This window comes from Sphingomonas crocodyli (assembly GCF_004005865.1).
GTDB lineage: Bacteria > Pseudomonadota > Alphaproteobacteria > Sphingomonadales > Sphingomonadaceae > Rhizorhabdus > Rhizorhabdus crocodyli.
The window spans coordinates 1-56,282 of sequence record NZ_SACN01000002.1 but is presented as its reverse complement, the minus strand read 5'-3'; the positions used below and the strand labels follow the sequence as shown (position 1 = coordinate 56,282).

The 56,282-nt window shown below is 66.9% G+C and carries 55 protein-coding genes and 1 tRNA gene (1 of these 56 running past the window's edge); 34 read left to right on the top strand and 22 right to left on the bottom strand.

Going from position 1 to position 56,282, the window contains the following annotated elements:
* Positions 1-100: the beginning of a peptide chain release factor 2 gene (gene prfB / locus EOD43_RS14820; protein WP_127744827.1), read on the bottom strand. 1,028 nt of this gene lie to the left of the window's left edge; the window shows 100 of its 1,128 coding nt (coding positions 1-100); its start codon is at positions 98-100; its stop codon lies beyond the left edge, outside the window.
* Positions 101-219: 119 nt separating this feature from the next.
* Here prfB and EOD43_RS14815 point away from each other — a divergent pair, with 119 nt between their 5' ends.
* Entirely contained in the window at positions 220-705 is a 486-nt protein-coding gene (locus EOD43_RS14815; RefSeq protein WP_127744826.1) for a hypothetical protein, read from the top strand.
* An 89-nt stretch (positions 706-794) separates the two neighbouring features.
* Here the strand turns inward: EOD43_RS14815 and EOD43_RS14810 are convergent, their stop codons facing one another.
* The 4 genes from EOD43_RS14810 to EOD43_RS14795 form a co-directional block, all read right to left on the bottom strand.
* Positions 795-3,269: a penicillin-binding protein 1A gene (locus EOD43_RS14810; protein ID WP_127744825.1), complete on the bottom strand. Its 2,475-nt coding sequence runs from the start codon at positions 3,267-3,269 to the stop codon at positions 795-797.
* A 39-nt stretch (positions 3,270-3,308) separates the two neighbouring features.
* Positions 3,309-4,073: a DsbA family protein gene (locus EOD43_RS14805; RefSeq protein WP_240653254.1), complete on the bottom strand. Its 765-nt coding sequence runs from the start codon at positions 4,071-4,073 to the stop codon at positions 3,309-3,311.
* On the bottom strand, positions 4,070-5,449 hold the full coding sequence (locus EOD43_RS14800) for a M48 family metalloprotease (RefSeq protein WP_127744824.1): 1,380 nt from the start codon (positions 5,447-5,449) through the stop codon (positions 4,070-4,072). The genes EOD43_RS14805 and EOD43_RS14800 overlap by 4 nt, the downstream gene beginning before the upstream one ends.
* 84 nt (positions 5,450-5,533) lie before the next feature.
* Positions 5,534-8,167, bottom strand: a complete 2,634-nt coding sequence (locus tag EOD43_RS14795; protein WP_206363567.1) for an Rne/Rng family ribonuclease — start codon at positions 8,165-8,167, stop codon at positions 5,534-5,536.
* Between the two features lie 530 nt (positions 8,168-8,697).
* Between EOD43_RS14795 and EOD43_RS14790 the strand changes: the two genes are divergently transcribed.
* The 6 genes from EOD43_RS14790 (at position 8,698) to EOD43_RS14765 (ending at position 14,734) form a co-directional block, all read left to right on the top strand.
* Positions 8,698-9,855, top strand: coding sequence for an N-acetylmuramoyl-L-alanine amidase (locus EOD43_RS14790; protein ID WP_240653253.1), 1,158 nt, complete (start codon positions 8,698-8,700; stop codon positions 9,853-9,855).
* A 134-nt stretch (positions 9,856-9,989) separates the two neighbouring features.
* Positions 9,990-10,205 carry a DUF5818 domain-containing protein gene (locus EOD43_RS14785; RefSeq protein WP_127744822.1) on the top strand — a complete coding sequence of 72 codons (216 nt, stop codon included), beginning with the start codon at positions 9,990-9,992 and terminating at the stop codon, positions 10,203-10,205.
* 167 nt (positions 10,206-10,372) lie between these two features.
* Positions 10,373-12,178, top strand: a complete 1,806-nt coding sequence (locus EOD43_RS14780; protein ID WP_127744821.1) for an ABCB family ABC transporter ATP-binding protein/permease — start codon at positions 10,373-10,375, stop codon at positions 12,176-12,178.
* 72 nt (positions 12,179-12,250) lie between these two features.
* A complete protein-coding gene (locus EOD43_RS14775) occupies positions 12,251-12,496 on the top strand; it encodes a hypothetical protein (RefSeq protein ID WP_127744820.1) in 246 nt (81 codons plus the stop codon).
* 41 nt (positions 12,497-12,537) lie between these two features.
* Positions 12,538-14,304, top strand: coding sequence for a DNA helicase RecQ (gene recQ / locus EOD43_RS14770; RefSeq protein ID WP_127744819.1), 1,767 nt, complete (start codon positions 12,538-12,540; stop codon positions 14,302-14,304).
* A gap of 13 nt (positions 14,305-14,317) precedes the next feature.
* Positions 14,318-14,734 carry a protein tyrosine phosphatase family protein gene (locus EOD43_RS14765; RefSeq protein WP_127744818.1) on the top strand — a complete coding sequence of 139 codons (417 nt, stop codon included), beginning with the start codon at positions 14,318-14,320 and terminating at the stop codon, positions 14,732-14,734.
* A gap of 57 nt (positions 14,735-14,791) precedes the next feature.
* Here EOD43_RS14765 and EOD43_RS14760 read toward each other — a convergent pair whose 3' ends face one another.
* The 6 genes from EOD43_RS14760 to EOD43_RS14735 all read right to left on the bottom strand — a co-directional run bounded on the left by EOD43_RS14760 (position 14,792) and on the right by EOD43_RS14735 (position 20,183).
* Positions 14,792-15,487 carry an endonuclease/exonuclease/phosphatase family protein gene (locus tag EOD43_RS14760; protein ID WP_127744817.1) on the bottom strand — a complete coding sequence of 232 codons (696 nt, stop codon included), beginning with the start codon at positions 15,485-15,487 and terminating at the stop codon, positions 14,792-14,794.
* 107 nt (positions 15,488-15,594) lie between these two features.
* The gene (locus EOD43_RS14755; protein WP_127744816.1) at positions 15,595-16,944 is read right to left on the bottom strand and encodes an ammonium transporter; all 1,350 of its coding nucleotides are present in this window, start codon (positions 16,942-16,944) and stop codon (positions 15,595-15,597) included.
* Positions 16,945-16,957: 13 nt separating this feature from the next.
* Entirely contained in the window at positions 16,958-17,296 is a 339-nt protein-coding gene (locus EOD43_RS14750; RefSeq protein ID WP_127744815.1) for a P-II family nitrogen regulator, read from the bottom strand.
* A gap of 279 nt (positions 17,297-17,575) precedes the next feature.
* Entirely contained in the window at positions 17,576-18,403 is an 828-nt protein-coding gene (locus EOD43_RS14745; RefSeq protein WP_127744814.1) for a patatin-like phospholipase family protein, read from the bottom strand.
* A gap of 117 nt (positions 18,404-18,520) precedes the next feature.
* The gene (gene tldD / locus EOD43_RS14740; protein ID WP_127744813.1) at positions 18,521-19,951 is read right to left on the bottom strand and encodes a metalloprotease TldD; all 1,431 of its coding nucleotides are present in this window, start codon (positions 19,949-19,951) and stop codon (positions 18,521-18,523) included.
* 19 nt (positions 19,952-19,970) lie between these two features.
* Complete coding sequence (locus tag EOD43_RS14735; protein ID WP_127744812.1) at positions 19,971-20,183, bottom strand: zinc-finger domain-containing protein; 213 nt, start codon at positions 20,181-20,183, stop codon at positions 19,971-19,973.
* Between the two features lie 224 nt (positions 20,184-20,407).
* Here EOD43_RS14735 and EOD43_RS14730 point away from each other — a divergent pair, with 224 nt between their 5' ends.
* The 3 genes from EOD43_RS14730 (at position 20,408) to nadB (ending at position 24,039) form a co-directional block, all read left to right on the top strand.
* Positions 20,408-21,316 carry an SPOR domain-containing protein gene (locus EOD43_RS14730; RefSeq protein WP_127744811.1) on the top strand — a complete coding sequence of 303 codons (909 nt, stop codon included), beginning with the start codon at positions 20,408-20,410 and terminating at the stop codon, positions 21,314-21,316.
* A gap of 186 nt (positions 21,317-21,502) precedes the next feature.
* Complete coding sequence (locus tag EOD43_RS14725) at positions 21,503-22,426, top strand: ABC transporter ATP-binding protein (protein WP_127744810.1); 924 nt, start codon at positions 21,503-21,505, stop codon at positions 22,424-22,426.
* 26 nt (positions 22,427-22,452) lie between these two features.
* Positions 22,453-24,039 carry an L-aspartate oxidase gene (gene nadB, locus EOD43_RS14720; protein WP_127744809.1) on the top strand — a complete coding sequence of 529 codons (1,587 nt, stop codon included), beginning with the start codon at positions 22,453-22,455 and terminating at the stop codon, positions 24,037-24,039.
* Positions 24,040-24,046: 7 nt separating this feature from the next.
* Here nadB and EOD43_RS14715 read toward each other — a convergent pair whose 3' ends face one another.
* Complete coding sequence (locus EOD43_RS14715; protein WP_127744808.1) at positions 24,047-25,480, bottom strand: MFS transporter; 1,434 nt, start codon at positions 25,478-25,480, stop codon at positions 24,047-24,049.
* Positions 25,481-25,629: 149 nt separating this feature from the next.
* Here EOD43_RS14715 and EOD43_RS14710 point away from each other — a divergent pair, with 149 nt between their 5' ends.
* A complete protein-coding gene (locus EOD43_RS14710; protein ID WP_127744807.1) occupies positions 25,630-26,277 on the top strand; it encodes an OmpA family protein in 648 nt (215 codons plus the stop codon).
* On the opposite strand, the gene EOD43_RS14705 is transcribed toward EOD43_RS14710, so the two are convergent.
* Entirely contained in the window at positions 26,274-27,476 is a 1,203-nt protein-coding gene (locus EOD43_RS14705) for a phospholipase D-like domain-containing protein (protein ID WP_127744806.1), read from the bottom strand. The two genes, EOD43_RS14710 and EOD43_RS14705, sit on opposite strands and share 4 nt — an antisense overlap.
* Positions 27,477-27,627: 151 nt before the next feature.
* On the opposite strand from EOD43_RS14705, the gene nhaA reads away from it, so the two are divergent.
* A complete protein-coding gene (gene nhaA / locus EOD43_RS14700) occupies positions 27,628-28,788 on the top strand; it encodes a Na+/H+ antiporter NhaA (RefSeq protein ID WP_127744805.1) in 1,161 nt (386 codons plus the stop codon).
* 7 nt (positions 28,789-28,795) lie between these two features.
* Here nhaA and EOD43_RS14695 read toward each other — a convergent pair whose 3' ends face one another.
* On the bottom strand, positions 28,796-29,317 hold the full coding sequence (locus EOD43_RS14695) for a YceD family protein (RefSeq protein WP_127744804.1): 522 nt from the start codon (positions 29,315-29,317) through the stop codon (positions 28,796-28,798).
* Positions 29,314-29,838 (bottom strand): ubiquinol-cytochrome C chaperone family protein, encoded by a 525-nt coding sequence (locus EOD43_RS14690; protein ID WP_240653252.1) that lies wholly within the window; start codon positions 29,836-29,838, stop codon positions 29,314-29,316. The genes EOD43_RS14695 and EOD43_RS14690 overlap by 4 nt, the downstream gene beginning before the upstream one ends.
* Before the next feature lie 130 nt (positions 29,839-29,968).
* Here EOD43_RS14690 and EOD43_RS14685 point away from each other — a divergent pair, with 130 nt between their 5' ends.
* Positions 29,969-30,451: an outer membrane protein assembly factor BamE gene (locus EOD43_RS14685; protein WP_127744802.1), complete on the top strand. Its 483-nt coding sequence runs from the start codon at positions 29,969-29,971 to the stop codon at positions 30,449-30,451.
* Between the two features lie 39 nt (positions 30,452-30,490).
* Here the strand turns inward: EOD43_RS14685 and EOD43_RS14680 are convergent, their stop codons facing one another.
* Both EOD43_RS14680 and tsaD read right to left on the bottom strand, forming a co-directional pair.
* Positions 30,491-31,480 (bottom strand): NAD(P)H-dependent glycerol-3-phosphate dehydrogenase, encoded by a 990-nt coding sequence (locus EOD43_RS14680; protein ID WP_127744801.1) that lies wholly within the window; start codon positions 31,478-31,480, stop codon positions 30,491-30,493.
* Positions 31,477-32,511, bottom strand: coding sequence for a tRNA (adenosine(37)-N6)-threonylcarbamoyltransferase complex transferase subunit TsaD (tsaD, locus tag EOD43_RS14675; protein ID WP_127744800.1), 1,035 nt, complete (start codon positions 32,509-32,511; stop codon positions 31,477-31,479). The genes EOD43_RS14680 and tsaD overlap by 4 nt, the downstream gene beginning before the upstream one ends.
* 128 nt (positions 32,512-32,639) lie before the next feature.
* On the opposite strand from tsaD, the gene EOD43_RS14670 reads away from it, so the two are divergent.
* The 4 genes from EOD43_RS14670 (at position 32,640) to EOD43_RS14655 (ending at position 35,829) form a co-directional block, all read left to right on the top strand.
* Positions 32,640-33,164, top strand: coding sequence for an FxDxF family PEP-CTERM protein (locus tag EOD43_RS14670; RefSeq protein ID WP_164857248.1), 525 nt, complete (start codon positions 32,640-32,642; stop codon positions 33,162-33,164).
* Positions 33,165-33,344: 180 nt separating this feature from the next.
* The gene (gene hemC / locus EOD43_RS14665) at positions 33,345-34,286 is read left to right on the top strand and encodes a hydroxymethylbilane synthase (RefSeq protein WP_127744798.1); all 942 of its coding nucleotides are present in this window, start codon (positions 33,345-33,347) and stop codon (positions 34,284-34,286) included.
* Entirely contained in the window at positions 34,283-34,972 is a 690-nt protein-coding gene (locus EOD43_RS14660; protein WP_127744797.1) for a uroporphyrinogen-III synthase, read from the top strand. The genes hemC and EOD43_RS14660 overlap by 4 nt, the downstream gene beginning before the upstream one ends.
* Before the next feature lie 8 nt (positions 34,973-34,980).
* Positions 34,981-35,829, top strand: a complete 849-nt coding sequence (locus tag EOD43_RS14655) for a hypothetical protein (RefSeq protein WP_127744796.1) — start codon at positions 34,981-34,983, stop codon at positions 35,827-35,829.
* Here EOD43_RS14655 and EOD43_RS14650 read toward each other — a convergent pair.
* Positions 35,826-35,996 carry a DUF1674 domain-containing protein gene (locus EOD43_RS14650; protein ID WP_127744795.1) on the bottom strand — a complete coding sequence of 57 codons (171 nt, stop codon included), beginning with the start codon at positions 35,994-35,996 and terminating at the stop codon, positions 35,826-35,828. The genes EOD43_RS14655 and EOD43_RS14650 overlap by 4 nt on opposite strands.
* 71 nt (positions 35,997-36,067) lie before the next feature.
* Between EOD43_RS14650 and htpX the strand changes: the two genes are divergently transcribed.
* The 6 genes from htpX to EOD43_RS14620 all read left to right on the top strand — a co-directional run bounded on the left by htpX (position 36,068) and on the right by EOD43_RS14620 (position 42,319).
* On the top strand, positions 36,068-37,012 hold the full coding sequence (gene htpX / locus EOD43_RS14645) for a zinc metalloprotease HtpX (RefSeq protein WP_127744794.1): 945 nt from the start codon (positions 36,068-36,070) through the stop codon (positions 37,010-37,012).
* A 147-nt stretch (positions 37,013-37,159) separates the two neighbouring features.
* A complete protein-coding gene (locus EOD43_RS14640; protein WP_127744793.1) occupies positions 37,160-38,431 on the top strand; it encodes an RsmB/NOP family class I SAM-dependent RNA methyltransferase in 1,272 nt (423 codons plus the stop codon).
* 12 nt (positions 38,432-38,443) lie between these two features.
* The gene (locus EOD43_RS14635; protein WP_127744792.1) at positions 38,444-39,148 is read left to right on the top strand and encodes a class I SAM-dependent methyltransferase; all 705 of its coding nucleotides are present in this window, start codon (positions 38,444-38,446) and stop codon (positions 39,146-39,148) included.
* A gap of 49 nt (positions 39,149-39,197) precedes the next feature.
* Positions 39,198-39,875, top strand: coding sequence for a ribulose-phosphate 3-epimerase (gene rpe, locus EOD43_RS14630; RefSeq protein WP_127744791.1), 678 nt, complete (start codon positions 39,198-39,200; stop codon positions 39,873-39,875).
* Positions 39,872-41,605 (top strand): heparinase II/III family protein, encoded by a 1,734-nt coding sequence (locus EOD43_RS14625; protein ID WP_127744790.1) that lies wholly within the window; start codon positions 39,872-39,874, stop codon positions 41,603-41,605. Before rpe ends, EOD43_RS14625 begins: the two co-directional genes overlap by 4 nt.
* Positions 41,606-41,647: 42 nt before the next feature.
* Positions 41,648-42,319, top strand: coding sequence for a class I SAM-dependent methyltransferase (locus EOD43_RS14620; RefSeq protein WP_127744789.1), 672 nt, complete (start codon positions 41,648-41,650; stop codon positions 42,317-42,319).
* On the opposite strand, the gene EOD43_RS14615 is transcribed toward EOD43_RS14620, so the two are convergent.
* On the bottom strand, positions 42,316-42,627 hold the full coding sequence (locus EOD43_RS14615) for a DUF1272 domain-containing protein (protein WP_127744788.1): 312 nt from the start codon (positions 42,625-42,627) through the stop codon (positions 42,316-42,318). The genes EOD43_RS14620 and EOD43_RS14615 overlap by 4 nt on opposite strands.
* A gap of 95 nt (positions 42,628-42,722) precedes the next feature.
* On the opposite strand from EOD43_RS14615, the gene purH reads away from it, so the two are divergent.
* The 7 genes from purH (at position 42,723) to EOD43_RS14580 (ending at position 48,619) form a co-directional block, all read left to right on the top strand.
* Positions 42,723-44,294, top strand: coding sequence for a bifunctional phosphoribosylaminoimidazolecarboxamide formyltransferase/IMP cyclohydrolase (purH, locus tag EOD43_RS14610; RefSeq protein ID WP_127744787.1), 1,572 nt, complete (start codon positions 42,723-42,725; stop codon positions 44,292-44,294).
* 31 nt (positions 44,295-44,325) lie between these two features.
* A complete protein-coding gene (locus EOD43_RS14605) occupies positions 44,326-46,020 on the top strand; it encodes an MFS transporter (RefSeq protein WP_127744786.1) in 1,695 nt (564 codons plus the stop codon).
* Positions 46,017-46,685 (top strand): uracil-DNA glycosylase, encoded by a 669-nt coding sequence (locus EOD43_RS14600; RefSeq protein WP_127744785.1) that lies wholly within the window; start codon positions 46,017-46,019, stop codon positions 46,683-46,685. The genes EOD43_RS14605 and EOD43_RS14600 overlap by 4 nt, the downstream gene beginning before the upstream one ends.
* A gap of 161 nt (positions 46,686-46,846) precedes the next feature.
* Positions 46,847-47,080, top strand: coding sequence for a phosphoribosylformylglycinamidine synthase subunit PurS (purS, locus tag EOD43_RS14595; RefSeq protein ID WP_127744784.1), 234 nt, complete (start codon positions 46,847-46,849; stop codon positions 47,078-47,080).
* Between the two features lie 3 nt (positions 47,081-47,083).
* On the top strand, positions 47,084-47,749 hold the full coding sequence (gene purQ, locus EOD43_RS14590) for a phosphoribosylformylglycinamidine synthase subunit PurQ (RefSeq protein ID WP_127744783.1): 666 nt from the start codon (positions 47,084-47,086) through the stop codon (positions 47,747-47,749).
* Positions 47,749-48,159: a GFA family protein gene (locus tag EOD43_RS14585; RefSeq protein ID WP_127744782.1), complete on the top strand. Its 411-nt coding sequence runs from the start codon at positions 47,749-47,751 to the stop codon at positions 48,157-48,159. Before purQ ends, EOD43_RS14585 begins: the two co-directional genes overlap by 1 nt.
* Before the next feature lie 130 nt (positions 48,160-48,289).
* Positions 48,290-48,619, top strand: coding sequence for a YnfA family protein (locus EOD43_RS14580; protein WP_127744781.1), 330 nt, complete (start codon positions 48,290-48,292; stop codon positions 48,617-48,619).
* A gap of 139 nt (positions 48,620-48,758) precedes the next feature.
* Here EOD43_RS14580 and EOD43_RS14575 read toward each other — a convergent pair whose 3' ends face one another.
* On the bottom strand, positions 48,759-50,507 hold the full coding sequence (locus EOD43_RS14575) for a DUF885 domain-containing protein (RefSeq protein WP_127744780.1): 1,749 nt from the start codon (positions 50,505-50,507) through the stop codon (positions 48,759-48,761).
* 98 nt (positions 50,508-50,605) lie between these two features.
* Positions 50,606-50,977, bottom strand: coding sequence for a DUF1428 domain-containing protein (locus tag EOD43_RS14570; RefSeq protein ID WP_127744779.1), 372 nt, complete (start codon positions 50,975-50,977; stop codon positions 50,606-50,608).
* Between the two features lie 232 nt (positions 50,978-51,209).
* Between EOD43_RS14570 and EOD43_RS14565 the strand changes: the two genes are divergently transcribed.
* From EOD43_RS14565 to EOD43_RS14550, 4 genes are all read left to right on the top strand, one after another.
* Positions 51,210-52,442, top strand: coding sequence for an acyl-CoA dehydrogenase family protein (locus EOD43_RS14565; RefSeq protein ID WP_127744778.1), 1,233 nt, complete (start codon positions 51,210-51,212; stop codon positions 52,440-52,442).
* A gap of 185 nt (positions 52,443-52,627) precedes the next feature.
* Positions 52,628-54,151: a peptide ABC transporter substrate-binding protein gene (locus EOD43_RS14560; protein ID WP_240653251.1), complete on the top strand. Its 1,524-nt coding sequence runs from the start codon at positions 52,628-52,630 to the stop codon at positions 54,149-54,151.
* Positions 54,148-55,629: an ABC transporter substrate-binding protein gene (locus tag EOD43_RS14555; RefSeq protein ID WP_127744776.1), complete on the top strand. Its 1,482-nt coding sequence runs from the start codon at positions 54,148-54,150 to the stop codon at positions 55,627-55,629. Before EOD43_RS14560 ends, EOD43_RS14555 begins: the two co-directional genes overlap by 4 nt.
* 38 nt (positions 55,630-55,667) lie before the next feature.
* Positions 55,668-56,120 carry a DUF4112 domain-containing protein gene (locus EOD43_RS14550; protein ID WP_127745328.1) on the top strand — a complete coding sequence of 151 codons (453 nt, stop codon included), beginning with the start codon at positions 55,668-55,670 and terminating at the stop codon, positions 56,118-56,120.
* A 37-nt stretch (positions 56,121-56,157) separates the two neighbouring features.
* On the opposite strand, the gene EOD43_RS14545 is transcribed toward EOD43_RS14550, so the two are convergent.
* Positions 56,158-56,234 (bottom strand) — tRNA-Met (locus EOD43_RS14545).
* Positions 56,235-56,282: the final 48 nt, after the last annotated feature.

Sequence of the window (56,282 nt, the reverse complement as noted above, 5' to 3'; positions counted from 1 at the left end):
CGTCGAGGCGGCGGAGCGCACGATCCCAGTCGAGGAAACGGCGCACGAGCGCCATCGCCTGGTTGATCTGATCGACATGGGCTTGCGCTTCGGCGCGCATATTCTGGTCTCCGGGCGTGTAGCCGGCCTGTCTGCCGGGAAAGGCGCCTAGATAGAGATTTCGCAGGCCCGCGCCAGCCCCCTCCTTGACGGAAGGTGTGCCGGCTATAGCGTGGGACCATGTCGCGCCGTGCGCCCCTGCTGGCCTTGATCCTGCTATCGGCCTGTTCGCCGCAACGGACGCCGCCGCCGCGCGAGATGTTCGATGGCGTGCCGATCGCCGGCAAGCTGGCCGACGCGCACAAGGCCGGCTTCACCGCGTGCATCGCCGACAATGTGTCGATGCGATGCCGCCGCTCCAATCTGATGATGCTGGGCCAGGGGCCATATAGCGCCGCGATCGATCTGGTCGGCAGCGATGGCGGCGGCGGCTTCGATCGGCTGACGATCTGGCACGATCGCGATCAGAATGCGGTGCTCTCGGTCGGCGAGGTGCTGAAACAGCATGGCTGGCACAGCTGCCTGAAAGGATCGGGCGGGCGCGGCGAGGTGGAGGATTATACCCGCCCCGGATCGCCGGTGCGCGTCTCGATCGAGATCAGCTATTGGGGCAAGCGCCCGCTGCACATCATCAAGGAAGCGGGCGTGGCGAAGCCGGTCTGTTGAATCGGTCATCCCGGCGGAGGCCGGGATCTCAGCGAAGAGGGCGCGCGCAAGTCTCCTGAGATCCCGGCCTCCGCCGGGATGACGGAAATCTAGTAAATCCCACCCTGCCCTTCGAGGAACTCGCTGTCGCTGGTGGCGCGCGCCGTCGCCTTCTTGTCGGCGGCGATTTCTTCGCGGCGGATCGTGCGGCGCGGTTCGCTTTCGGGCTTGAAGGCTTCCCAGATCACCGACGAATAATAGCTGTTGTCGGGCCACGCGCCGAAGACGCGGCGGCCGGACTTGCGATCGATGCGGATCATGCGGATGCCGGCGGGCGCCTGGAACGGCACGACCGGCATGTCCTTCATCGCCTTCGCCGCGAAGGAGCGGAAGATCGGCGCCGCGATGGTGCCGCCCTGCGCATAGCCGCCCATCGAACGCGGATTGTCGTAGCCCATGTAGAGCCCGCCCACCATGTCGGCGGAGCCACCGACGAACCAGACGTTGGTCGGGCCGTTCGACGTGCCCGTCTTGCCGAAGATCGGGCGGCCGAGATCGCGCAGCGCGGTCGCGGTGCCGCGCTGGACGACGCCTTCCATGATGTGGAGCATCTGGTACGCGGTCATCGCGTCGATCACCTGCTTCTGCCGGATCGGCGGGCGCGGCATCGCCTTCCCGTTCCAGCGCGGCATGTTGCAGCCTTCGCAGACGCGCTTGTCCGCGCGCCAGATCAGCTTGCCGTTGCGATCCTGCACATAGTCGATCAGCGTCGGTTGCAGCGCGCGCCCCTGATTGGCGAACATCGAATAGGCGTTGACCATCTTGATCACGGTGGTCTCGCCCGCACCCAGCGCATAGGCCAGATATGGCGGATATTTGCCCACGCCCATCACGTCGGCGGTGTGAATCACCTTGTCCATGCCGATCTGGCTGGCGGTGCGCACCGTCATCAGGTTGCGCGATTGTTCGACACCCCAGCGCATCGTCTGCTGCCCGGCATTGGCGCCCGAGAAATTCTTGAAGCATTTCTGCCCCAGCCGCGCCGACTGGAACACGCAGAACGGTCCGTCGATGATGATCGACGCGGGCGTCATCCCGTTGTCGAGTGCTGCGGCATAGACGAAGGGCTTGAAGGTCGATCCCGGCTGCCGCTCCGCCTGGGTCGCGCGGTTGAACGAGCTGCCGCGCGCATCCCAGCCGCCCTGCATCGCGAGCACCTGGCCCGTATGCGGGTTCTCAATCACCATGCCGCCCGAGATGCGCGGGATGCTCTTGAGCGTGTAATTCTCGCCATCGCCCTTCACGACGATGACGTCGCCGGGCTTCAGGAAATCGAAGGCGCGGCCGCCGACCCCGGCCTTGGGCATCGTCGCGCCCCAACTGGGAAGCGTGCCCTTGCTGCCATCCTCGAACCCGATTTCGGCGGTGGAGCCCGATCGCGACAGCACCACGGCGGGCTTCCAGCTGGAATAGCCCGCACCGATATTGGCGTTGGAAAGCGCGCGCGGCCAATCGTCGCCCGACACGTCGATCTTGGCCAGCCGCCCGTTCCAGCCGCGCCCCGCCTCGAACCGCGACAGGCCGTCGCGCAGCGCATTTTCCGCCGCGTCCTGCACCGTGCCGCTATACGACGTGCGCACCCACAGCCCGCCCGCATAGACGCTGTTCGCGCCATCATCGGCATTCTCGCCGAAGCGGTCGATCAGCTGGCGGCGCACCTCCTCCATATAATAGCCGGTGACGCTGGGCTTGAGCGCGTAGCGGGGCACGATGCCCAAAGGCGCGTTCGCCGCCTCGGTATGTTGCGCGGCGGTGATGAAGCCGTTTTCCTCCATCTGGCGCAGCACATAATTGCGCCGATCGAGCGCGCGTTCGGCGTGCCGCTCGACCGTATAATTGGACGGCGCCTTCGGCAGGATCGCGAGATAGGCGATTTCGGGCAGCGTGAGGTCGGCGACGTCCTTCGCGAAATAGGCGCGCGAGGCGGACTGCACGCCATAAGCGTTCCGGCCGAGGAATATCTGGTTGAGGTAGATTTCGAGGATCTGCTGCTTGGTCAGCGCGCCTTCGATGCGGAAGGCGAGGATCGCTTCGCGCACCTTGCGCGCGATCGAATAATCGTCGCCGACGATCAGGTTCTTCGCCACCTGCTGCGTGATCGTGGAACCGCCCTTGGCGCGCCGGCCCGAACCCAGCTTGGTGGTGTAATCCCAGACCGCGCCCGCAAGCCCGCCGAAATCGACGCCCGGATGGCTGAAGAAGGTCTTGTCCTCCGCCGACAGGAAAGCGTGGACGAGCATCGGGGGAAACTCGTCATAATTGAGCTGCACGCGCCGCTCGCGTGAGAAATCGGCGATCGGCTCGCCATCCACGTCGCGGACATTGGTGGGCAGAGGCGTCTGATAGGCGAGCAGCGCATCGGCCGTCGGCAGCCCGCGCGCGAACAGGAACCAGATCGCGATCCAGCCGATCAGCGCGGTCCACAGCAGATAGCCGGTCCAGCGCCAGGTGCGGAATCCCCACAGGAAACGCACCTGATCGCGCCACGCGGGCAACGGATTGCGGAGGAACGACAGGCGGCTCACGGCTCAGGCTCTAGCGAGTGGCGATGACGCTGGAAAGGGTCAGCTCTTGCGCGCCTTGGCGACGGCGGCCTTGAGCGCGTCATAACCGACCGCGCCCTTCAGCACCTGTCCGCCGATCACGAAGGTGGGCGTCGCGATGCCGCTGTCGTCGATCTCACCGGCGAGCGCGAGATTATTGCGGATTTCGCTGGCGACCGCGGCACTCGCCATGTCGGTGCGCGCGCGGGCGAGATCGACGCCGCTGGCCTTCAACGCGTCGGTCACGCGCCCTTCGTCGGGGCGGCCCGCCGCGAACATGCGGCTGTGGAAGTCGCGATATTTGCCCTGAAGGGCGGCGGCGAGCGCGCCGCGCGCGGCCACGTCGCTGCCCGGCCCCAGGATCGGGATCTCGCGCCAGACGAACTTCACGTCCTTATTGTCGGCGATCAGCCGCGTGACGTCGGCCATGCTCGCGCGGCAATAACCGCAGGCATAATCGCTGAACATCGCGACGACGATCTTGCCGTCCTCCGCCCCCGCCCAGGCTCCGGCGAACGGCTTTTCGAGCGCGGCCTTGTTGCGGGCATAGGCATCGGCCGACTGCTTGTCGCGCAGCCGCTCGATCGCTTCCGGAATGATCTCGGGATGGGCGAGGATATACTCGCGCACCACCGCCTCGATCGCCGCCTTGTCGCGCGCGGGCAGGGAGGCGGCGGGGTTGCTCGACGGGGCGAGCGTGGCGGCGACCGCGATCGAGGCGGCAAGGCCGGCCGATGCGGCGAAGATGGTCCAGCGGTGTCGTTTTAGCATTTCGAAATCGATCAACGCCGTTTCCTGTCCTGGGCCGCCGATCGCGCGGAGAGCGCGATATCTTCCGCCCGGATATAATCGGATGTGCCGCGCGGGATACCCTGCATCGCGGCTTCGGCGCTCGATTGCGCGAGCCGTTCCTGCCCGATCAGCGCATAACGCTCGGCGGTGGCGAGCCGCGCGCGCGGTTCGTCGCCCAGCCCCGCATAGACGCTGCCGAGCGTGTACCAGGCGAAGGGATTTTCCCGATCACGCGCGACCGACACCTTGAGCACGTCGCGCGCTTCCTTGAGATTTTCGCGATCCTCGGTCGCAAGCAAGGCGTGGCCGAGCAGCGCGGAGATCATCGGCGCGTTGCGCGATCCGGCGACCGCCTGCCTGAGCGGCGCCAGCGCCTCCTTGGGCTTGCCCGATTCGAGCAAGATCTGCCCCTTGAGTTCGAGGAAATAGGGATCGTCGGGTTTCGCCGCGACCAGCTTGTTCGCTTCCTCGACCGCCTTGTCGGGATAGGCGCCGCGATGCCACGCATAAGCCCGCGCATAATGGGCGTAGATGCTCTGATCCTTCTCGGGATATTTGCGCAGCGCCGTCGTCGGATCGTCCATATAGCCGATCAGCTTGGCCTTCACGCGCTTGAAGCGTTCCTCCAGCGCGGGATCGGTCGCCTTGTTATAGGCCGCCGACCGCATGATATCGCCGCGCAGATTTTCCTCGCGATCGCCTGACATCGGGTGGGTCTGCATGAAGGGATCGATATCTGCGTAGGTCGAGGCGTAGCGGAACTCCTCCTTGCGCAGCTTCTGGAAGAAGCTGAGCATGCCTTTGCCCGAAATGCCGGCCTTTTCGAGGAAACCCGAACCGGCGGCGTCCGCGCTCGATTCCTGCGTGCGCGAGAAGGCGAGATATTTGCCGAGCGCCGCCTGCTGCCCGGCCATCATCGCCGCCATGCCGGCATCGCCCGCGCCCGCCGCCATCGCGGCCGCGCCGACCAGCAGCGAAAGCAGGGTGATCCCCGTCGCCGCCTTCGCGCCCTCGGCGCCGCGGATGACATGGCCGCCGGTGATGTGGCCCAGTTCGTGCGCGATGACGCCCTGGACTTCGTTGGTGGTGTCGGCGGCCTCCAGCAGGCCGCTATGGATATAGACGACCTGCCCGCCCGCGACGAAGGCGTTGATCGATTTGTCGCCGATCAGGACGACGTCGACATTGGAAGGCTGCAGCCCCGCCGCCGCGATGATCGGCGTCGAAATGTCCTTGAGCCAGGCCTCGGTCTCCGTATCGCGCAAGATGCTCTGCGCGGCGACCGGCTGGGTCGCGAGGCCCAGCGAGACGAGGGTGGCCACGGCAAAACGGGCGATCGGCTTGCGCCAGGCGAACGAGAACAGCCCCATGCTACGCCCTTTCACCCATAGGCCGTGAACAGGCGATGAAGCGGCGGCCGGGCGCGCCAAAGCTGCCCGGCCGCGCGATCATCGTCAGGCGCCGAAGGTCCGCTGCCACCAGCCGCGACGCGGCGGCCCATCGGTCGCTTCCTCGGCAGCCGGATCGGCCGGAGCCTCTGCGGCGGGAGCAGGCTCGGCCGCGACTTCGGGCACCGCCGGAGCTTCCGCCTCGACCGGCGCTTCGTCCTTGGCGGCCGCCTTGCGACGGGTGCGCTTCGGCTTGGCCGGGGCTTCTTCCGCAGCCGGGGCGGCTTCGACCACCGGGACCGACGGTTCGGCGATCTCGACCGGCGCCTCATCCTTGGCGGCCGCCTTGCGACGGGTACGCTTCGGCTTGGCCGGGGCCTCCTCGGCTACCGGCTCGGCAGGCGTTTCGGCGACGACCGGCTCGGGAGCGGCTTCGACGGGCGCCTCGACAGCCGGTTCGGCGGTCTTGCGGGCGCGGGGGCGACGGCGGCCCTTGGGCGCAGCCTCCTCCTCGACGGGCGCAGGCGCCTCGACGGCTTCGACAGCCTCGGGTTCGGCCGCAACCGGCTCGGCCTCGGCGGCTTCGCCAGCTTCCTCGCCGTCGGCCTCGACCGCAGCGTCACCATTGCCGTTGCCACGGCGGCGACCGCGACGACCGCGACGGCGGCGACCACGACGCTCGCCACCCTCTTCGCCCTCGGCGGCGGGGGCGGCATCTTCGCCTTCCTCGCCCTCTTCGGCGCCTTCGCCGGCTTCGGCCTCGACGGCCTCACCGTTCGATTCCTGATCGCGGCGGCCGCCACGACGGCGACGACGACGACGGTTGCGGCCACGGCCTTCGCGATCGCGACCTTCCTCGCGATCGCCAGCCTCGCCGGCTTCCTCCTCATCCTCTTCGTCGATCTCGTCCTCGATGATCTCCTCGTCATCATCTTCGTCGATGATGAGCGGCAGAGCGGGCATCTTCGGCGCGTGGCTCGGCGGCGGGCCGCCGGCCTCGACCGTCATGCGCGCGCCTTCCAGCGTGCCGTCCGACAGGATTTCAATCAGGACGCCATAGCGATCCTCGATCTCGCTGATCTCGGCGCGCTTGCGGTTGAGGACGTAGAGCGCCGCTTCCTGGCTGGCGCGCAGCAGCAGGCGTGAACCGCGGCCGCGGGCGGCCTCGTCTTCCAGCATGCGGAGAGCCGAAAGGCCCGCCGACGATGCGGTGCGGACCAGGCCGGTGCCTTCGCAATGCGGGCACTGGCGGGTCGATGCCTCGAGCACGCCGGTGCGCAGGCGCTGACGGCTCATTTCGAACAGGCCGAAGCTGGAGATGCGCCCCACCTGGATGCGGGCGCGATCGTTCTTCAGCGCCTCCTTCATCGCCTTTTCGACCTTACGGACGTTGGAGCCATGCTCCATGTCGATGAAGTCGATGACGACGAGCCCGGCCATGTCGCGCAGGCGCAGCTGACGCGCGATTTCGTGCGCGGCTTCCAGATTGGTCGCGGTCGCGGTCTGCTCGATATTATGTTCGCGGGTCGACCGGCCCGAGTTGATGTCGATCGACACCAGCGCCTCGGTCGGGTTGATCACCAGATAGCCGCCCGACTTGAGCTGGACCAGCGGCTGATACATCGCCGCCAGCTGATCCTCGACACCGAACCGCTGGAAAAGCGGCACCGCATCGGCATAGGCCACCATCTTCTTGGTGTGGCTGGGCATCAGCAGCTTCATGAAGGCGCGGGCCTGACGATAGCCCTCCTCGCCCTCGACGATCACCTCGTCGATATCCTTGTTGTAGATATCGCGGATCGCGCGCTTGATCAGGTCGCTGTCGCCATAGATGAGCGCGGGCGCGCTCGACCCCAGCGTATTCTCGCGGATCTCGTCCCACAGGCGCGCCAGATAATCGAAGTCGCGCTTGATCTCCGCCTTGGTGCGCTGGAGGCCCGCGGTGCGGACGATGCAGCCCATCGTGCGCGGCAGGTTCATCTCCGCCATGATCGACTTCAGGCGCTTGCGGTCGGCAGCGTTCGAGATTTTGCGCGAAATGCCGCCGCCATGCGACGTGTTGGGCATCAGCACGCAATAACGGCCGGCGAGCGACAAATAGGTGGTCAGCGCCGCACCCTTATTGCCGCGCTCTTCCTTCACGACCTGAACCAGCAGCACCTGACGGCGGCGGATCACGTCCTGAATCTTGTAGCGGCGGCGCAGGTTCATGCGCTTCTGGCGCAGATTCTCCACGGCATCGTCGCTGCCGCCGGTCGACTGCGGCTTGGGCGCGGGACGATCTTCCTCGTCGTCGCCCAGATCCTCGCGCGTTTCCGCGCCGCCATCGTCCTCGTAACGTTCGATGTCGTCTTCGGAGACGTCGTCCTCGTCTTCCTCCTCGCGGGCGCGCAGCGCCTCTTCCTCGGCGGCGTGCTCGGCCTCTTCACGCAGAAGGGCTTCGCGATCCTCCTTGGGGATCTGATAATAATCCGGGTGGATTTCGCTGAAAGCGAGGAAGCCGTGGCGGTTGCCGCCATAATCGACGAAGGCCGCCTGCAGCGACGGCTCAACGCGCGTTACCTTGGCGAGATAGATATTCCCCTTGAGCTGCTTCCTTTCAGCAGACTCAAAGTCAAATTCCTCGATGCGGTTCCCCTTGACGACGGCCACGCGGGTTTCCTCCCGGTGGCGCGCGTCGATCAGCATGCGGGTTGTCATTTAATGGTCTCCAGGCGCGCGGGCCGGCAAGGCCGCCCGTCGGCGCACGATGTTCAGAAAAAAGTGAGGCAATGCGCGCGCTTGCCGGTTCGGCAGCCTGCGGCATCGCGGTGGCGTGAAAGTCACTTGCAGCCGTCGCGGGGTCATTTCCGACGCGGTGCGCCGGAATGAAGGCCTCGCCCCACGCGCCGACGCTGTCGCGTCGGTCGTGGTGGTAAGGCGAAAAATAACCCATGCGATCGTCAACCTATTGTGCGGACTACCGGAACGGCATCCGCCACGGGCCGACCGGGATAGCGTGCCGCGCTTGTCTTTGCGGCGTCCCGGGATCGGACAAACTGTGCTAGCACCCGATCCCAACGCCCGCAACCCACAGCAGACTCTGGACAAAGATGGGTCCGAAAGGGTTAAAGGACAAGCGGACCCCAGCAAGAAGGGGCCGGGTTGCAGGGCGGATGGTGTCGAAATCTAGGGTCTCGCTCGTTCGGCTGCTTATCGGTCTTGCCGCACTGTTGCTTGGCGCGCCGGCTATGGCGGGCGCAATCATCACCGGTGTCGACATCGCGACCACGCAGGTGATCGTGCGCTTCGACAAGCCGGTCGCCACCGCATCCGCCTTCGTCCTGAACGGGCCACAGCGTATCGCCGTCGATCTGCCGAACACGCGGATGGGCCGCATCCAGGCGTCGGGCGGGCTGATCGCATCGACCCGCCACGGCCAGTATGATCCCACCACCGCGCGGATCGTGTTCGAGCTGAAGGAACCGGCGGTCGTCAGCGGCGCCGATTTCTCGCCCGATCATCAGACGCTGACGATCAGCCTGAAGACGGTGTCCGAAAACCTCTTCGCCAAGGCTGTACGCAAAGGCCGCCAATTGTTCGGCATCGCGCCGGGCGCGCAGGCCAAGGCGCCCAGCCAGCCGGGCGGCATCACCGTTCCGCTCGATCCGCCCAAGCCCCTCCCCGTTCCCACCGTGTCCGGCGCGAAGGGCAGCAACCGTCCGCTGGTCGTGATCGATGCGGGCCACGGCGGCCACGATCCCGGCTCCTCCTCCTCGGACGGATCGAAGCAGGAGAAGGACGTTGCCCTCGCCATCGCCAAGGCGATCCGCGACGAACTGACCGCGTCGGGCCGCGTGCGCGTGGCGCTCACCCGCTCGGACGACCGTTTCCTGGTGCTCGGCGAACGGCGCGAGATCGCGCGCCGCCTTAAGGCCGATCTGTTCATCTCGGTCCATTGCGACAGCGCGCCCAATGCGGCGGCGCGCGGTGCGAGCATCTACACCCTGTCCGAAGTCGCGTCGGATCGCGTCGCGGCGCAGCTCGCGGCCAAGGAAAACCGCGCCGACATCCTCAACGGCGTCGATCTGGGCGGCGAGAATAACGAGGTCTCCTCGATCCTGATCGACCTCGCCCAGCGCGAGACGATGAACATCTCCTCGGTCTTCGCCAATCTGCTGGCGCGCGAAATGTCCGAAGGCGTGAAGATGAAGGACAATCCGCACAAGTTCGCGGGCCTGATCGTCCTCAAGGCGCCCGACGTTCCCTCGGTCCTGCTCGAAACCGGCTATATTTCGAATGACGAGGATCTGAAGCTGCTGCTCTCCTCCGGCTATCGCAAGGCGGTGGCCGAAGGCGTGCGCAAGGCTGTCGAAATCCACTTCGCCCGCCGCCTGACCGGGCAGTAGAACGCCCCGGCGTTGCACCGCCGCAACAGTCCCCGAGTTTCGGCCCCGGCCGGCTTGTCAGCAGGTTCACCCCGAGTCATCCTCCTTTCTCAGGAGGGGATGGCGCTGAGGGCGAAAAGCCTGGGAGCTATCCGATGATGGACCGGACGATATCGCAGTGCCGTGAGACGGGCCGGCTGATCCTGCAGGATAGCTGCTACGCGCTCCATTGCGCCAACGGCCGCCGCATGTGGCTGGAAATGGACCGCATCCCGCTCCACCTCGTCGAGCAGGAAGTTTCGGTCGAAGGCGAACGCTACGGCCGCAACCTCATCGCCGTCCACACGATCACCCCGCTCAGCCGCAGCTGATCTTTTCCAGCTCCTCCCCGATACGGGGAGGTGGCGCCGAAGGCGACGGAGGGGGTTCGCCACAAGCGCCGCACCCAGCCTCCCGCCCCCTCCACCGCTTCGCGGTCCCCCTCCCCGTTCCGGGGAGGAGCTAGTCTAAGCCGCCGCACCACCCTATCTAAGGCGCAATGCCACCCGAACGCCCCGATCAGCCCAACCCCGAAAAGGGTTTCGCGACCCTCCGCCGCTTTCTTCCCTATCTCTGGCCTGCCGATGCGCCGGGGATGAAGGCGCGCGTGGGCATCGCCATGCTGCTCGTCCTCGCGGCCAAGGCGGCGGTGCTGACGATGCCCTTCGCCTATAAGGCCGCGGTCGACCGGATGGCGCCGGGGATGGAGCCGGCCGTCGGCCTCGCGGTCGCTCTGGTCGTCGCTTATGCGGGCGCGCGCTTCGGCGGCGTGCTGTTCGACAATATCCGCAACGCCGTGTTCGAAACGGTGGGGCAAGATGCGGGCCGGCGGCTCGCGGTGCAGGTGTTCCGTCACATCCACGCCTTGTCGCTGCGCTACCACCTCGAACGCCGATCGGGCGCGCTGACCAAGATCGTCGAACGCGGGACCAAGAGCATCGATACGATGCTCTACTTCCTCCTGTTCAACATCGCGCCGACCCTGATCGAACTCGCGGCGGTCTGCGTGATCTTCTACGTCCGCTTCGGGCTGGGTCTCGTGCTGGCGACGCTCGTCTTCGTCGCGGCCTATATCGGCTTCACCCGCACCGTCACCGAATGGCGCACCCGCGTGCGGCGCGAGATGGTCGCACACGATACGCAGGCCAGCGCGCGGGCGATGGACTCGCTGCTCAATTACGAGACGGTCAAATATTTCAGCGCCGAGGATCGCGAGACCGCCAATTACGGCAAGGCCGTCGCCGCCTATGCCAAGGCCGCGACCAAGAACGAACGCTCGCTCGCCATCCTCAATATCGGCCAGTCGCTGATCACCAATCTGATCATGGCCGGCGCGATGGGCTTTACGGTCTGGGGCTGGAGCCGGGGACAGTTCACCACCGGCGACGTCGTCCTGGTCAACACGCTCCTGTCGCAGCTTTTCCGCCCGCTCGATCTGCTCGGCATGGTCTATCGCGAGATCCGCCAGGGCCTGATCGACATGGAGGCGATGTTCGGCCTGGTCGACACCCCCGCCGAGGTGAAGGACGTGCCCCACGCCCCGCCGATCGCCGTCACCGGCGGCGCGGTGCGCTTCGAAAATGTGCGCTTCGCCTATGATCCCGAACGGCAGATTTTGAAGGGCATCGACCTGGACGTGAAGCCGGGCGCGACGCTGGCCGTCGTCGGCCATTCGGGCGCGGGCAAGTCCACCCTCGCGCGCCTGCTCTACCGCTTCTACGACGTGACCGGCGGGCGCATCACGATCGACGGGCAGGATATCGCCGCCGTCAGCCAGACGTCGCTGCGCGCAGCGATCGGCATCGTCCCGCAGGATACGGTGCTGTTCAACGACACGATCGGCTACAATATCGGCTATGGCCGCGAAGGCGCGACGCAGGAGCAGATCGAGGGCGCGGCCAAGGGCGCGGCGATCCACGACTTCATCCTCTCGCTGCCGCAAGGTTACGACACCACAGTCGGCGAACGCGGACTGAAGCTGTCGGGCGGCGAGAAGCAGCGTGTCGCGATCGCGCGCACCCTGCTGAAGGATCCACCGGTCCTGATCCTCGACGAAGCGACCAGCGCGCTCGACAGCCGCACCGAGGCGGGCATCCAGGCGACCCTGCGCGGGGTCGAGGCCGGGCGCACCACGATCGTCATCGCCCACCGCCTCTCCACCATCGTCCACGCCGACGAGATCGTCGTGCTGGACGCCGGCCAGGTGATCGAACGCGGCACCCACGCCGCCCTGCTCGCGCAGAACGGCACCTATGCCGACCTGTGGCGCCGACAGGCGCACGAGCGCGAGCTGGCCGAAGTCTGAGCCGAGCCGCTACCGGGACGGATGACGCGGCGATCGCATCTTCCAAGCGTTGATGCGCGAAGGAGAGAGATCATGGACGCCACGAAAGACTTCATCGCCGACGAAGATGATGCGGACCGCTTCTCGCTTGAACCGGGTCCGGCCATCAAGACGCGCGGATTGAGCGCAGAAGAGAATCGTGGGCGGCGAGCACCGCAAGAGGGCAGCGGCGTCGTGATCGGCAGCGGCGCATCGGCCGGCGGTGGCGGCGGTGCCGAAGATTTCGACAGCGATTCTGCCGGTGGCGACGGCCCACCCCGACCGATCGTCCGCCGTTAACGAGGGTGGCGCGCGCGTGCCGCCGCCGCTAGACGGCGGACATGCCCGCCCCTCTCGAAGCCCTGCGATCGACCTTCGGATATAGCCAGTTCCGGGGCCGGCAGGCGGACGTGATCGATCGGGTGATGGCGGGCGAACACACGCTGGCCGTCATGCCGACGGGCGCGGGCAAGTCGCTCACCTATCAGATCCCCGCGCTCTGCCGCGACGGCACCGGCCTCGTCGTCTCGCCCCTCATCGCGCTAATGCACGATCAGGTGCGGTCGGCCACCGCCGCGGGCATCCGCGCCGCAGCACTTACCAGCGCCGACGACAATCGCGACGAGACGATGGACCGCTTCATCCGCGGCGATCTCGACCTGCTCTATGTCGCGCCCGAACGTGCCTCGACCGAGGGCTTCCGTCGCCTCGTCCAGCGCGCGAAGCTCAGCCTGATCGCAATCGACGAGGCGCATTGCGTGTCCGAATGGGGCCATGACTTTCGCCCCGATTACCGGATGCTGCGCGGCTTTACCGAGATGCTGGGCGACGTCCCCCGCTTGGCCCTCACCGCCACTGCCGACAACCATACCCGCGCCGATATCCTGACCCAGCTGGGCATTCCCGAGGACGGGCTGATCCTCGCCGGCTTCGACCGGTCCAATTTGCGCTACAGCATCACGCCCCGCGACGGGATCGGCCGCCAGCTGGCCGAGGTGCTGGCCGAGAATAAGGGATCGGGCATCGTCTATGCCCCCACTCGCGACGCGACCGAGAAACTGGCGGCGCAACTCGCCACCGCCGGCCGCGCGACCCGTGCCTATCATGCCGGCCTCGACCCCGCCGTGCGCGCCGCCAATCAGAAGGCATTCGTGTCGAGCGAGGATATGGTGATGGTCGCGACCGTCGCCTTCGGCATGGGGATCGACAAGCCCGACGTCCGCTTTGTCGCGCATGCCGGCCTGCCCAAGTCGATAGAGGCTTATTATCAGGAAACCGGTCGTGCGGGCCGCGACGGCGATCCCGCGACCACCCACCTCTTCTGGGGCGCCGAAGATTTTGCCCGTGCCCGCCGCCGCATCGAAACCGACGTCGAAGAGAGCCGCCGCGCAGGCGAGCGCCAGCGGCTGAACGCTATGGCGATGCTGGTCGAGGCGCCCACCTGCCGCCGCGCGATCCTGCTGCGTCACTTCGGTGAGGAGCCGCCCGAACGCTGCGGCAATTGCGACAATTGCCTTGCCCCGCCCTCGTCGGTCGACGCCAGCGTGGTCGCGCAGAAACTGCTCTCCGCCGCCTTCCGTACCGAGATGCGCTACGGCGTCACCCATCTCAGCGACGTTCTGGCGGGCAAGGAAACCGACAAGATACTGGCGGCCGGGCACCACCGCCTCTCCGTATTCGGCATTGCCGACGAGGAAGAGTTGCGGCTGGTGAAGCCGGTCGCGCGCGCTTTGCTCGCGCGCGATGCTTTGCGCGCCGACGATTATGGCGGGCTGAGCTTCGGCCCCGCCGCACGCCCGATCCTGAAGGGCGAGGAAGGGCTGGCGATCGTCCTGCCGCCCAAGCGCGAACGCCGCCGCAAGGACCGCGCGACGGGCCAGGATTATCCGCCCGATCCCCTGTTCGACGCGCTGCGTGCGTTGCGCCGCGATCTGGCGCGGGCGCAGGGTGTACCGCCTTATGTCGTCTTTCTCGACGCGACCCTGCGCGAAATGGCGGGGCTGCGCCCCGAAACGCCGGGTGGCCTCGCGCAGATTTCCGGCGTAAGCGCCAAGAAACTCGACCAATATGGTGACGCCTTCCTGGACGTCATCCGATCGCATAGCTGAGGGAGGACGCTCCATGTTCCGCAAGATCGACGACAGCATCTCGGTGTTCGGCCAGATCCAGCCCGAGGACGTCGCATCGGCGGCCGCGCAGGGCTTCACCACCATCGTCAACAACCGGCCCGAGGAAGAAGAACACGGCCAGCCGGCGGGCGACGCCATCAAGGCCGCCGCGAAGGAAGCGGGCCTCGCCTACGTCGCGATCCCGATCACCCATGCCGGTTTCTCGATCCCGCAGGTCGATGCGATGCGCAAGGTGATGGCCGAAGCGACCGGCCCGGTCCTCGCCTTCTGCCGTTCGGGTACGCGATCGACCCTGCTGTGGGCGCTGGCGTCGGCCGCCGAGGGCGGCGATGCCGACGAGATCGCCCGCAAGGCCGCAGCGGCCGGCTATGATGTCTCGCCCGTGCGGCCGTTCATGGCGCCGCGCTGATCCCAACCGGCAAAAGTTTCCTATAGGAAACTTTCAGCATCTCCCGTGAAGGGGAGATCAGGGCAACGTCACCCGCGCCCAGATCGGCAGGTGATCGCTCGCCAGCCGCGCGCGATCCGAGACGTGGACCCCGCACGAAACGACGTGGATGTCGTTGCTGGTGACGATCCGGTCGAGGCAGCCGATCGGGCGGCGGCTGTGGAAACTGCGCCCTGTCGCCGCCACTCGGTGATCGACCATGAAGTCGCGGATGCAGCCGCCGTGGAGCGACCATTCGTTGAGGTCGCCCATCAGCACCGTCGGCATGTGATGCCGGCGCCCCTTCACATGCGCGATGATCGCGCGCACCTGCCGCCGCCGCCACAGGCCCGACAGATCGAGGTGCATGCCCACCACGCGCAACTCGCGCCCGCCGACGCGCAGTTCGGCGAGGACGGCGCCACGCGGCTCGAGCGTCGGCAGATGGATCGGCTCGAAATCGAGGATATCGACCGGCTTCTTCACCAAGATCGCATTGCCGTGCCAGCCGAGGCCACCGGGTCGGATATCGAACGGCACCGGGCGATACTCGCCATGCGCCGCGATCAGTTCGGGCGGCAACGCGCTCTGCCGCGCGCCGAAGCGGCGATCGGCCTCCTGCAGCGCCACGACATCGGCGTGAACCTCATGCAGCACATCGAGCACGCGTTGCGGCTGGCGCCGCCGGTCGGTGCCCAGCCCTTTGCGGATATTGTAGCTCGCGACGGTAATCATGATCCCGCCTTAAACAAAAAAAGGGCCGGTAGGTTGCCCCACCGGCCCGAGTGCGTTCGCAGGAGGAACGTCTGGAGGGGCCGCCGCTTCGGGCGGCCCCAATTCGATTAAGAGTTGTAGGCGCGCTCGCCATGCTCGCCGAGATCGAGGCCTTCGACCTCGACTTCGGGGCTGACGCGCAGGCCGGTGACCAGCTTGGCGATGAAGATCGCGATGGCGGTGCCGATCGCGGCCCACACGATGGTGGCGACAACCGCGAGAACCTGGGTGACCAGCTGACCGCCCATATCGAAGTCCGCACCACCCGGGCCACCGAGCGACGGGGCATAGACGATGCCGGTGCCGATCGCGCCGATCATGCCGCCGATGCCGTGGATGCCGAAGGCGTCGAGCGAGTCGTCATAGCCGAGCGCCGGCTTCACCTTCGCAACGAAGATGTAGCAGACCAGCGAGGCGACGGCGCCGAGCACGATCGCACCGAACGGACCCGAGTTACCGGCCGCAGGCGTGACGGCGACGAGGCCGGCGATGACGCCCGAGCAGAAGCCCAGGGCCGACGGCTTGTGGCCGAACAGCTTTTCGACGACCAGCCAGGCCAGAGCGGCCGAGGCGGTGGCGACGAAGGTGTTGATCATCGCAAGCGCGGCCGAGCCGTTCGCTTCGAGCGCCGAGCCGGCGTTGAAGCCGAACCAGCCCACCCACAGCAGGCCGGTGCCGACGAAGGTCAGCGTCAGCGAGTGCGGCGCCATGACTTCCTTCGGATAGCCGATGCGCTTGCCCAGCATGATGCAGGCGACCAGCGCCGAGACGCCGGCGTTGATGTGCACCACGGTACCGCCCGCGAAATCCAGCGCGCCCATTTCGAAGAACAGGCCGCCGGCCGCCCACACCATGTGCGCGACGGGGAAGTAAACGATGGTGAGCCAGATCAGGGCGAAGACGAGCACCGCCGAGAACTTGATGCGCTCAACCACCGAACCGAGGACCAGCGCGACCGTGATCGCGGCGAAGGTCATCTGGAAGGCGATGAACACATATTCGGGGATCACGACGCCGTCGGTGAAGGTGGCGCCGGTGCTGTCCGGGGTAACGCCCGCCAGGAACAGCTTGTCGAAGTTCGAGATGAAGGGCTTAAGCGATTCCGAAGCATCGGGGCCGAAGGCCATCGTGTAGCCGTAGATGACCCAGATGATCATCGCGAGCGCAGCCGCGCCGCCGATCTGCGTCATCACCGAAAGCATGTTCTTCGAGCGCGCGAGGCCGCCGTAGAACAGCTGCAGGCCCGGCAGGATCATCGCGAGAACGAGGACGGTCGAGACCATCATCCAGGCGGTATCGCCCTTGTTCGGCACCGGCGCGGCGGCTTCGGCAGCCTCCTGTGCCCAGGCGGGCATCGCCGTCAGCGCGGTCACGGCAAGGGTGCCGAGTCCCGTCGCAATCTTGTTGGACAGTTTCATCTTTCCCCCTTCCTTAGAGCGCGACGTCGTCGGTCTCGCCGGTGCGGATGCGCACGGCCTGAGCGATGTCGAGAACGAAGATCTTGCCGTCGCCGATCGCGCCGGTGTTCGCCGACTGCTGCACCGCCTCCACGACGCGCGCGGCCAGATCGTCGGTCGTCGCGACCTCGATCTTGATTTTCGGCACCATGTTCGTGCTGTACTCGGCCCCACGGTAGATTTCCGTCTGACCCTTCTGCCGCCCGAAGCCCTTGACCTCGGTCACGGTCATGCCCTGCACGCCCAGGCCCGAGAGAGCTTCACGCACCTCGTCCAGCTTGAACGGCTTGATGATGGCAATGACGAGTTTCATTCCGCCTCCCTCTTTTCAGCCCGACGTTGCCTCGCAACAACCGTGCCAATTGAGGGAGTCCTTGATTCCGCTGACTCCGGACTGTCACAAATGAGGCAGCGTCGGCCGCAGAAGCGCGCGCTTCTGCCCGAAAGTTAATCCCTGCCTGTTTTTTGTGCACAATATCGCTGCACCGCAGCGCGCGATTATGGTCAGGATGAACGTTGGATGTTCCGATCGGTTCCCGCAAAGGGAGCCCGTCACTTCGTTCGCGTGGCGGACAAACCCGCCAGCACGCGATCAGACGCGCGGTTTAACCCGCCGTGCGGCGAGATCGAGGATCGCGGGCAGCGCCTCGATCACCGATTGGCGCCCGATTTCGATCAGCGAGTCCGCCTTGGTGAAATCGTGGATATCGACATGCCCGACCGGCAAGGTGAGCGCGAGATCGGGCGGATCGATCGCGAGCGAGGCGCGCGCCAGTTCGGACATCAGCAGCATCGTCGACGCGCGCACCACCGCCATCGTCGAATGCGCGCCAGCCGGCTTTTCGCGGATCACCGAGACGCGCTTGCGGCCCAGATAATCGCCCTGCAGGTTGACCGAGACGACCGGCATGCCCGGCGCGATCGTGCGTGCCGCCGAAACGGGCACCGGCGCCACCACCCCGCCATCCACCAGTACGCGCCCGTCGGTGCGCACCGGGCGGAACAGGCCGGGGATCGCCATCGACGCCATGATCGATGGGACGACGAAGCCGCGATCGGCGATCACCGCCTCACCCGTCGTCAGATCGGCGGCGACCGTGGCGGCGGGCATCCACAAATCCTGAAAGCGCATCTCGCCGAAATGGAGCTGCAATTCACGCTGGATCGTCCGCCCGCCCAGCAACGCGCCCGGCTTCATATGCAGATCGAGGAAGGAGAGGATGCGCAGCCAGCCGGCGGTGCGCGCAATATGCTCCAGCGTATCAAGCCGCCGCGCCGCGAAACTCACCGCCGCGAGCGCCCCGATCGAGGTGCCTGCGACCCCGCCGACATCGACCCCCGCCTCTTCCAGCCCGCGCAGCACGCCGATATGCGCCCAGCCGAGCGCCGCGCCTCCGCCGAGGGCAAGTGCTATCGGCATGACGACGTCATATCCCCACTCCGCTCGTGTCGAGCGAAGTCGAGACACGTTCCCCAACGCCCAGCCAACATGTCTCGACTTCGCTCGACATGAGCGGGGTTAGGGGACATCGCTGCCTCAGGCCGCCGTTCCGCCGACCGTCAGGCCGGAGATCAGCACGGTCGGCTGCCCGACACCGGCCGGCACCGATTGCCCGCCCTTGCCGCAGATGCCGATGCCTTCGTCGAGCGCCATGTCGTTGCCGATCGCGGTCACCTTCGTCAGCACCGACGGGCCATCGCCTATCAGGGTCGCGCCCTTGATCGGCACGGTCAGCTTGCCATTCTCGATCTTGTACGCCTCGGTGCAGCTGAACACGAACTTGCCGCTGGTGATGTCGACCTGCCCGCCACCGAAGCTCTTGGCATAAATGCCGTTCTTCGCCCGCGCGATGATCTCGCCCGGATCGTCGTTTCCGCCATACATGAAGGTGTTGGTCATGCGCGGCATCGGCGCGTGGGCATAGCTTTCGCGCCGGCCGTTGCCGGTGGGATCGACGCCCATCAGGCGGGCATTGAGCCGATCCTGGATATAGCCCTTCAAGATGCCGTCCTCGATCAGGACGTTGCACTGGCTGGGCGTGCCTTCATCGTCGATCGTGATCGAACCGCGCCGCCCCTCGATCGAACCATCGTCGACCACGGTGACGCCCGGCGCCGCGACCCGCTCGCCGATCCGCCCCGAAAAGGCCGAGCTGCCCTTGCGGTTGAAATCGCCTTCAAGGCCATGCCCAATGGCTTCGTGCAGCAGCACGCCGGGCCAGCCGGGGCCGCACACCACGGTCATCTCGCCCGCGGGCGCGGCGACCGAATCCAGATTGACGATCGCCTGCTTGAGCGCCTCGTCGATCGCGCGGTTCCACGTCGCCGGCTCGAACAGCCGATCGTAGAGATAACGGCCGCCAAGCCCGAAGAAGCCGGTCTCGCGCCGCCCATTCTGTTCGACCACGATCGAGACGTTGAGGCGGACGAGCGGGCGCACGTCGAACGCGGTAAAGCCGTCGGGGCGCACGATCTCGACCACGCTCCACGATCCCGACAGACCCACCGTCACCTGCTGGACGCGCGGATCGCGCGCGCGCGCAGCGGCGTCGACCTGCTGGCACAGCTCGACCTTCTTGGCGAAGGGGATCAGGCCCAGCGGATCCTCGCCCGTATAAAGGCTGCTGTTGGTCCGGCGCGGCGGCGCGGCGCGGGCGCCCTTGGCGGGATCGAGCAGGGTCATCGTCTCGCCCGCGCGCAGGATCGCGGCTTCGCTCAGTTCGTTGGCGTGCGCAAAGGCGGTCGTCTCACCGGAGATACCGCGCAGGCCGAAGCCCGCCTGCGTGTTGAAGTCCGCAGTCTTGAGCCGCCCGTCGTCGAAGCCGAAGCTCTCCGACGCCATATATTGCAGGTAGAGTTCGCCATCGTCGCAGTTCTTGAGCGTCTGCGCGGTCAGGCGGAGCGCAGCGTCGGGATCGAGCGCGTCGCGATAGAGGAAGCGGCGGGGATCGGCGGTGGTGATGCTCATGTCCGCCGATATAGGCCGATCAGTGGTGTTCGCCAGCCCCGGCGCCCGCCGCGAGCACGAAACGGCGATCGCAATAGCCGCAATCGGCAAAACCGATGTCGCGATCGATCTCGATGAACACGCGCGGATGGCCGAGCGAGGCGCCGCCCGGAATGTCGCTCGCCCCGTCGCACGCGACACGGGTCGAGTTCACGGTGATGGTTTCGGGCGCATTGGCGGGCTGGCTGCTCATGCCGCGCGGATTAGCAAGGCTTGTGCGCCGCCGCAACGGCCTGTCCCGAGTCGGACTCGGATCGGCGCAACCGTTCGCCGCGTCCCTCGACACTCTCTACCCGCTCGTGTCGAGCGAAGTCGAGACACGTTGGCACACGAGACCGTGTCTCGACGACGTTCATCCTGAGCGACGCCGCAGGCGGCGTCGAAGGGCTCGACACGAACGGAGTTGGGGAGAAGAGGGTGAAAAGGTCCGCTGTCGCATTTCTGATCGTCGCGATCGGCCTCGCCGCCTGCGCAAAAAAGAAGCAGGCGCCCGCACCGACGCCACCGCCGGCCCCAGCACCCGCCGCGCGCCCACTCCCTCCGGGCGGCGCCCCGCCCAGCTTCAAGCTGCCCAAGTCCGACGGCAAGGGCGGCTGGGAAACGCCCAACAGCGACATCACCGAAGCCGAGGCGATCTGGCACCTGCGCTCCGCACTCAACGTCGCGGCGCTCGCCTGCGACCGAACCGGATCGAAGGGGATCGTCGCCGGCTACAACAAGCTGCTCGCGGCGCAGAAGACGGCCTTCGCGAAAGGCTATGCTGCCGAGGGCGCGCGCCACGGCAAGGGCACCCCACTCGATCGCCACGTCACCAGCGTCTATAATTATTTCGCGCAGCCGCCCGCACAGGCCGGCTTCTGCCCGGTCGCGGCGGACGTGCTCAAGGAAGCGGCAACCGTCACCCCTGCCGCCTTCCCGGCCTACGCGCCCCCGGCACTCGCCAAACTCGAAGCCCCCTTCACCGCCTTCTACACCGCCTTCGCCGCCTATCAGGTCGAACTGGCCGCATGGGAGAAAGGCGGCGGATCGAAGATGGCGGCGGCCGAACCGATGCGCGCGATGCGGACGGCCGCGCCAGCCGGCCCGCCCTGGCGCATCCAGCTTGGCGCCTATTCGGGCGACAAGGCCGCGCGCGAGGCGTGGGGCCGGATCAGCAAGCGCATGTCCCGAGCCGCCGATTTCGAGCCACGCTACGAACCCGTCCCCGGCAAGAAACTCGTCCGCGTCCAGATCGGCCCCGTCACCGACCGCGACGAAGCCATCGCCCTGTGCGCCGCCGCCTCCGCCGCCGCGCTCGACTGCTTCCCGGTGGCGCCGCGCCCTTAACGCCCCTCCCTATAAGGGAGGGGTAGGGGGTGGGTGGCGTAGCCGAGGGCTCGAAGCCCGAAGGCGAAGCTTTACCGGACGAGCGAGGATGCTCGCGACTTCGTCGCTCGCACCCACCCCCAACCCCCTCCCTAGGCAGGGAGGGGGCTTCCTTGCCGCACGCCCACCCCCTATACCGCCAGCGCAATGACCGACGCAGCCATCAGCATCCGGGGCCTTTCCAAGATCTACAAGGGCGGCAAGCAGGCGCTCCACGGGATCGACCTCGATATTCCCCGCGGCCAGATTTTCGGCCTGCTCGGCCCGAACGGCGCCGGCAAATCGACCACGATCAACATCCTTGCGGGGCTGGTGAACAAGAGCGCGGGCGAGGTCTCCATCTGGGGCTTCGACATCGATCGCGATCCGCGCAACGCCAAGGCGTCGATCGGCATCGTGCCGCAGGAGATCGTGTTCGATCCCTTCTTCACCCCGCGCGAGACGCTGGAGAACCAGGCGGGCTTTTACGGCGTGCCCCCGGCGAAGCGCCGGACGATGGAGCTGCTCGGCAAGGTCCACCTGACCGACAAGGCCGATGCCTATGCGCGGTCGCTGTCGGGCGGCATGAAGCGCCGGCTGCTCGTGGCCAAGGCGATGGTCCATTCGCCGCCAGTCCTCGTCCTCGATGAGCCGACCGCGGGCGTCGATGTCGAGCTTCGCCAGCAATTGTGGGATTATGTGCGCGAACTGAACGCGCAGGGCGTCACGATCGTGCTGACCACCCACTATCTCGAGGAAGCCGAGGAATTGTGCGATCGCATCGCGATCATCAACCACGGCCGCCTGATCACCAACGAACCGACCCGCGATCTCGTGGGCCGCGCGCAGGAAAAGGCGGTCGAGGTGACGGTCGACCGCGATCTGGACGCCGCGCCCGACGCCGCCTGCTTCGACAAGATCGAGCTGAAGGGCAGCCGCACGCTCGTCATCACCTACGACAAGAGCAAGGTGAATGCGGGCGAAGTCCTCGCCGCCGTCCAGAAGGACGGGCTCGGCATCGTCGACGTCTCGACCCGCGAAGCGGACCTCGAAGACGTGTTCCTGAGTTTGACGCGCTCGGCCAACGGCTGATCCGTCGGGCTGAAAAGAGGAAGCCCGTGGCCGCATACGCTTTCGACGTCGTCATCATCGGATCGGGCGCGGCCGGGCTTACCGCCGCGCTCAACCTTGCCGAACATTATAAGGTCGGGGTGCTCGCCAAGGCGGGGATTTCCGAAAGCTCGACCGCGCAGGCGCAGGGCGGGATCGCCGCCGTGCTGGAGGCGGGCGACACGTTCGAAAGCCATGTCGACGACACGATCGTCGCGGGCGCGGGGCTGAACGATCGCAAGACGGTCGAGTTCGTGGTCGAACATGCGCCGCTGGCGGTCGAAAAGCTGGTCAAGTTGGGCGTGCCCTTCAATCTGGGCGACGACGCCAAGCTGCATCTGACGCGCGAGGGCGGACACAGCCACCGCCGCATCGTCCACGTCAACGACGCGACCGGCCATGCGGTGCAGGTGGCGCTGGAGGCCGCGGCGGTCGCGCATCCCAACATCACCCTGTTCCCCGATCGCGCCGCGATCGACCTGATCACCGGGCGGCATGGGGAGAAATATTCGGGCGATGGCCATGTCTGGGGCGTCTATGCGGTCGATCGCGCGACGGGGACGATCGAGAGTTTCACCGGCCGTGCGACGATCCTCGCGACCGGCGGCGCCAGCCGCGCCTATCTGTTTTCCACGTCCCCGCGCGGCGCGACCGGGGACGGGATCGCGATGGCGTGGCGTGCGGGCTGCCGTGTCTCCAACATGGAGTTCATGCAGTTCCACCCGACCTGCCTCTACAACCTGGACGTCAAGAACTTCCTGATCACCGAGGCGATGCGGGGAGAGGGCGGGCAGCTGAAGCTTCCCACCAACGGCCGGCGCTTCATGCCGCGTTTCGACAAGCGCGCCGAACTGGCCCCGCGTGACATCGTCGCCCGCGCGATCGACCATGAGATCAAGCGGCTCGGCCTCGATTATGTGCACCTCGACATCAGCCACAAGCCGGCCGAGTTCGTGATGGAGCATTTCCCGACGATCTACGCCCGCCTGCTGCCGCTGGGCATCGACATCACCACGTCGCCGATCCCGATCGTGCCCGCCGCGCACTATACCTGCGGCGGCGTGCTGATCGATCTCGACGGGCGCACCGACCTGCCCGGCCTCTATGCGGCGGGCGAAGTCACCCAGTCAGGCCTGCACGGTGCGAACCGTCTCGCGTCCAACTCGCTGCTCGAATGCTTCGTGTTCGGCGATGCGGCGGCCGAGCATATCAAAGCGAACTTCGCAGATATGCCCCCGCCCCCGCCGATCCGGCCGTGGGACGAAAGCCGCGTGACGGACTCCGATGAAGAGGTGATCGTCCAGCATAACTGGCGCGAGATCCGCCGCTTCATGTGGGACTATGTCGGCATCGTCCGCACCACCAAGCGGCTGGAGCGCGCGGCGCACCGCGTGGCGCTGCTGCGGCAGGAAGTGGCCGACTATTACGGCAACTTCCGCGTGACGCCCGACCTGATCGAGCTGCGCAATCTGGTCGACGTCGCCGACCTGATCGTGCGCTCCGCGCTCCACCGCAAGGAGAGCCGCGGCCTGCACTATACGCTCGACTTCCCCGACACGCTCGACGAGGCGAAGGACACGATCCTGGTACCCTAAACGCGCCTTAATCGTCCTGCCACGACAGCGGGCGGGCGACCTCTTCGAGCGGGCGTCGCTCGCTGTCTATGCCGAGCCGCCAGGCCGCAGCACCCGCCAGCGCCATCAGCCCGCCCGCGAACAGATAGCCGCCCATCACCGCACCCCTCGATCCGCTTTCGACCAGCAGGCCGAACGCCCACGGCGCGACGACACCGCCGATCCCGGTGCCGAGCGCATAGAAGATGGCGATGGTCAGCGCCCGAGTTTCCAATGGGAAACTTTCGGCGACCGTCAGATAGGCCGAGCTTGCCGCCGCCGACGCGAAGAAGAAGGTGATGCTCCAACACAGGGTCTGGGTGGTCGCATCGAGCATGCCTTCGCGGAACAGCCAGCCGGTCAGCGCGAGCAGCAGCGCCGACATCGCATAGGTGAAGGCGATCATCCGCCGCCGCCCGATCGTGTCGAACAAGCGCCCGAGCAGCAGCGGCCCCGCGACATTGCCCGCCGCAAAAGGCAGCACGTACCAGCCGACCGCATCGGCGCGCACGCCGTAAAAGTCGGTCAGCATCATCGCATAGGTAAAGAAGATCGCATTATAGCAGAAGGCCTGCGCCGCCATCAGGACCAGCCCCAGCACCGCGCGCCGCGGATAGGTGCGCACGATCACCGCGAACACCTCACTCAGCGGCGTATGGCTGCGCGCGAGCAGGCGGGCGCGCGGCGCGGAGCCGGTGGGCACCTCCGATCGCCGCTCGATCTCCGCCACGATCCGTTCGGCCTCCTCCGCCCGGCCATGAACGATCAGCCAGCGGGGGCTTTCGGGAATGAAGCGGCGCAGGAACAGGATCACGATCCCGATCGCAGCCCCTAGAAAGAAGGCGATCCGCCAGCCAAGATCGGGATCGAACAAGGCCGGGTCGAGCAGGATGATGCTCCCCATCCCCGCAATCGCAGCACCGACCCAGAAACTGCCGTTGATCGCCAGATCGGTCCAGCCGCGCCGCCGCGCGGGGATGAGTTCCTGAATCGCCGAATTGATCGCGCTATATTCGCCACCGATCCCCGCGCCGGTGATGAAACGCAGCAACGCAAAGCTGGACAGATCCCAGGCAAAGGCGGTCGCCGCCGTCGCAGTGAAGTAAACCGCCAGCGTGATCGAAAAGAGCCGCTTGCGCCCCAGCCGATCGGTGAGCCAGCCGAAGAACAAGGCGCCCAGCACCGCGCCCGCCAGATAGGCGCTGTTGGCGAAGCCCACATCCGCCGCCGAAAACCGCAAGGTCGGGCTATGCCGCAACGCGCCCGCGACCGATCCGGTCAACGTCACTTCGAGGCCGTCGAGGATCCAGGTGATCCCCAACGCCACCACCACCAGCCAATGAAAACGGCCCCAGGGCAGCCGATCGAGCCGGGCGGGCACGTCCGTTTCGACGATCGTCGCGGGGGCGGTGCGGCGGAGCATCGATAGCCTAACCGTCTGCCCGCCATGCTGTTCCGCCTGTGCGCTACGGCACAGATTGTCTTACCCTCGACTCGCTATTGCTCTCGCCGCAACTTGAGAAGCATAGTATTCGTAGCTTTCGGGGTGCCGTGAACAGGAGGGTTGTTGCCGTGCGTATCAAGCTACAAGCGACGCTGGTTCTTATCGCTTTCGCCGCCGCGCCGCTGGGTGCGCAGCAGGCGCAGTACAGCGTCGAGGACATTCAGAAGTCTTTCGCGGTCGATTGCTCGTCGGTCGATCCGGCCAACCCGCCCGCCGAATGCGCCGATGAAGCCACCCCCGCCAAGGGCCCGCGCACCAGCGCGACGCGCGGCTTTTCGGTCGGCCGCACCAATAACAAGGGCGTCGGCGTGACGCCGGGCGGCGGTTCGCCCGCCGCACAGCCGGTCAAGAAGGCCTATGCCCCGCCGAAGCCCTTGCCGCCGGCGCGCAAGGATCTGCTGATCACCTTCGAAAATGCCTCGTCGGCGCTGACGCCGCAGGCGATCGCCAACATCCGCGTCTTCGCCAAGGCGCTGCAGACGCCGGCATTGTCGAGCATGCGCTTCGCGATCGACGGGCACACCAATGCCGTCGGCAATCGCGACTATAATGTCCAGCTGTCGAAGGAACGTGCGCAGGCCGTCGCCTCGCTGCTGGGCGATCTGGGCGTCGCGCCGTCGCGACTCGAAGTGAATGGCTGGGGCTTCGACAAGCCGGCCAATGCTTCCGATCCTGCCGGCGCCGGCAACCGCCGCGTCGAGGCGCGTCGCCTTTAAGGGTTAACGGGGCGGGTCGTCGCGGCCCGCCCCGCATAATTGCCGCTGATCTCCGTCTCGATCTCGGCAAGGCGGCCCAGCAATGTCAGCGCGAGTTGCGGATCGCGTGACGCCATCAGCACCTCGTCGTTCAACAGCCGCGAATTGCGGTTGTAGTTCAGGCTGCCCGTATAGCTGGTGAAGCCGCCGTCGCGTTCGACAACGATGAACTTGGCGTGCATCGGCAGTGCTTCCGGATGGCGATAGCGGCGGATATGGACGCCCGCCGCGCTCAGCCGGCGCACCGAAACCTCCGGCACCCGCCGTTCGGTATCGTGGACGACCAGCAGGATTTCCGCCCCGCGCTTCGCGGCCCGCGCGAGCCGGCCGACCATGTCGCCTTTCAGATGCGAAATCGCCGCCCACAGGCGATCGCCGCGATCGAGCCGGTCGACCTCATCCTCGACAATGTCGGCGCGCAGGCGCGGGTAGAAATAGAGCGCGGTGTCGCGATCGCGATAGATGCGGTTTTCATGCGCGTCGAACCGGTCGATCGTGCCGCCGCGCGCGCCCAGCAGCTTCACCTGATCGATCAGCGTGTCGACCAGTCCGGGGCTGATCACGTCGATCAGCATATTGTGGCCGCGATCCTGATCGCCAATCTCGTCGAGCGTCGCCTTGTCGGTGCCTTCGTCGCCCGACGGGTTGAACGATCCGATCATCGCGACGCGCCCGGCCGGGCTGTCGAACGCATAGATTTTGGTGTGGAGCTTGCCGCTCAGTTGATCGAACGGCTCGATCGGCTCGGGCCGGACGACCAGCCCCTTGCCCAGCCTGCGCAGGATCGCGAGCGCGGCGTCGTTCGCGGTTTCCAGCCGGGGATCGCCATCGACGACCAGCAGCACATGCACCCCGCGCCGCTGCGCCGCGACCAGCGCGCGCGCCAGATCGCGGTCGCGGAAATAATAGGTCGCCCAGTATATCGATCCGCCGGCGGGCACCGCCGCGATCCGCCGGGCGAGCAGATTGCTGAGCGCGCCGACCGGCTTGTCCGGCCCGCCGAAATGCACCGCCCCAACCCGATCCGCACCGCCGCGATCGACGTTCACCACCGGTTCGGCACTGGCGATCCACAGCACGAACGTCGTCCAGACGATGAAGATCAAGGCGGTCAGGATGGCCGATATCAGAACCGCCCGGCCGATCATCCGCTTACGCACGCAACATTCCCCATAGGACGGTGCAAATCGCTATGTCCTGCCGGCTGTCCTGTCCATTAACTCTTTGATCCCATCGGATTCGCGGCGAAAATCGACCACCGGAGGACCGACTTTTGTTGTCCCCTGCGCCCCCGCTGGTTAGGTCGGTCGCATGCAGATGCGTCCCATTTCCGCGATCCGCCATTTTTTGCACACCGAAGCGGCCGGCGGCATCGTCCTGATCCTGTCGGCGGCGGCCGCGATGATCGTCGCGAACAGCCCGCTGGCCGATTCCTATTTCCACCTGCTCCATGCCAAGGCGGGGCCGTTGTCGGTCCATCACTGGATCAACGATGCGGCGATGGCGCTGTTCTTCCTGCTGGTCGGGCTGGAGATCAAACGCGAGTTCCTCGACGGGCATCTGTCGCAATGGTCCGATCGCATTCTGCCCTTCGTCGCGGCGGGGGCGGGGATGATCGTGCCCGCGCTCGTCTATCTGGGCATTGCGGGGTTCGACGGCGGCGCGGCGCGCGGCTGGGCGATCCCGTCCGCCACCGACATCGCTTTCGCGATCGGGGTGCTGGCGCTGCTGGGCAGCCGCGCGCCCGCGTCGCTCAAGCTGTTCCTGACGACGGTGGCGATCGTCGACGATATGGGCGCGGTAGCGATCATCGCAATCGCCTATACGCCCAGCATCAGCGGCCCCGCCTTGCTTGCTGCCGCGATCTGCCTGGCCGCGATGTGGGGATTGAACCGGATCGGCGTGACGCGGCTATGGCCCTATGCGCTGCTCGCCGTGCCGCTGTGGATCGCGACCTATATGTCCGGCGTGCATGCGACAATCGCGGGGGTGGCCGCCGCGCTCACCATCCCGCTGACGCCATCGCCGGCTGCGCCCGAAGATGCGGCATCGCCGCTCCACCGGCTCGAACATGCGCTGCATCCGTGGGTCGCCTTCGCGATCGTTCCGCTGTTCGGCTTCGCCAATGCCGGCGTCGCACTGGGCGGGATCGGATGGGCGCAGGTCTTCGCGCCGTTGCCCGTCGCGGTGGCGCTGGGCCTGTTCCTGGGCAAGCAGATCGGCATCTTCGCCAGCGTCCGCACCGCCGTCGCGCTCGGCTGGGCCGGGCGGCCGGGCGGCGCGAGCTGGACGCAGGTTTATGGCGTCGCCCTGCTGTGCGGGATCGGCTTTACGATGAGCCTGTTCATCGGCGGCCTCGCCTTCAGCGATCCGATCCTGATCGACGAGGTCAAGATCGGCGTGCTGGCCGGATCGATCCTGTCGGCGATCACCGGCTTTGCCGTCCTGCGACTGGCGCGGGCGCCTGACTGAGTTCCCGCTAGCCCAGCTTGTCCTTCAGCGCCTTGAGCGCTGCGAACGGCCCGGTCTCGCCTTCGCCCAACACACCCGCCGCCTTCAGCACCTCATCGGCGTCCGGCGCGCGGGGGAAGGGGTCGAGCGCGAGCGCCATCGTCTCGGCAACCGCTTCGCCCAGATCGATCGCGCCGCCTTCATATTCGACGATGTCGCAATCGGACTCGCTCAGCTCGATCTCCTCGTCGGCCGTGCCATTGCCGACAGCGGCGACGAATTTCAGCACGAACGGCTCGTTGACCGTCGCAGGGATCGGCGCACCGCTCGCGACGCAGGCCTGGACGACCGCGGCATCGATCGTCCCTTCGGCGGTGATGACGCCGGCCTTAGCGCTGATCGACGCTTTGGCGACCAGCCGATCGACCGAGATCAGGCCGAAGCGGCCCGCCAGCTTCGCGCGCTCGCTTTCGTCGGCTTCGATCGCGACATCGCGCGCGCCTTCGCCCAGCGTGTCGATCCGGTAGGTTCGGGAGAATTCGGGGGTCATGCGGTCGGCAGTCCCTGCGCGCGCAACGTCGGCCAGTCGGTTTCGGCCAGCCGCGCGGCGAGCGCGAGCATCGCTTCGGCGACCATCGCCGGCTTCGCATCCGGCCCCGGCTCACCCCGCCACAGATTGCGGATCAGCGCGGGTTCCAGCCCCTCGTCCGAACTCATCGCCTCGCGATAGGCGGTCAGCCGGCCGCCGACGGCCGAGATCATCCGGCCGATCTGCTTGCCCACCACGACATCGCCGATGCCGATCTGGCGCAGTTGCCCGTCCATATCGTCGATGAAGATTTCGGTGAGGCGCGCGACCGGCTCCAGCCCCGGATTGCCTTCGGCCTCCAGCCGGATCAGCAACAGCGACAGCACCGCCGCAATCATGTCGAACCGGCCGTCGAGCGTATCGGGCACGCCGGCCTCGGCATACCACCACGGCTGACGCGCGGTCTGCACCACCGAATTGTAGAGCGGGATGAACTGCGTTCGCGGGTCACGCCGCGTCAGCAGCTTCTTCACCAGATTCACCGGGATCGTCCTTCTTATTCTCTGCCGTGCGCGGCCATCTTGCCACGCCCTATCGGCGCAGCATATTGAGGCGCTTCGCGTCGGGCGCAATGGTTCGTGCGTATAGAGTCGGTTTCCCAGGGAGTTTCGCATGTCCATCAAGCTGTCGCGCGCCGCGGCGATCTGCGCTGCGATCGCCCTCGCCGGCCTGTCCGGGGCATGCGCGCGCATCCGCGATCACAAGGGTTATGTGGTCGACAGCACGCTGATCGGCACGGTGCAGCCGGGCGTCGACAATCGCGAATCGGTGTCGAAGACGCTGGGCCGCCCGAGCTTTGCCGGGCAGTTCGATGGCGACAAGACCTGGTATTATATCGCCCGCGACACCCGCCAGATCGCTTTCCGCAATCCGCGCCCCGTCAGCCAGATGACCCTGATCGTCCATTTCGACGCAAAGGGTAACGTCGCATCGGTCGAGCGGGCGGGGATGGAAAAGGTCGCCCGCGTCTCGCTCTATGGCGACAAGACGCCGACGCTGGGCCGCGACCGCGGCTTCTTCTCCGAACTGTTCGGCAATATCGGCCGAGTCGGCGGCGTCAGCCAGGGCGGCGGCACCGCGGACAATCCGAACTAAGACGGCCAACTCCGCCCCGGCCACCGCCGGGGCGACGTATCAGGCGCCTTCGGCCCGGAGCGGCCGCGCCAATAGTTGATCGACCACCGTGCGCACGCTCGCCTCCCCGGCGAGCAAAGCGTTGACCGCGCTGACTATCGGCATCTCGACACCCGTCGCCTTGGCGGCTTCGGCCAGCACCGGCGCGGTCGCGGCACCTTCGGCCACGGTGCGGCGATCGGCGAGCAATTCGGACGCGGGCACGCCCTCGCCCAGCCCCTTGCCCAGCGAGAAATTGCGGCTGCTGGTCGACGAGCAGGTGAGGACGAGGTCGCCCAGGCCCGCGAGCCCCGTCAGCGTTTCGATCCGCGCGCCGCGCGCCAGCCCGAAGCGGACCATTTCGGCAAAGCCCCGGCTGATCAACGCCGCACGCGCATTCTGCCCCAGCCCCGCACCCTCGACGACGCCGCAGGCGATGGCGAGAACGTTCTTCACCGCACCGCCGATTTCGGCGCCGACAACATCGTCGCTCGAATAAGGGCGGAAGCCGGGCCGCGCGAGCCGGGTCGCCAGCGCGCGGCCAATCTCCGCATCGGCGCAGGCCAAAGTAATCGCGGTCGGCTGCCCCGCCGCAACCTCATGCGCGAAGGTGGGGCCGGAGAGCACCGCGATCGGCGATCCGGGCCGGACTTCGGCGGCGACTTCGGACATCAGCAACTGCGTTCCTGCCTCGATCCCCTTGGCGCACAGGATCAACGGCGCGTCGCCCGCCGGCAGCTCCGCCAGCACCGACCGCAGGAATTGCGCGGGCACGACGATGACCAGCGCGTCGCAATCCGCCAGATCGGCGAGCGAGCCGGTCGCGCGGATCTTGGGCGACAGCGGGATGACCGGCAGGAACAAGGGGTTCGAATGGGTCGCGTTGACCGCATCGACCACCTCGGCCTCGCGCGCCCACAGGAGGACGTCGGACCCGTCCGAGGCGATCACCTGCGCCATCGCGGTGCCCCAGGCGCCGCCGCCGATCACGCCCAGTTTCTGAAAGCTCATGCCTTAACCCCTGCTCCCCGCGCCTTTTCGGCATTGGGATCGAGCGGCCAGCGCGCGCGCGCCGGCGTCTCCATTCCATCGGTCAAACCCGCGGCGAAGCGCTCGGCTCCCGCCCAGGCGATCATCGCGCCATTATCGGTGCACAGCCACAAAGGCGGCGCCACGAAACGCAGTCCATTGTCCGCCGCCAGCCGCGACAGCGCCCTCCGCACCGCTTCGTTGGCGGCGACACCGCCCGCAACGACCAGCGCGGTCGCCCCGTCGGCGCGCTCGATCGCGCGGCGGGTCCGATCGATCAGGCAATCGACCACCGCCTGCTGGAAGGACGCGGCGATATCGGCCGGCTTGTGAATGCCGGCATCGCGCGCGCGCAGCACCGCGCTCTTGAGGCCCGCGAAGGAGAAATGCGGTTCGGCCGTGCCGACCAGCGGGCGGGGCAGCTTCACCGCCTTGGGATCGCCCTCACGCGCCGCCGCCTCGACCGCGGGGCCGCCGGGAAAGCCGAGGCCGAGCAGCTTGGCGGTCTTGTCGAACGCCTCGCCCGCCGCATCGTCGATCGTGGTCGCAAGGCGGCTATAATCGCCCACGCCGCGCACGAGCAGCAGCTGGCAATGCCCGCCCGAGGCGAGCAGCAGCAGATAGGGAAATTGCAGATCGGGATCGGCAAGGCGCGGTGACAGCGCATGCCCCTCCAGATGATTGACCGCGATCAGTGGCTTGCCGGCGGCGTGAGCGAGCGCCTTGCCCGTCATCAGCCCCACCATCACGCCGCCGATCAGCCCCGGCCCCGCCGTCGCCGCGATCGCATCGACATCCGAAAGCTTCAGCCCCGCGTCGGCCAGCGCCGCTTCGACCAAAGGGGTCGCCATTTCGACATGCGCGCGCGCCGCCAGTTCGGGCACCACGCCGCCAAACGGCCGGTGCGCCGCCTCCTGCCCCGCCAGCCGGTGCGCCAATATGCGGCGGTCGCTGCCGACCAGCGCGGCGGCGGTTTCGTCGCAGCTCGATTCGATGCCGAGGATGATGGCCATGCGCGCGCCTCTAACCGCTCGGGCCGAGAATGTCGAAAATGGCGAAATTGATCCGTTTTCGGAACAAAAGTGCGCAAACGTTATTTGGATATTTACGACCTGCAATCCGACCAGAAATGGGGGGCTTTATGGGGCAAGTGGCTTTGCGTCGATTGTTCGCGATCTTTTCGGCCTTGTTGATGGCCGCACCGATGCCCGCCAAGGCGGCGGTTTTCCTGACTTTCAACGGCACGACCGGAGTGTTCGGCAACGATCTGGCCGACAATCCAACCTTCACCGACACGATCGATCTGGGCGCGTTGCCCGTCGGCTGGATGATCTCCGCCACGATCAGCTCTACCTATCAGGACGGGCTGCAGGATGCGCAGGACATCGATTTCACGTCGGTGACGCTGAACGGCCAATCGTTCGACATCGGCACGACCGGGCAGAACGAGTTCCGCTTCATCAACAACGCCGTCGCGCAGGGCACGACCAATCTGTTCCAGATCAGCGGCACCAGCGGCACGAATTCGAGCTATTCGGGCACTATCAACGTCGCCCCGGTGCCCGAGCCCGCGACCTGGGCGATGCTGATCTGCGGCTTCGGCATGATCGCGATGACCCTGCGGCGCAGCTGGCGCAAGGCCGGCGCGGTGCTGGAAGCCGTTTAAATCTCAACTGTCATGCTGAACTTGTTTCAGCATCCACCACGAAATGCTGACTGGCCAAGAGTGGTGGTGGCATGCTCCCCGCGAGTACTTCCAGCCCCCTCCCGCCTCCCAGTGGATGCTGAAACAAGTTCAGCATGACGGGGGTGGTGAGGGATAAACCGCACGTCTATGAGCCGGGCGATGACCACGCCTCCCCGCTCCGATCGTCCGCTTCGTCTCGGCACCCGCGGATCGCCGCTCGCGCTTACCCAGGCGCGGATGGTGATCGCAGCACTTCGTGACGCGCATGGCTGGGGCGAAGGCGCGATCGAGATCGTCGAGATCAAGACGAGCGGCGATCGCATTCAGGATCGCAAGCTGGCCGAAGTCGGCGGCAAGGCGCTGTGGACCAAGGAGCTTGATCGCGCGCTGACCGAAGGCGAGATCGATTTTGCGGTCCATTCGATGAAGGATGTCGAAACGATCCGCCCGGCCGAGATCGTGATCGCCGCGATGCTCGAGCGCGCAGATGTGCGCGACAAGCTGATCGGCGTCGAATCGATCGCAGACCTGCCCGAAGGCGCGCGTGTCGGCACATCCTCCCCCCGCCGTTCCGCCCAGATCCTGCGCGCGCGGCCCGACGCTTCGATCGTACTGTTCCGCGGCAATGTCGACACACGGCTGAGGAAGCTGAGCGAAGGCGAGGCCGACGCGACCCTGCTCGCCGCCGCCGGGCTCGACCGGCTCGGTCGCGACGGTGTCGGCCATGTGGTGCGCGTCGAGGAGATGCTGCCCGCCCCGGCACAGGGCGCAGTGGGCATCGAGACGCTGGCCGCAAATACGGAGATGCGCACGCTGCTCGCCGCCATCGATCATGCGCCGACCCACGCATGCGTCGCGGTCGAGCGCGCTTTGCTCGCGGCGCTGGGCGGCGATTGCCGTTCGCCGATCGCGGCCCTCGCGATCGAAAGCGGCGACGGCATCCACCTGCGCGCCGAAATCCTGACCGAGGATGGTGCCGAACATGTCGCCGACGATGCGATGCTCCGCGCCGATGCGGCCGAGGCCGATGCGAAGGCGCTGGCCGCCCGCATGCTCGATGCCGCGTCTCCCGCCCTGCGTTCGCTGTTCGCCGGATCATGAGCCGCCCCGCCCTCATCATCCTGCGGCCCGAGCCGGGCGCGACCCAGACGATGAAGCTGGCGCGCGAGCAGGGTTGGAACCCTTATGTCTCGCCGATCTTCCGGATCGAATCGGTCGCCTGGGATGCGCCGCCCGCCGCCGATTATGAGGCGCTGATCGTCACCAGCGCGAACGCCGTGCGCCAGGCGGGCAAGGGCCTGCGCCAATATCGCGATCTGCCCGCTTATGCCGTCGGATCGGCCACCGCCCGCGCGCTGAAGGCCGAAGGCTTTCCCGACATCCACACCGGCCGGGGCGACGCCGCCGCCTTGCTCGCCACGCTGGCGGAGGAGGGCGTGCAGCGCGCGCTCCATCTCGCCGGGGTCGAGCATCGCGACGCGAGCCACCCCGACGTCGTCGTCGATCGGCGTATCGTCTATCAAAGCGCGGCCGCCGGCCAATTGGGGCAGGGCACGCGCGGTGCGCTGGCGGCGGGCGGCGCGATCGTGCTGCTCCATTCGGGCCGCGCGGCGCAGCGTTTCGCCGAATTGGTCGATCAGGACGGGATCGCCCGCGCCGGGATCGGCCTTGCGGCACTGTCCCCCGCCATTCTGGCCGATGCGGGAACGGGCTGGGGTGTTGCGATCGCGGCGCCCAAACCCGACGATATCGCGCTGCTGGCGGCCGCCGCGCGACTGTGTCACTAAGCGCACTTATGGCGACCGATCCCTATTCATCTTCCGCGCCGCGCCGCTCGGTAATGCCGATCCTGCTGCTGGTGCTGATCGCGCTGCTGCTGGGGATGGGCGCGATGGGATGGCTGGTCCATCGCTTCGACGAGGTCGCCGATCGGCTGCACCCGCAAGTGCCCGTCGTGGTGCGCCAGCCGGTCATCGCGCCGCGCCCCGCCATCGCCGCCCCCGCGCCCACCGCCACCCCGATCCCCGCCGATCAGGTCGACGAGCGGATCGAGGCGCTGGAAGCCAAGGTCGACCAACTCGACCGCGAGACCCGGACGGCGACCGGAGAGGCTTCGCGCGCCGAAGCGCTGCTGCTCGCCTTCGCCGCGCGCCGCGCGATCGATCGGGGGCAGCCGCTCGGCTATCTCGAAGGGCTACTGCGCGAACGTTTCGGCGGGGTTGAGCCGCAGGGCGTCGCCACCGCGATCAGCGCCTCGCGCCAGCCGGTGACGATCGAACAGCTTCGCCAGCAACTCGACATCATCGCTCCCCAGGTACAGGGGCCGGCGGTCGAGGAAGGCTGGTGGGAGGGTGTCCAGCGCGAGCTGGGCGAGATGATCCGTATCCGCAAGGCCGACACGCCATCGGCGCTGCCAGTCGATCGATTTGCCCGTGCGCGCGATTATCTGGCGGTCGGCCGGGTCGACGCCGCGCTCGCCGAAGTCGCCCGCGTGCCGCAGCAGAAGGCCGTCGCCGATTGGGTCGCGCTGGCCCGCCGCTACGTTCAGGCCCGCGTCGCGCTCGACAAGATCGAGACCGCCGCGCTGCTCCACCAGCCGGCGCCGGTGGCTCCGGCAGCCGACCCGATCAGCACGACAGACTAAAAGTCGACCGCGATCCCGTTCAGTTCATAATCGCCATAGCGCGTCGGATCCGGCCCCTTGCGGCCGCCGGCTTCGGGCGCGAGCGCGACCTCCTGCGGCTTGGGCACCGGCGGGCTGGGCGACAAATGCGCCGGGGGTTTGACATGATCGGGGCGCTTGCCGGCCATCGCACATTCCATCCGCAATTGAAGAAATCTCGTCTTCTCCCCACATTGGCGCTGAGAGGAGCAAAGGCAAGATGAACGCGATCCGGACGACCATGTTGCTGGCGGCATTGACCGCTCTGTTCATGGCGTTGGGCTTTACGATCGGCGGGATGGGCGGGGCGATGATCGCGCTGCTGGTCGCGGCGGGCATGAACCTGTTCACCTTCTGGAACGCCGATTCGATCGTGTTGCGCATGCATGGCGCGCGCGAGGTGGATGCGGCGAGTTGCCCCGAATTCGTCGGCCTGGTCCACGGCCTTGCGCGCCGCGCCAATTTGCCGATGCCCCGCGTCTATGTGATCGACAGCGACCATCCGAACGCCTTCGCCACCGGGCGCGATCCGGCGCACGCCGCCGTCGCCGCGACCACCGGCCTGCTCGCCATCCTCGATCGCGACGAGATCGAAGGCGTGATGGCGCACGAGCTGGCGCACGTCCGCAATCGCGACACATTGATCATGACGATGACCGCGACGATCGCGGGCGCGATCTCGATGCTCGCCAATTTCGGCCTGTTCTTCGGCGGCGGCCGCGATCGTGACGGCGGGCAGGTGCTGGCGACCATCCTTGCGGTGTTCGTCGCCCCCTTTGCCGCGATGATCGTGCAGATGGCGATCAGCCGGCACCGCGAATATGGCGCCGATCGTGGTGGTGCCGAGATTTCGGGCAAGCCGCGCGCTCTGGCATCGGCACTCGCCAAGCTGGCCAATGCCGCAGCGCGGATCCCCAGCCCGGTCGTGCGCACCAATCCGGCTGCCTCGGCACTCTACATCGTGCCGGGCAGCGGGCGCGACAGCATGTTTTCGACGCATCCGGCGACCGAAAACCGCATCGCCGAACTCGAAGCGATCGCCGACGAGATGGGCCTGCTGACCGCAGCCCCCCGCCCGGCGGTGGTGGCGCACAGTTCGGTCCCCAAATCGCGCCCCAGAACCCAAAAGCGCGTGAGCGCGCTCGATCCGACGCGGCGCAACTAAATCCTCCCCCGCCAGGGGGAGGTGTCAGCGCAGCTGACGGAGGGGGAGGATGCGAGACGCCAGTTCGTCACCGCCCTCCCCCTCCGTCGCCTTCGGCGCCACCTCCCCCTAGCGGGGGAGGATCGTGAGGCTTATGGCCCTTCCCGCATGACCGACGATCCCACCGGAACTCCCACCCGCCGCGCCGCGCTCAAACTGCTCGATGCCGTGCTGCGCCGCGGCCTGCCGCTCGAAGCCGCGATGGATGCGGCGTGCGGCGAACTCGATCGCGGCGACGACCGCGCCTTCGCGCATGCCATCGCTGCCGAGACGCTGCGCCGCCTGCCCGATCTCGACGCGCTGATCGACACGGCGACCGAACGCCCGCTGCCGCATGACGCCAAGGCGCGCTTCGCGCTGCGCATCGCCCTGGTCCAGGCGCTCGCGCTCAATACGCCGCATCACGCCGCGATCACGACCGTCCTGCCCTTGCTCGACGGCGGGCCGCGCAAGCTAGTCCACGGCGTGTTCGGCACACTGATGAAGCAGAGCGCGACCCTGCCCGATCCGCCGCGCCTGCCCGAAACGGTCGAGAAGCGTTGGACCGCAAGCTGGGGCAAGGATGCGGTTGAGGCCGCGCGCCGATCGATCGCCGCGCCGCCGCCCGTCGACCTCACCCTCAAGCCCGGCCTCGACACCGCCTTATGGGCGACGCGGCTCGACGGCATCAGCCTCGCCCCCGGCCATGTGCGCATCCCGGCAGGACGCCGCATCGTCGATCTCGACGGTTATGACGAGGGTGTCTGGTGGGTGCAGGACATCGCCGCCTCGCTCCCCGCCCGCCTGCTGGCATCGGGCGAAGGCCGCCGCGCGCTCGATCTTTGCGCCGCGCCCGGCGGCAAGACGATGCAGCTGGCCGCCAATGGCTGGGCGGTGACTGCCGTCGATCTGTCCGAACCCCGGATCGAGCGGTTGCGCGAAAATCTGGAGCGCACCGTCCTCACCGCCGACGTAGTGGTCCACGATGCGGAAAGCTTCACCGCGCCCGCCTTCGACGCGGTGCTCCTCGACGCGCCCTGTTCGGCGACCGGCATCTTCCGCCGCCATGCCGAGGTTCTCTACCGCGCCACGCCGCGCGTCATTTCCGACATGCATGTTCTACAAAGCAGATTGATCGATCATGCCGCCAGCCTCGTCGCGCCCGGCGGCACGCTGATCTACGCGGTCTGTTCGCTGGAGGCCGATGAGGGCGAGCAGATCGCGAAAGGCTTCGTCGCGCGTCACAATGCAGATTGGGCGCTTGATCCGATCGTCGCCGAAGATCTGCCCGCCGGATTCGCGCCCGACAAGGTCGGCCGGCTCCGCGTGCGCCCCGGAAGTGTCGCAGAACAGGGCGGTGCCGACGGCTTCTTCATTGCGCGCTTCCGTCGCCGCAGCTAAACGCCCGCGCCCATGACCGTTGCAGCCCAAGACGTAACCCGTTGGTTCCACAGCTTCCGCTTTCCCGATGGGGAGCAGGTGGCCGGCATCAAGACGATCGAGACGCTCGAACGCGAGGAGACCGAGATCTTCCGCGGCGACATGAGCGGCCGCAGCCTGCTCGATATCGGCGCATGGGACGGTTATTTCTCCTACGCGGCCGAACGGCGCGGCGCGGCCGAGGTGCTGGCGACCGATCATTTCTGCTGGTCCGGCCCCGGCTGGGGCAACAAGGCGGGATTCGACGCCGCCCATGCGCGATTCGGATCGAAGGTGCGCGCGATCGACGTCGATCCGCTCGATCTCGATCCCGAAATCCACGGCCGCTATGACGACGTGCTGCTGCTGGGCGTCCTCTATCACGTCACCGATCCGTATCGCGTGCTCGAAAAGGCAGCCGCGATGTGCAGCGATCATCTGGTGGTGGAGACGGTGACGGCGCTGCGCAGCCTCGATATCCCGGCGATGCGGCTCTACACCGAACTCGAACTCAACGACGATCCGACCAACTTCTGGGCGCTCAACATCGCGGCAATCCGCCATTTGCTGACGCGCTTCGGCTTCACGCGGATCGAGGTGCTGCCCGCCGATCTGGAAAACGTCACCTGGCGTCGCCGCATCGGCATGCTGCTGGGCCGCGAACAGAACCGACGCGCCATCGTCCACGCCTGGCGCTGATCGCGTGGCAACGGTTGCGGGGGCGATTTACCCCGGCTAATCGGGGCCGATGAACAGCCCGGTCCTTATCTCCCCGTCCATCCTGTCCGCCGACTTCGCCAAATTGGGGGAGGAGGTGCGCGCCATCGATGCGGCGGGGGCCGACTGGATCCATGTCGACGTGATGGACGGCCATTTCGTGCCCAACATCACAATCGGTCCGGGCGTGGTGAAGGCGCTGCGCCCGCATTCGGCCAAGACGTTCGACGTCCACCTGATGATCTCGCCGGTCGATGCCTTCCTTGAAGATTTCGCCAATGCCGGCGCGGACATCATCACCATCCACCCCGAGGCGGGGCCGCACACGCACCGCACCGTTCAGCGGATCAAGGCGCTGGGCAAGAAAGCGGGCATCTCGCTGAACCCCGCGACGCCCGCCAAGATGCTCGATTACCTGATCGAGGAGATCGATCTGGTCCTCGTCATGAGCGTCAACCCCGGCTTCGGCGGGCAGAGCTTCATCGACAGCCAGCTGCGCAAGATCGAGGCGATCAGGAAGATGATCGACAAGACCGGCAAGCATATCGATCTGGAGGTCGATGGCGGCATCGACGTGAAGACCGCGCCGCTCGCCATCTCCGCCGGCGCCAACGTGCTGGTCGCCGGCACCGCCAGCTTCAAGGGCGGGCCCGATCACTATGCCGCCAACATCGCCGCGCTCAAGGGCAAGGAGCCCCCGGCGGCGTGACCGAGGGCGGCCCGCCCGCTGCCGACGACGGAGTGGTGCCGGGCAAACGGCTGATCCGCGTCGAGCATGACAAGGGCCGCTCGCTTGCCGAGCGGCTGGCGGGCGGGTTCAACGTCCTTGCGTGGCGTTCGCCCATCCACGCCTTCCGCCTGCGCGGCCGCTACCCCCTCAAGCTGCTCGGCGTGCCCGTCGATCCGATCGAGGGGCTGGTGCGCGGTGGCGGCGCGATGCTCGACGGGGAGATCGTGTGGCAGGGCGAAAGCGTCTCGATCGCCGATTATGATTTCCGCCCGCGCAAAATGTCGCGCGCCTTCGCCGATTATCTGCAGAGCTTCGCGTGGCTGCGCGAGCTTTCCGCGGCCGGCCCGCGCACTCGCGTCGCGCCGATCGCCGAACTGCTGACGCGCCGCTGGGTCGAATCCTATGGCAAGCAGGTCCACGAAACCGCGTGGCGGCCCGATCTGTGGGGGCGGCGCATCCTGTTCTGGGGGGCGCACGCACCGCTGATCCTGTCGTCGGACGATGCCGTTTATCGCACCGCCGTCCTCAACGCGCTGTCGAAGGGCGCGCGCCATCTGGATGCGGAGGCGGACAAGGCGATGCCTGGCCTGCCCCGGATCGCGGCGTGGATCGGCGTGGTCGCGGCCGGGCTGCTCATTCCCGGCGGCGAGGAACGGCAGATGCATGGCGAACGCGGCCTCGCCCGCCTGCTCGCCGAACTGGTCCATGCCGATGGCGGCTTCGTCAGCCGATCGCCCGCCGATCAGATCGACCTGATCGCGCTGCTCAGCCAGCTCAAGCGCTTCTACGAAATGCGCGGCCAGCGCGTCTCCGCCCCGGTGACCGAGGCGCTCGCCCGCGCCGTGCCCGCTTTGATGGGGATCGCGATGGGCGATGGCGGCCTGTCGAGCTGGCAGGGCTGCGCACCGATCGACGGCGGGCGGCTCGACGCCGTCATCGCGGCATCGGGCGTCCGCGCCCGCCCGCGCCGCCAGTCGCGCGAATGGGGCTATCAGCGGCTCGCAATGGGCCATGCCCGCATCGTCACCGACGCCGCCCCGCCATCCCCCACCCGTTTCGCAACGGGCGCCTGCGCCTCCACGCTGGCGCTGGAAATGTCGGACGGGCCGTGGCGGATGATCGTCAATTGCGGCGGCGGCACGGGTGCGACCAACGCGCTGCCCGAGGAGCTTTCGCACGCGCTGCGCAGCACCGCCGCGCATTCGACGCTGACGATCGCCGACAGCAATTCGACCGCGATCCATCCCGACGGGACGTTGGGCAGCGGCGTGACCCAGGTCGAGGTCGATCGCGACGAGGATGTGCGCGGCAGCCGTATCGACATGAGCCATGACGGCTATGTCCGCCGCTACGGCTTCATCCACCGCCGCAAGATCGCGCTCAGCACCGATGGGCGCGAGGTGGTGGGCGAAGACCTTCTGGAGCCGCAGGGGCGGCGCGGACGCAGCGGGGCGGGCGACTATGCGATCCGGTTCCATCTGTCGCCCGACGTCGACGTATCGCCGACCAGCGACGGCGCGGGCGCGGTGCTGCGGATCGCGCAGGGGGCGATGTGGCGTTTCCGCGCGGTGGGCGGCGAGGTTTCGATCGAAGACAGCCTGTGGGTCGACAGCCGCGGTCGACCGCACAACACGCGCCAGATCGTGATCAGCGGCCCGGTGCCCGCCGAAGGTATCGGGGTGAAATGGGGACTGGCGCGATCGAATTAGATCGGGAACGCCAAAGCGGGTCGGGCGGTTCAACGGGTGCGCATGAAACCTACGTCGAATAGAAATACCGAAGACCATCCCCACGCGTCGATCGCCGGCTTCATCGCCGACCGGCTGCCGCTGACGGTCGTGCCGTTCGTGCCCGAGCTGCGCGTGCACAAGGCCGTGCCGACCAGCGGCCTGCGCGAACTGGCCGAGCGCGATCCCGGGTTCGACAGCCCTTATTGGGCGCATCATTGGGGCGGCGGGCTGGCGCTGGCGCGCTTCGTGCTCGATCGGCCCGAGATGGTGGCGGGCAAGCGCGTGCTCGATCTGGGGACCGGATCGGGAATCGTCGCGATCGCGGCGATGCTGGCGGGCGCAAGCGAGGTGATCGCGGCCGATGTCGATCCCTATGCGATCGAGGCGGTACGGCTGAACGCGGCCGCCAACGGCGTCGCTGTCACGCCGTGGTTCGGTGACATGACCAAGGTCGGCGCTATACCCGACGTCGATATCATTCTGGTCGGCGACCTGTTTTACGACAGGGCGACCGCGCGGCGGGCAATCTCGTTCCTCACCTTGTGCCGGGCGGCCGATGTCGAGGTTCTGATCGGCGATCCGCAGCGCGCCTTCCTGCCGAAGGGCATGGACGTGCTGGCGACGTGGCAGGTGTCCGAAGCGAGCGGCGCTGAAAATGCCGACGCCAAGCCGAGCAGCGTCTTCCGCTTCTAGCGTTCCTCGGGCGGAATATCGCGAACGCGCGCCGAAAGCTCCGCAACCTCCTCCGCACTGCGGCTCAGATGGACGCGCTTCGTGGAGGCGGGGCGCAGCGCGACCGAGAGGCCGGGGCGCCATTCGGTCGCCGGGCGGATCGGCCGGGGCGCGAAGCCGCCGCCGCAATTCGGGCAGACATTGTGGAGGTGCGTCTCCACGCAATCGGCGCAGAAGGTGCACTCGTAGGTGCAGATTCGCGCCTCGGTTGCCGCGGGCGGCAGATCCTTGTCGCAATATTCGCAATTGGGTCTCAACTCGAGCGCCACGGCCCTCTCCTTTCACACAGCTTCGCATAGCAGTGGAAAAGCGGCGGCGCTTCCCCTAAGGGCGCGTCAAATCTTTTACATCGCCGGGGGCTTCCATGACCGAGATCGCGATCAAGCGCGCGCTGCTTTCCGTTTCCGACAAGTCGGGGCTCGTCGAACTGGGGCAGGCGCTGGCCGCCAAGGGGGTCGAGCTGGTGTCGACCGGCGGCACCGCCAAGGCGCTGCGCGAAGCGGGGCTGACCGTGAAGGACGTGTCGGACCTGACCGGCTTTCCCGAGATGATGGACGGCCGCGTCAAGACGCTGCACCCGATGGTCCACGGTGGCCTGCTGGCCGTACGCGACGATGCCGGTCATGCCGCATCGATGCAGGAACATGGGATCGGCGCGATCGATCTGGTGGTCGTGAACCTCTATCCCTTTGCCCAGACGGTCGCGAAGGGCGCCGAGCGTGACGAGATCATCGAGAATATCGATATCGGCGGCCCTTCGATGGTGCGCTCCGCCGCGAAGAACCATGCTTATGTCGCGATCGTGACCGATCCGGCCGATTATGCGCTGGTCGCGAGCGGCGTGACCACGATGGAGGATCGCAAGCGCTTCGCCGCCAAGGCCTTTGCCGCCACCGCCGAATATGATGCGATGATCGCCAGCTGGTTCGGCTTCGGCGATCAGCGTCAGATGTTCCCCGACCAGCTGTCCTTCCCGCTGCGCAAGGCCGAAGGGCTGCGTTACGGTGAGAACCCGCACCAGTCGGCCGCACTCTACATTCCCGCGGGCCCTTCCGCGCGCGGCATCGCGCAGGCGACGCAGGTGCAGGGCAAGGAGCTGAGCTACAACAATTATAACGATGCCGACGCCGCGCTCGAACTCGTCAGCGAGTTCCGCGATGGTCCGCCGACCGTCGTGATCGTGAAGCATGCCAATCCGTGCGGCGTCGCGACCGGCGAGACGTTGATCGAGGCGCATCAGGCCGCCCTCGCCTGCGACAGCGTGTCGGCATTCGGCGGGATCATCGCGGTCAACCGCCCGCTCGACGGCAAGACGGCCGAAGCGATCAGCGGCATCTTCACCGAAGTGGTCGCAGCGCCCGACGCCGATGACGAGGCGAAGGCGGTGTTCGCCAAGAAGAAGAATCTGCGCCTGCTGCTGACTGGCGAACTGCCCGATCCCAAGCGCGGCGGCCTGTCGATGAAGACGATCGCAGGCGGCGTGCTGATCCAGTCGCGCGACAATGGCCAGATCGCCGAAGCCGACCTGAAGGTCGTCACCAAGCGCCAGCCGACCGAACAGGAGCTGAAGGACTGCCTGTTCGCGTGGACCGTGGCCAAGCACGTCAAGTCGAACGCCATCGTCTATGCCAAGGACAATGCGACCGCCGGCGTCGGCGCAGGGCAGATGAACCGCCTCGAATCGGCGCGGATCGCGGCATGGAAGGCGAAGGACGCCGCCGACAAGGCGGGCTGGACCACGCCGCGCACGATCGGCTCGGCCGTCGCATCCGACGCCTTCTTCCCCTTCGCCGACGGCCTGCTGGCGGCGGTCGAAGCTGGCGCCACCGCGGTGATCCAGCCGGGCGGGTCGATCCGCGATCAGGAAGTGATCGATGCGGCCGACGAAGCGGGTCTCGCGATGGTCTTCACCGGAATGCGGCATTTCCGGCATTGACCCGAAAGCGTTTGCGCGCGTTTAGAGGGGAATGGCGGACGCGGGCATAGAGACGATCGGTAATAGCGGCCCTGGCGGCCCGTTCGCGCCGCTGCGCTGGCCGCTGTTCCGGCGGATCTGGTCGGCGTCGCTCTTTTCGAACTTCGGGCAACTGATCCAGGGCGTCGGCGCCGCATGGGCGATGACGCAGATGACCGGGCGGGCCGAGATGGTCGGCCTGGTCCAGTCCGCCACCTTCGCGCCGATCATGCTGCTGGCGGTGATCGCGGGCGCGGTGGCCGACGTTTATGACCGCCGCAAGATCGCGCTCTATTCGCTCTCGCTGTCGCTGGTCGGCGCGCTGGGGCTGAGCCTGATCACCGCGTTAGACCTGCTGACCCCCGAACTGCTGCTGTTGTTCTGCTTCATCGTCGGCACCGGCGCGGCGATGTTCGCCCCCGCATGGCAGGCGTCGGTGGGCGAACAGGTGCCGCAGCGCGATCTGCCCGCCGCGATCGGGCTCAATTCGATCAGCTACAATATCGCGCGCAGCTTCGGCCCCGCGATCGGCGGCTTCCTGGTCGCGCTGGCGGGCGTGCTGGCGGCGTTCGGGGCGAATGCGCTGTCCTACATCCCGCTGATCATCGTCATGTATCTGTGGAAGCGGATGCCCGAAAAATCGCGCCTGCCGCCCGAAGGGCTGGTGCGCGCGGTGATTTCCGGCGTCCGTTACGTCTTCCATTCGCCGCACATGCGCCGCGTATGCATCCGCACAATCATATTGGCGACGGCGGGTACATCGGCCTCCGCACTGATGCCGCTGATCGCGCGGCAATTGCTGGGCGGCGGGGCCACGACCTACGGCGTCATGCTCGGCTGCTTCGGCATGGGCGCAGTCGCAGGTGCACTGAGCATGGCGAAGGTGCGCGCGCGGCTTTCCAATCAACGGCTGATGGTGGCGTGCGCGCTGGTGATGGCGCTTTGCTATGTCAGCGTCGGGTTCAGCCGGTCGGCGATCCTGACCGGGCTGCTGCTGGCGATCGCGGGATCGGGCTGGATGGTCTCCATTGCGCTGTGCAATATCTCGATCCAGGTCGCTGCCCCCCGCTGGGTCACGGGCCGCGCGCTGGCATCGTTCCAGACCGCGACGACGGGCGGGATCGTGATCGGCAGCTGGGGCTGGGGCCGCGTCGCCGAAAGCCACGGCACCGACATCGCGCTGATGGTGTCGGGCGCGGCATTGATCGCCACGTTGATCGTCGGACTGTGGATCCGCATGCCCGAGGTCGACGAAGCCGACGAGCGCCTTGTCCACCAGCCGATCGACGTCGACCGCAAACTGGACCTGAAGGGCCGCAGCGGACCGATCGTCGTCACGATCGAATATCGGGTCGCAATGGACGATGCGCGCGCCTTTTACGGCGCCATGCAGAAGGTAGAGAAAATCCGCGCGCGCACCGGTGCTTATGGCTGGTCGATCGCACGCGACATCGGCGATCCCGAAATCTGGACCGAGCGATATCATACGCCGACCTGGCATGATTATCTGCGCCAGCGCAGCCGGCTGACCGAAACCGAGCATGAGATGACCCAGCGCGCGACCGCCTTCCACCAAGGCGAGGAAAAGCCGCGCGTCCGCCGCAAGCTCGAACGTCCCTTCGGTTCGGTGCGCTGGAGCGACGAGGCGCCCGACCGCGGCGATCCCGATATCATCATGCCGGTGTCGCCGTCGCAGGCGAGCGGGTGACCGCGCTTCTCGAACCGGCGGTCGAACCCGATCGCGATTGCCCGCTCTGTCCCCGGCTGGTCGACCTGCGCGAAACGCTGCGCGCACAGCATCCCGACTGGCACAATGCGCCGGTGGGGAGCTTCGGCGATCCCGACGCCTGGCTCGCGATCGTCGGCCTCGCGCCCGGCATGCACGGCGCGAACCGGACGGGGAGGCCCTTTACCGGGGATCAGTCGGGACCGCTCTTTTATGACACCCTGCTCAAGCTGGGGCTGGCGAAGGGCGATTATGGCGCAACGCCCGACGATGGCCTCGCGTTTGACGGCGTCATCATCATCAACGCCGTCCGCTGCCTGCCGCCCGCCAACAAGCCGACGCCCGAGGAGGTGCGGACATGCCGCCAGTTCCTCGAGCCCGCGCTCGATGCGTTGCCGAATCTCAAGGTCGTCGTCGCGCTGGGGCAGATTGCGCACCAGTCGGCGGTCAAGGCGCTGGGCGGCAAGCTGCCCAAATGCCGCTTCGCCCACGGCGCAGAACATCGCGTGCCGCGCGGGACGATGCTGATCGATAGCTACCACCCGTCGCGCTACAACCAGAATACCGGGCGGATCACGGCCGAGATGTTCGAAGGCGTGTTCGCGCGGGCGATCGAACTCCACAACTCTTCGTCATTGCGAGCGTAGCGAAGCAATCCAGGCCCGAACCAGGCGATGTTCGCGACAATATCGAGTGCGGGCCTGGATTGCTTCGTCGCCTGCGGCTTCTCGCAATGACGAGTGAGGGTTGATAGCGAAGGCGACCCGCGCCATAGGGGCGCCAATCCATTCCAGCCTGAGGCCAGCCCATGAAGACCCGCGTCTATGTCACCCTGAAAGGCGGCGTTCTCGACCCGCAGGGCAAGGCGATCCAGAATGCGCTGGGCGGCCTGGGCTTCTCGGGCGTCAACGATGTCCGCGCGGGCAAGCTGATCGAACTCGACCATGACGACGACGTCACCGACGCAGCGATCGAGGAGATGTGCAAGAAGCTGCTCGCCAACACCGTGATCGAGAATTTCCGGATCGAGCGGAGCGCCTGAGCCATGAAGAGCGCGGTCATCGTCTTTCCCGGATCGAATTGCGACCGTGACCTCGCCGTCGCGATCCGCGATGTGACCGGCACGGCGCCCGACATGGTGTGGCACGGCGAAACTGCGCTGCCCGCCGGCGTCGGCCTGATCGCGGTGCCGGGTGGCTTTTCCTATGGCGACTATCTGCGTTCAGGCGCGATGGCCGCGCGTTCGCCGATCATGCGCGCGATCGTCGAGGCGGCGGGCAAGGGCGTGCCGGTGCTGGGCATCTGCAACGGCTTCCAGATTCTTACCGAGGCAGGGCTGCTGCCCGGCGCGCTGATGCGCAATGCCGGCCTCAACTTCGTATGCCGCGACGTGGCGCTGACGGTCGAGAACAGCCAGTCGATCTTCACCGCGCGCTACGGCAAGGGCGAAAACATCACGATCCCCGTCGCGCACCATGACGGCAATTTCACCGCCGATCGCGAGACGCTGGACCGGATCGAGGGCGAGGGCCGCGTCGCCTTCCGCTATGCCGAACAGGTCAACGGATCGTCGCGCAGCATTGCGGGCGTGCTCAACGATGCGGGCAACGTGCTGGGCATGATGCCGCACCCCGAACGCATGATCGAAGCGGCGCATGGCCGCAACGACGGACGGCGGCTGTTCGAAGGGCTGCTGGAGACGGTGGCCTGATGTACGGCGCGGGCTGTCTCTGTGGAGCGGTCCGCTTCACGATTGACGCCGAACCGATGGCGGCGCGGACCTGCTGGTGCCGGCTGTGCCAATATCTGGGCGGCGGCACCGCGACGGCGAACATCTGCTTCCCGGCCGACAAGGTCACGCGCACCGGCGAACTGACCTTTCACGACAGCGTCGCCGACAGCGGCAACACGATCCGGCGCGGCTTCTGCCCCACCTGCGGCACGCCCGCGACCAGTGAGGCGTTGAGCCGCCCGCACCTGATCTTCCTGCGCATCGGCACGCTCGACGACCCCAATCTGATGGGGCCGCAGGCGACGATCTGGACCGAAGCGGCACCCGAATGGGCGTGCATCTCCAGCGAGATACCCAATTACCCCGCGCAGGTGCCGCCGGTCGCGTGAGCGCAAAGAGCGCGCCTTTCCCCAAAGACTCGTCATTGCGAGCGGAGCGAAGCAATCCACTCCGAACTGCGGACTGGATTGCCGCGTCGCCTTCGGCTCCTCGCAATGACGAGAGAGGATATGGGGCCGCGTGAACGGAGCCAGCTTCGCCATCTTCGCCGCTGCCGCGCTGTGCGAGATTGCGGGCTGCTTCACCTTCTGGATGTGGCTGCGGCTGGGCAAGTCGCCGCTCTGGGCCGTGGGCGGCGCGGTGATCTTGTGCCTGTTTGCATGGTTCCTGACGCGGATCGAGGCCGCATCGGCGGGCCGCGCCTTCGCGGCCTATGGCGGGGTCTATATCGTCTGTTCGATCGCGTGGATGGCGGCGGTCGAGCGCGCAATGCCCGACCGCTGGGACTATCTGGGCGCCGCGATCTGCATCGTCGGCAGCGCCGTCATCCTGCTGGGGCCGCGCGCCTGAAGATCCTCCCCCGGCGGGGGAGGTGGCAGTCCGCAGGACTGACGGAGGGGTATTGGCCGGCAACGGGCCGCCAAGTCTCGAATACCCCTCCACCGGCTGCGCCGGTCCCCCTCCCCCTCCGGGGGAGGATCGAGAAGGATCAATCCTCGATCTTCCAAGGCCCCTTGCCACCTTCCGCGATGAAGCGATCGGTGCGCTGGGTGACGACGGGGAGCGGGACCGAGCCGAGCGACAGGATCATGTCGTGGAAGGCGCGGATGTCGAACTTTGCGCCGAGCGCCTTTTCCGCCCGCGCACGTTCGGCCTCGATCTGCAGTTCGCCGAGATAGTAGGACAAGGCCTGCCCCGGCCACCCGATATAGCGATCGACCTCGGTGCCGATTTCGTGGTCGGACAGCGCGCTATTGTCGTGGAGGAAGGCGACCGACTGTTCGCGGGTCCAACCCTTTGCATGGACCCCGGTATCGATCACGAGGCGCGCGGCGCGCCACATCTGGTAGCTCAACATGCCGAAGCGTTCGTAGGGCGTGTCGTACATCCCCATTTCGACGCCCAGTTTCTCGCAATAGAGCGCCCAGCCCTCGCCATAGGCCGAGATATAGGTGTGGCGGCGATAATCGGGCCGGTCCTCATTCTCCGCCGCGAGGGAACCCTGCCAGCTGTGCCCCGGCGCGGATTCGTGGAGAGTGAGCGCGGTCAGCTGAAATAGCGGGCGCGAGGGGAGATTGTAGGTGTTGACGAGATAGGTGTCCTGGCCGCCGCGCCCGGCGGTGTAGAAGGGCGCGATATCGTCGGGCACCGGGATGATCGCGAAGCGGCCGCGCGGATTGCGCCCGAACCAGCGTGAGGCGACCGCGTCGAACCGCTTCGCCGTCCACGCCGCGCGATCGAGCAAAGCCTGCGGCGTCTTCACATAGAATTGCGGATCGGTGCGCAGGAAGTGGAGGAAGGCGGGGAAATCCCCCTCGAACTTCACCTCTTTCATGATGTCGGCCATCTGGGCGCGGATCTTCGCGACTTCGGCGAGGCCGATCGCGTGGATATCCTCGGGCGACTTGTCGAGCGTGGTGTAGGCGCGGATCTGGGCGCGATAATAGGCCTTGCCGTCGGGCAATCCTTCGGCCGCCAGCCCTTTGCGCAGATGCGGGGCATAATCGCTGCGCCAATAGGCGAGCAGCTTGGCATAAGCGGGGATCACCTGCTTGCCGATCACATCGACCGCCTCCGCCCGCAACGCCGCTTGTCGTTCAGGCGAAATGCCCGCCGGGAAGCTCTTGAACGGGGCATACCAGTTGGTGTCCTGCGGCGATTTCGCCTCGGCGACCGATGCGATGCCGCGATCGCGCCCGCCCATAATCGCGGCGGGCGGGGTGAAGCCGCGCTTCGATCCCAGCTTCATGTTTGCGATCTGCTGATCGAAGTAGCGCGGGATATCGCGCATCAGCGAGATCAGGTTCACATAGTCCTTCTCACGCTTCAGATTCTGCGCGGCGAAGGCGATGTCGGACCAGAAGGCGCTGTCCGAATTGAGCGGCTTTTCGTAATCGCGAAAGCGCTGCGCATCGACGAGCGTGGTGATCTGCTGACGATAGACCAGGAAATCCTCGCGCTTGTCGGGCGAAAGATCGGCCTGCGGGATCGCATCGAGCTTGGCGAGGACGTCCGTCCAGTAATCGAGCCGCGTCTTCTGGTTGGCGAGGCTTTCGTCGGGCAGATGCGCGGGCGTGCCGCCCCTGGCATATTCGGCGCTCTGGAACGTATCCTGCCGCCACGCCCATTCCTTCGCGGCCAGCGCATCGAAGGCGGTATCGGCAGGGGTGGCGGCCGGCAGTGCCGTCGCCGCCAATCCGATCGCCACCGTCATCATCGTCGCAAGCGCACGGCGCATGTCGAACCCCTTCGTAATTGTCATGCGCCCAGAAAGCGGAAAATCGCCGCGCGCGGAAGGGGGGCGTGCGCGGCGATTCCCAGATGCGTGAAGTCGGCTCAGTCGCCCAGCGTCATCACCGGCGCAAAACCGCCATAGATCATCCGCTTCCCATCGAAGGGCATGGGGTTCTTTTCGGGATCCATCCGCTCGTCCGTCTTCATCAGATCGTCCATCTTCGCCATTGCGGCGTCGCGGGTCGCCTTGTCCGGCCATTCTATCCAGGAAAAGACCACCGTCTCGTCCGCCTTCGCCTGCACGGCGCGGCGGAAATCGGTCTGCTTGCCGTCGGGGATGTCGTCGCCCCAGCATTCGAACACGCGCACGGCGCCCAGATCCATGAACACCGAATCGCCCTTGCGAGCATGTTCGACAAATTTGTCCTTGTTCGCGGTCGGCACGGCAAGGACGAAGCCATCGATATAGGCCATGTGCGCTATCCTTCTGCTGCTGCGGTTCGATAAACGCGCGAAATCGGGCGCAGCCCCATCGCCCGGCGCGTTTCGCGCACGCCAAGGCCGAGATGCACAGATCGTCGAACCGATCGGTTCATTATGCTCCTGATGCATCGATCCGATGCAAACATCCCGCTTTTTGCAAGTCTGGTGTGCGCCTATCTGGATGGGGTGACGAAGCGGGGCTGGATAGCCCGGGAGAGAGACGATGAGCACCCAGCTGAAGACCGCCGAACAGGCCGATCCGCACGCAACGCAGCCGCTGCCCGAATGGGTGCGCAATGCGCCACGCTTTTGCGAGGATCCGGCCGCGACCGCGCGGGGCCTGCGCAGCGTGATCGAGGAAGAGGCCGCCGAGTGCGAGCGCATCCAGTGCCTCACCCCCCGCGTCCAGCGCGCGCTGATCGATTCGGGCATTTACGGCACGCTGATCCCCAAGGAATTTGGCGGGTGTCAGGCCGATCCGCAGACCTATATCGATGTGGTCGAGGAACTGGCCTATGCCGATGGCGCGATCGCGTGGACGGTGATGGCATCGGGCTTCGCCGCCGCCAACGCCGCGATCTGGCTTGGCCCCAAGGCGATCAAGGCGATGTTCGACGATGGCGAGGGCTTCATCGCCGCCGGGCAGGTCGCGCCGACCGGCAAGGCCGAGCGCGTCGACGGCGGATACCGCATTTCGGGCAAGTTCCAGTTCGCGTCGGGATCCGAACTCGCGAGCTGGTTCCTGGGCGCCTACATCCTGCAGGAAGACGGCAAGCCCGCGCTTTCGGCCGAGGGCAAGCCGCAGATCATCATCGCCTTCGCGCCGCGCGCCAAGGTTCGCATCATGCGTGACAGCTGGAACGTCGCCGGCCTCGCCGCGACCGGCAGCTATGATTATGAAGTGACCGACCAGATTGTCGACGACGATTTCGTCATGGTCCCCGCGCAGCGCCAGCATCGCGGCGGCGCATCCTACGATATCGGCGTGTCGATCGGCCATGTCGCCTGGGCGCTGGGCGTCGCCAAGCGCGCGCTCGACGAAATCCAGGCACTCGCGACCCGCAAGAAGCGTGTCGGCCGCATCACCCTGATCGATCAGCCGACCTTCCAGCGCGATTTCGCGATGGCAAAGGGACAACTCGAAGCATCGCGCGCTTATGTGCGCTCCGCCTATCGCGACTGGCTCGCCGCTGCCGAAAAGCAGGAAGGCGATCTCGAGGCGCATGCGCTGGGCCGCCTCGCCGCCTGCTGGGCGACGAAGGCGTGCACCGAAATCGGTCAGTTCGCCTTCCTCGCATCGGGCAGCGACGGCCTGCGCAATGCCGACGACAACCGGCTGCAGCGTTGCTTCCGCGATCTCCACGCCGGCGCGCCGCACCGCCATGTCGACGACAATGTCCTGCTCGACGCGGCGACGGTGGTGCTGGGCGTGAACAAGCCGGGGCTGGATCTCTGATCCTTCGCCAACCTCGCTCGTCATTGCGAGCATAGCGAAGCAATCCAGGCCCGCATAAGAGAGGCTCGTGCCCCACTCTTGTGCGGGTCTGGATTGCTTCGTCGCCTGCGGCTCCTCGCAATGACGATGTGAGAAGGCAGGGTTAGGGGTTGAGCGACCACCGCCCCCGCGCCACTATGGCGCGAATGCGCCGTCTGTTGCTCCTGCTGATCGCCGCGACGCTGGCCGCCTGCCAAAGCGAGCGGCCCGATCCGCGCCCCGAGGACATGCTCGTCCGCTTCCAGGATGACGAGATCAAGAGCCTCGACCCGCAAAAGGCATCCGATCTCGCGACGATCCGCGTGCTGCAGGATCAATATGAGGGGCTGACGCGGATCGACGCGCTGGGTCAGGCCGAACCGGGCCTCGCCTCCGCATGGACCGTTTCGGCTGACGGCAAGACGTGGCACTTCACGCTGCGCCCCGGCCTGCATTTCTCGGACGGCGGACCGATCACACCCGCCACCTTCGCGCGCGTGTTCGCACGGCTGAATGCGGAGGAAACCGCATCGCCCAACAAGGGACTGTTCCGCGACGTAACCTCGATCGCGGCCGAGGGTGGCGACGTCGTCGTCACGCTCGCTGCGCCGATGCCGACCCTGCCCGAACTGCTCGCTTTGCCGACGATCGCCGCACTGCCGATCGACCTGATCGACGCGAAGGGCGATGATTGGACGTCCGTCCGCCCGCTCCCTGCCTCGGGGGCCTATCGCGTGGTCGAATGGCGGCTGAACGATCGGCTGCGGATGGAGCGCAACCCGGCCTGGCACGATCCGCCCGCCCCGACGCCCCGCATCGAATGGCGCCCGATGAGCGACCGGCTGGCCGCGATGCGCGCCTTCGTGGGTGGCGAGGCGGATACGTTCAACGATTTCCCGCCCACGCGCCGCGACTGGATCAACGCCCGCCTGCCCGGCGCCGCGCATGTCGCGCCCTATAACGGCGCCTATTATTTCGTGTTCAACACCCGGCAACCACCGTTCGACGATGCGCGGGTTCGGCGCGCGCTCAATATGGTCGTCGATCGCCGCTGGATTGCGGAGAAGTTGATGGGTCTGGGCACGCAGCCCGCGTGGGGCGTGGTGCCGCCGGCGTTGGGGGGCGATGAGCGCCCCGCCTGGGCCGATTGGCCTGCCGACCGCCGCTTGACGGCCGCGCGCGCTTTGCTGGCCGAAGCGGGTTACGGGCCTGAGCATCCGCTGGCCTTCGACATACGATTCAACAGCGATCCCGATCATCGCCGCGTCGCAGTCGCGCTCGCCGCGATGTGGAAGCCGCTGGGGGTTCAGGCGCATCTGCTCAACAGCGAAAGCTCGCTCCACTTTGCCAGTCTGCGCCGCCACGATTTCGCTGTCGCGCGGTCGGGGTGGATCGGCGATCTGGCGGCGCCCGAAAATTATCTGGCGGTCCATCGATCGGATGCCGGGGCGATCAACTATTCGGGCTATGCCAGCCCCGCCTATGACGCCGCGCTTGATCACGCGATGGCGATCCCCAATGCGGCGGCGCGGGCGCAGGCGATGCGGAACGCGGAGGCGATCCTGATCGCGGACGCGCCGCTGATCCCGCTTTATTATTATGTCAGTCGCGCGCTGGTGGCCCCGCGCGTTGCGGGCTGGCATGACAATCCGGCCAACACGCATCCAAGCCGGACGTTGTCGATCCGATGAAACATTTCGCCCTCCTGCCCCTGATCGCGCTGCTGGCCGCCGGTTGCCAGCGCAAGAGCGATGACGGCCCGGTCGCGGTCAGCGTCATCGGCGGCGTGCCGAACCTGAAGGATGCCCGCACGGGATTGGTCGATGCCCCGCAGGCCGCCTTGTTCGGCGCGGTCGCGCAGGGGCTCGTGCGCTTCGATGCGAAGGCCGAGATCGAACCTGGCCTCGCGATCCGCTGGGCGATTTCGGAAGACGGCCTTTATTACACCTTCCGCCTCGATGCGGACGGCCCGCCTGCCGAGAAGATCGCAACCGCGCTGCGCCGTCGCATCGCGGCGCAGCGACGTGGTCCGCTCGCCCCCGCCTTCGACGCAATCGATGAGATCGTCGCGGTCACGCCCGAGGTGATCGAAATCCGGCTGACCACACCGCGCGCCGATTTGATGACCATCCTTGCGCGGCCCGAATTGGCGCTGGTCTTCGATGGCCAGGGCCTTGGCCCGCTGCGGATGACGGAGACGCGTGGCCCAAGCCATGCGCTCAAGCTCCTCCCGCCGGCGCCCCCGGAAAGCGAGGAATCCGACGTCGAACCCGATCGCCGCTTCGTCCTGCTGCGCGGCGAACGCGCCGCGCGGGGCGTGGCGCGGTTCCAGCGCGGCGAGTTGCGCATGCTGACCGGCGGCACCTTTGCCGATCTGATCTACCCCCGCCTTGCCGGCATCGCCGAACCCGTGCTGCAAGTCGATCCTGCGATCGGCCTGTTCGGGCTGCGCGTGACCAGCGATGCGCCGATGCTCGCGTCGATCGAGGTCCGGCAGGCGCTGTCCACCGCGCTCGATCGCGATGCGATCGGTGCCGCGCTGCAGGCGCCGGGCTGGCGATCGACCGATGCGATCTTCCCGAGCAGCGCGCTGGCCACCACCGCCAATGCCGGCCCCGTGCAGCGCCCGCTGCTGGCGCGCGCGATCGCCGGCATCGTCCGCGGGCGCGACGGCAATGATCAAATCCGCCCCGCCGCGGACGTGATCCGCAGCTGGCGCGCCGCGAACGAAGACAGCGCAGCGGCTCCGCTCAAGGTTGCTATGCCCGCCGGGCCGGGCGGCCGCATCCTGTTCAACGCGATCACGCGGCAATGGGCGCGGATCGGCATAAGGCTGGAGCAGGTGGCGCCCGACACGAAGGCCGATCTGACGCTGGTCGATGAGGTCGCCCCCTCGGACGAGCCCGAATGGTTCCTGGCGCGCTTCCTCTGTTCGAGCGGGCGGCCGTGCAGCGAGATGGCCGACCAATCCTATGCACGCGCGTTGCAGGCGGGCGATCCCGTTTCCCGCGACGCGGCGCTGGCGGAAGCCGCCGAACGGATCGCCGCGCTCCACCCGTTCATCCCGATTGCGCAGCCGCTGCGCTGGTCACTGGTGATCGCGAACAGTCCGGGCTTCACGCCCAATGCGCGTGCAATCCACCCATTGCCGCCGCTGATCGGACGCTGATCGGGGAACTATCGATGCGTTCGCGCGATGATCCCGTGATGGAACAGGCGAGATCCGAAAAGCCCCGCGCTTTTGCCCAGCCCCTCCCCGGCCTGGGGCGCGACCCAGCATCGGTGCGCCGCCGCGTCGAGGGGATGGAGGCGCTGCTCGAGCGGCTGTTCGTGATTCCGGGGATTAACCGTCCGGTCGGGCTGGACGTGATCCTCAACGTCATTCCGGTCGCCGGCGGCGTGGTCGGGGCCGCGCTGGGCAGCTGGATCGTGTGGGAAGCACGCAACCTCGGCATGTCGAAATTTCAGATGGCGCGAATGTTCGGCAATGTCGGGTTGGACATGCTGTTCGGCGCGATCCCTTTCGTGGGCGCGATCCCGGACTTCTTCTTCCGATCGAACAGCCGCAACCTGAAGATTATCCGCAAGCATCTCGACCGCCACCACCCGTCGACCGCGACGGTAGAAGCGACGCCGATCCGACGATCCAAACAGCCCTAGAACGCGAAAAGCCGCCCTTTTGGGGCGGCTTTTAGTTTGGTTGCGGGAGCTGGATTTGAACCAGCGACCTTCAGGTTATGAGCCTGACGAGCTACCGGGCTGCTCCATCCCGCGTCAACCAAGGTGTTGGATCAGGGGACGGAGGCGGAGCCTCCGCAAGGC

Excerpts from the sequence above, each read along its gene's own strand:
- EOD43_RS14815 (WP_127744826.1), top strand. The coding sequence starts at position 220 with ATGTCGCGCCGTGCGCCCCTGCTGGCCTTGATCCTGCTATCGGCCTGT.
- EOD43_RS14800 (WP_127744824.1), bottom strand. The coding sequence starts at position 5,449 with ATGGGGCTGTTCTCGTTCGCCTGGCGCAAGCCGATCGCCCGTTTTGCC.
- EOD43_RS14795 (WP_206363567.1), bottom strand. The coding sequence starts at position 8,167 with ATGACAACCCGCATGCTGATCGACGCGCGCCACCGGGAGGAAACCCGC.
- EOD43_RS14790 (WP_240653253.1), top strand. The coding sequence starts at position 8,698 with ATGGCGGGCGCAATCATCACCGGTGTCGACATCGCGACCACGCAGGTG.
- EOD43_RS14785 (WP_127744822.1), top strand. The coding sequence starts at position 9,990 with ATGATGGACCGGACGATATCGCAGTGCCGTGAGACGGGCCGGCTGATC.
- EOD43_RS14780 (WP_127744821.1), top strand. The coding sequence starts at position 10,373 with ATGCCACCCGAACGCCCCGATCAGCCCAACCCCGAAAAGGGTTTCGCG.
- EOD43_RS14775 (WP_127744820.1), top strand. The coding sequence starts at position 12,251 with ATGGACGCCACGAAAGACTTCATCGCCGACGAAGATGATGCGGACCGC.
- recQ (WP_127744819.1), top strand. The coding sequence starts at position 12,538 with ATGCCCGCCCCTCTCGAAGCCCTGCGATCGACCTTCGGATATAGCCAG.
- EOD43_RS14765 (WP_127744818.1), top strand. The coding sequence starts at position 14,318 with ATGTTCCGCAAGATCGACGACAGCATCTCGGTGTTCGGCCAGATCCAG.
- EOD43_RS14760 (WP_127744817.1), bottom strand. The coding sequence starts at position 15,487 with ATGATTACCGTCGCGAGCTACAATATCCGCAAAGGGCTGGGCACCGAC.
- EOD43_RS14755 (WP_127744816.1), bottom strand. The coding sequence starts at position 16,944 with ATGAAACTGTCCAACAAGATTGCGACGGGACTCGGCACCCTTGCCGTG.
- EOD43_RS14750 (WP_127744815.1), bottom strand. The coding sequence starts at position 17,296 with ATGAAACTCGTCATTGCCATCATCAAGCCGTTCAAGCTGGACGAGGTG.
- EOD43_RS14745 (WP_127744814.1), bottom strand. The coding sequence starts at position 18,403 with ATGCCGATAGCACTTGCCCTCGGCGGAGGCGCGGCGCTCGGCTGGGCG.
- tldD (WP_127744813.1), bottom strand. The coding sequence starts at position 19,951 with ATGAGCATCACCACCGCCGATCCCCGCCGCTTCCTCTATCGCGACGCG.
- EOD43_RS14735 (WP_127744812.1), bottom strand. The coding sequence starts at position 20,183 with ATGAGCAGCCAGCCCGCCAATGCGCCCGAAACCATCACCGTGAACTCG.
- EOD43_RS14725 (WP_127744810.1), top strand. The coding sequence starts at position 21,503 with ATGACCGACGCAGCCATCAGCATCCGGGGCCTTTCCAAGATCTACAAG.
- EOD43_RS14715 (WP_127744808.1), bottom strand. The coding sequence starts at position 25,480 with ATGCTCCGCCGCACCGCCCCCGCGACGATCGTCGAAACGGACGTGCCC.
- nhaA (WP_127744805.1), top strand. The coding sequence starts at position 27,628 with ATGCAGATGCGTCCCATTTCCGCGATCCGCCATTTTTTGCACACCGAA.
- EOD43_RS14695 (WP_127744804.1), bottom strand. The coding sequence starts at position 29,317 with ATGACCCCCGAATTCTCCCGAACCTACCGGATCGACACGCTGGGCGAA.
- EOD43_RS14685 (WP_127744802.1), top strand. The coding sequence starts at position 29,969 with ATGTCCATCAAGCTGTCGCGCGCCGCGGCGATCTGCGCTGCGATCGCC.
- EOD43_RS14680 (WP_127744801.1), bottom strand. The coding sequence starts at position 31,480 with ATGAGCTTTCAGAAACTGGGCGTGATCGGCGGCGGCGCCTGGGGCACC.
- tsaD (WP_127744800.1), bottom strand. The coding sequence starts at position 32,511 with ATGGCCATCATCCTCGGCATCGAATCGAGCTGCGACGAAACCGCCGCC.
- EOD43_RS14670 (WP_164857248.1), top strand. The coding sequence starts at position 32,640 with ATGGGGCAAGTGGCTTTGCGTCGATTGTTCGCGATCTTTTCGGCCTTG.
- hemC (WP_127744798.1), top strand. The coding sequence starts at position 33,345 with ATGACCACGCCTCCCCGCTCCGATCGTCCGCTTCGTCTCGGCACCCGC.
- EOD43_RS14660 (WP_127744797.1), top strand. The coding sequence starts at position 34,283 with ATGAGCCGCCCCGCCCTCATCATCCTGCGGCCCGAGCCGGGCGCGACC.
- EOD43_RS14655 (WP_127744796.1), top strand. The coding sequence starts at position 34,981 with ATGGCGACCGATCCCTATTCATCTTCCGCGCCGCGCCGCTCGGTAATG.
- EOD43_RS14650 (WP_127744795.1), bottom strand. The coding sequence starts at position 35,996 with ATGGCCGGCAAGCGCCCCGATCATGTCAAACCCCCGGCGCATTTGTCG.
- htpX (WP_127744794.1), top strand. The coding sequence starts at position 36,068 with ATGAACGCGATCCGGACGACCATGTTGCTGGCGGCATTGACCGCTCTG.
- EOD43_RS14640 (WP_127744793.1), top strand. The coding sequence starts at position 37,160 with ATGACCGACGATCCCACCGGAACTCCCACCCGCCGCGCCGCGCTCAAA.
- EOD43_RS14635 (WP_127744792.1), top strand. The coding sequence starts at position 38,444 with ATGACCGTTGCAGCCCAAGACGTAACCCGTTGGTTCCACAGCTTCCGC.
- rpe (WP_127744791.1), top strand. The coding sequence starts at position 39,198 with ATGAACAGCCCGGTCCTTATCTCCCCGTCCATCCTGTCCGCCGACTTC.
- EOD43_RS14620 (WP_127744789.1), top strand. The coding sequence starts at position 41,648 with ATGAAACCTACGTCGAATAGAAATACCGAAGACCATCCCCACGCGTCG.
- purH (WP_127744787.1), top strand. The coding sequence starts at position 42,723 with ATGACCGAGATCGCGATCAAGCGCGCGCTGCTTTCCGTTTCCGACAAG.
- EOD43_RS14605 (WP_127744786.1), top strand. The coding sequence starts at position 44,326 with ATGGCGGACGCGGGCATAGAGACGATCGGTAATAGCGGCCCTGGCGGC.
- purS (WP_127744784.1), top strand. The coding sequence starts at position 46,847 with ATGAAGACCCGCGTCTATGTCACCCTGAAAGGCGGCGTTCTCGACCCG.
- purQ (WP_127744783.1), top strand. The coding sequence starts at position 47,084 with ATGAAGAGCGCGGTCATCGTCTTTCCCGGATCGAATTGCGACCGTGAC.
- EOD43_RS14585 (WP_127744782.1), top strand. The coding sequence starts at position 47,749 with ATGTACGGCGCGGGCTGTCTCTGTGGAGCGGTCCGCTTCACGATTGAC.
- EOD43_RS14575 (WP_127744780.1), bottom strand. The coding sequence starts at position 50,507 with ATGCGCCGTGCGCTTGCGACGATGATGACGGTGGCGATCGGATTGGCG.
- EOD43_RS14570 (WP_127744779.1), bottom strand. The coding sequence starts at position 50,977 with ATGGCCTATATCGATGGCTTCGTCCTTGCCGTGCCGACCGCGAACAAG.
- EOD43_RS14565 (WP_127744778.1), top strand. The coding sequence starts at position 51,210 with ATGAGCACCCAGCTGAAGACCGCCGAACAGGCCGATCCGCACGCAACG.
- EOD43_RS14560 (WP_240653251.1), top strand. The coding sequence starts at position 52,628 with ATGCGCCGTCTGTTGCTCCTGCTGATCGCCGCGACGCTGGCCGCCTGC.
- EOD43_RS14555 (WP_127744776.1), top strand. The coding sequence starts at position 54,148 with ATGAAACATTTCGCCCTCCTGCCCCTGATCGCGCTGCTGGCCGCCGGT.
- EOD43_RS14550 (WP_127745328.1), top strand. The coding sequence starts at position 55,668 with ATGGAACAGGCGAGATCCGAAAAGCCCCGCGCTTTTGCCCAGCCCCTC.